Annotated in this window: 61 protein-coding genes (1 of these 61 cut by a window edge); 31 read left to right on the forward strand and 30 right to left on the reverse strand. The window is 70.3% G+C overall.

Annotated elements, in window-relative coordinates; translation table 11 throughout:
- The first annotated feature begins 75 nt into the window (after window positions 1-75).
- Complete coding sequence (locus tag ACFWY5_RS41465; protein WP_379638185.1) at window positions 76-372, forward strand: tetratricopeptide repeat protein; 297 nt, start codon at window positions 76-78, stop codon at window positions 370-372.
- 143 nt (window positions 373-515) lie between these two features.
- The gene (locus tag ACFWY5_RS41470; RefSeq protein ID WP_379638115.1) at window positions 516-1511 is read left to right on the forward strand and encodes a recombinase family protein; all 996 of its coding nucleotides are present in this window, start codon (window positions 516-518) and stop codon (window positions 1509-1511) included.
- Window positions 1512-1603: 92 nt separating this feature from the next.
- Here the strand turns inward: ACFWY5_RS41470 and ACFWY5_RS41475 are convergent, their stop codons facing one another.
- Both ACFWY5_RS41475 and ACFWY5_RS41480 read right to left on the reverse strand, forming a co-directional pair.
- On the reverse strand, window positions 1604-2587 hold the full coding sequence (locus tag ACFWY5_RS41475; RefSeq protein WP_379638116.1) for a pentapeptide repeat-containing protein: 984 nt from the start codon (window positions 2585-2587) through the stop codon (window positions 1604-1606).
- Complete coding sequence (locus tag ACFWY5_RS41480) at window positions 2574-3002, reverse strand: hypothetical protein (protein WP_379638117.1); 429 nt, start codon at window positions 3000-3002, stop codon at window positions 2574-2576. The genes ACFWY5_RS41475 and ACFWY5_RS41480 overlap by 14 nt, the downstream gene beginning before the upstream one ends.
- A 472-nt stretch (window positions 3003-3474) precedes the next feature.
- Between ACFWY5_RS41480 and ACFWY5_RS41485 the strand changes: the two genes are divergently transcribed.
- A complete protein-coding gene (locus ACFWY5_RS41485) occupies window positions 3475-3726 on the forward strand; it encodes a hypothetical protein (protein WP_379638118.1) in 252 nt (83 codons plus the stop codon).
- A gap of 224 nt (window positions 3727-3950) precedes the next feature.
- Here the strand turns inward: ACFWY5_RS41485 and ACFWY5_RS41490 are convergent, their stop codons facing one another.
- The 8 genes from ACFWY5_RS41490 to ACFWY5_RS41525 all read right to left on the reverse strand — a co-directional run bounded on the left by ACFWY5_RS41490 (window position 3951) and on the right by ACFWY5_RS41525 (window position 13562).
- Window positions 3951-4877, reverse strand: coding sequence for a hypothetical protein (locus ACFWY5_RS41490; protein WP_379638119.1), 927 nt, complete (start codon window positions 4875-4877; stop codon window positions 3951-3953).
- The gene (locus tag ACFWY5_RS41495; protein ID WP_379638120.1) at window positions 4874-7336 is read right to left on the reverse strand and encodes an Hsp70 family protein; all 2463 of its coding nucleotides are present in this window, start codon (window positions 7334-7336) and stop codon (window positions 4874-4876) included. Before ACFWY5_RS41495 ends, ACFWY5_RS41490 begins: the two co-directional genes overlap by 4 nt.
- Window positions 7329-7859 (reverse strand): hypothetical protein, encoded by a 531-nt coding sequence (locus ACFWY5_RS41500; protein ID WP_379638121.1) that lies wholly within the window; start codon window positions 7857-7859, stop codon window positions 7329-7331. Before ACFWY5_RS41500 ends, ACFWY5_RS41495 begins: the two co-directional genes overlap by 8 nt.
- Window positions 7856-8884, reverse strand: a complete 1029-nt coding sequence (locus ACFWY5_RS41505) for a serine/threonine-protein kinase (RefSeq protein WP_379638122.1) — start codon at window positions 8882-8884, stop codon at window positions 7856-7858. The genes ACFWY5_RS41500 and ACFWY5_RS41505 overlap by 4 nt, the downstream gene beginning before the upstream one ends.
- Window positions 8862-9551 carry a PP2C family protein-serine/threonine phosphatase gene (locus tag ACFWY5_RS41510; RefSeq protein WP_379622622.1) on the reverse strand — a complete coding sequence of 230 codons (690 nt, stop codon included), beginning with the start codon at window positions 9549-9551 and terminating at the stop codon, window positions 8862-8864. The genes ACFWY5_RS41505 and ACFWY5_RS41510 overlap by 23 nt, the downstream gene beginning before the upstream one ends.
- Window positions 9548-10249 (reverse strand): FHA domain-containing protein, encoded by a 702-nt coding sequence (locus tag ACFWY5_RS41515; protein ID WP_379638123.1) that lies wholly within the window; start codon window positions 10247-10249, stop codon window positions 9548-9550. Before ACFWY5_RS41515 ends, ACFWY5_RS41510 begins: the two co-directional genes overlap by 4 nt.
- Window positions 10250-10363: 114 nt before the next feature.
- The gene (locus ACFWY5_RS41520; RefSeq protein WP_379638124.1) at window positions 10364-12541 is read right to left on the reverse strand and encodes a septum formation family protein; all 2178 of its coding nucleotides are present in this window, start codon (window positions 12539-12541) and stop codon (window positions 10364-10366) included.
- 721 nt (window positions 12542-13262) lie between these two features.
- The gene (locus ACFWY5_RS41525; protein ID WP_379638125.1) at window positions 13263-13562 is read right to left on the reverse strand and encodes a hypothetical protein; all 300 of its coding nucleotides are present in this window, start codon (window positions 13560-13562) and stop codon (window positions 13263-13265) included.
- Between the two features lie 118 nt (window positions 13563-13680).
- Here ACFWY5_RS41525 and ACFWY5_RS41530 point away from each other — a divergent pair, with 118 nt between their 5' ends.
- Together ACFWY5_RS41530 and ACFWY5_RS41535 are read left to right on the forward strand one after the other, a co-directional pair.
- The gene (locus ACFWY5_RS41530) at window positions 13681-14154 is read left to right on the forward strand and encodes a SigE family RNA polymerase sigma factor (protein ID WP_379622630.1); all 474 of its coding nucleotides are present in this window, start codon (window positions 13681-13683) and stop codon (window positions 14152-14154) included.
- On the forward strand, window positions 14151-15194 hold the full coding sequence (locus tag ACFWY5_RS41535; RefSeq protein WP_379638126.1) for a hypothetical protein: 1044 nt from the start codon (window positions 14151-14153) through the stop codon (window positions 15192-15194). Before ACFWY5_RS41530 ends, ACFWY5_RS41535 begins: the two co-directional genes overlap by 4 nt.
- Before the next feature lie 546 nt (window positions 15195-15740).
- Here the strand turns inward: ACFWY5_RS41535 and ACFWY5_RS41540 are convergent.
- From ACFWY5_RS41540 to ACFWY5_RS41555, 4 genes are all read right to left on the reverse strand, one after another.
- Window positions 15741-16070 (reverse strand): carboxymuconolactone decarboxylase family protein, encoded by a 330-nt coding sequence (locus ACFWY5_RS41540; protein ID WP_379624342.1) that lies wholly within the window; start codon window positions 16068-16070, stop codon window positions 15741-15743.
- A gap of 223 nt (window positions 16071-16293) precedes the next feature.
- Window positions 16294-16776: a DUF4259 domain-containing protein gene (locus tag ACFWY5_RS41545; protein ID WP_379638127.1), complete on the reverse strand. Its 483-nt coding sequence runs from the start codon at window positions 16774-16776 to the stop codon at window positions 16294-16296.
- A gap of 100 nt (window positions 16777-16876) precedes the next feature.
- Window positions 16877-17239, reverse strand: coding sequence for a hypothetical protein (locus tag ACFWY5_RS41550; RefSeq protein WP_379638128.1), 363 nt, complete (start codon window positions 17237-17239; stop codon window positions 16877-16879).
- 296 nt (window positions 17240-17535) lie between these two features.
- Window positions 17536-18165, reverse strand: coding sequence for a recombinase family protein (locus ACFWY5_RS41555; RefSeq protein WP_379638129.1), 630 nt, complete (start codon window positions 18163-18165; stop codon window positions 17536-17538).
- Between the two features lie 450 nt (window positions 18166-18615).
- On the opposite strand from ACFWY5_RS41555, the gene ACFWY5_RS41560 reads away from it, so the two are divergent.
- The 3 genes from ACFWY5_RS41560 (at window position 18616) to ACFWY5_RS41570 (ending at window position 20032) form a co-directional block, all read left to right on the forward strand.
- Window positions 18616-19068, forward strand: coding sequence for a hypothetical protein (locus ACFWY5_RS41560; RefSeq protein ID WP_379638130.1), 453 nt, complete (start codon window positions 18616-18618; stop codon window positions 19066-19068).
- A gap of 165 nt (window positions 19069-19233) precedes the next feature.
- Window positions 19234-19623, forward strand: a complete 390-nt coding sequence (locus ACFWY5_RS41565; RefSeq protein WP_379638131.1) for a TetR family transcriptional regulator C-terminal domain-containing protein — start codon at window positions 19234-19236, stop codon at window positions 19621-19623.
- A 31-nt stretch (window positions 19624-19654) separates the two neighbouring features.
- Window positions 19655-20032 (forward strand): NAD(P)-binding protein, encoded by a 378-nt coding sequence (locus ACFWY5_RS41570; protein WP_379638132.1) that lies wholly within the window; start codon window positions 19655-19657, stop codon window positions 20030-20032.
- Here ACFWY5_RS41570 and ACFWY5_RS41575 read toward each other — a convergent pair.
- Window positions 20001-20186 (reverse strand): hypothetical protein, encoded by a 186-nt coding sequence (locus ACFWY5_RS41575; protein WP_379638133.1) that lies wholly within the window; start codon window positions 20184-20186, stop codon window positions 20001-20003. The two genes, ACFWY5_RS41570 and ACFWY5_RS41575, sit on opposite strands and share 32 nt — an antisense overlap.
- Before the next feature lie 116 nt (window positions 20187-20302).
- Between ACFWY5_RS41575 and ACFWY5_RS41580 the strand changes: the two genes are divergently transcribed.
- A complete protein-coding gene (locus ACFWY5_RS41580; protein WP_379638134.1) occupies window positions 20303-20614 on the forward strand; it encodes an FAD-dependent oxidoreductase in 312 nt (103 codons plus the stop codon).
- 2 nt (window positions 20615-20616) lie between these two features.
- On the opposite strand, the gene ACFWY5_RS41585 is transcribed toward ACFWY5_RS41580, so the two are convergent.
- Window positions 20617-21030, reverse strand: a complete 414-nt coding sequence (locus ACFWY5_RS41585) for a hypothetical protein (RefSeq protein ID WP_379638135.1) — start codon at window positions 21028-21030, stop codon at window positions 20617-20619.
- A gap of 607 nt (window positions 21031-21637) precedes the next feature.
- On the opposite strand from ACFWY5_RS41585, the gene ACFWY5_RS41590 reads away from it, so the two are divergent.
- Window positions 21638-24088: a glycoside hydrolase domain-containing protein gene (locus tag ACFWY5_RS41590; RefSeq protein ID WP_379638136.1), complete on the forward strand. Its 2451-nt coding sequence runs from the start codon at window positions 21638-21640 to the stop codon at window positions 24086-24088.
- On the forward strand, window positions 24085-24786 hold the full coding sequence (locus tag ACFWY5_RS41595) for a hypothetical protein (protein WP_379638137.1): 702 nt from the start codon (window positions 24085-24087) through the stop codon (window positions 24784-24786). The genes ACFWY5_RS41590 and ACFWY5_RS41595 overlap by 4 nt, the downstream gene beginning before the upstream one ends.
- Window positions 24787-24937: 151 nt before the next feature.
- Here ACFWY5_RS41595 and ACFWY5_RS41600 read toward each other — a convergent pair whose 3' ends face one another.
- The 4 genes from ACFWY5_RS41600 to map form a co-directional block, all read right to left on the reverse strand.
- The gene (locus tag ACFWY5_RS41600; RefSeq protein WP_379624319.1) at window positions 24938-25072 is read right to left on the reverse strand and encodes a hypothetical protein; all 135 of its coding nucleotides are present in this window, start codon (window positions 25070-25072) and stop codon (window positions 24938-24940) included.
- A gap of 162 nt (window positions 25073-25234) precedes the next feature.
- Entirely contained in the window at window positions 25235-25669 is a 435-nt protein-coding gene (locus ACFWY5_RS41605; RefSeq protein WP_379624317.1) for a hypothetical protein, read from the reverse strand.
- Between the two features lie 46 nt (window positions 25670-25715).
- Window positions 25716-26732, reverse strand: coding sequence for a hypothetical protein (locus ACFWY5_RS41610; protein WP_379638138.1), 1017 nt, complete (start codon window positions 26730-26732; stop codon window positions 25716-25718).
- A gap of 152 nt (window positions 26733-26884) precedes the next feature.
- The gene (gene map, locus ACFWY5_RS41615) at window positions 26885-27655 is read right to left on the reverse strand and encodes a type I methionyl aminopeptidase (RefSeq protein ID WP_379624312.1); all 771 of its coding nucleotides are present in this window, start codon (window positions 27653-27655) and stop codon (window positions 26885-26887) included.
- An 83-nt stretch (window positions 27656-27738) separates the two neighbouring features.
- Here map and ACFWY5_RS41620 point away from each other — a divergent pair, with 83 nt between their 5' ends.
- From ACFWY5_RS41620 to ACFWY5_RS41635, 4 genes are all read left to right on the forward strand, one after another.
- On the forward strand, window positions 27739-28008 hold the full coding sequence (locus ACFWY5_RS41620) for a helix-turn-helix transcriptional regulator (protein WP_379624310.1): 270 nt from the start codon (window positions 27739-27741) through the stop codon (window positions 28006-28008).
- A gap of 66 nt (window positions 28009-28074) precedes the next feature.
- On the forward strand, window positions 28075-28854 hold the full coding sequence (locus tag ACFWY5_RS41625) for a hypothetical protein (protein ID WP_379638139.1): 780 nt from the start codon (window positions 28075-28077) through the stop codon (window positions 28852-28854).
- Window positions 28851-29207 (forward strand): GntR family transcriptional regulator, encoded by a 357-nt coding sequence (locus ACFWY5_RS41630; RefSeq protein ID WP_379624306.1) that lies wholly within the window; start codon window positions 28851-28853, stop codon window positions 29205-29207. Before ACFWY5_RS41625 ends, ACFWY5_RS41630 begins: the two co-directional genes overlap by 4 nt.
- Window positions 29208-29442: 235 nt before the next feature.
- The gene (locus tag ACFWY5_RS41635; protein ID WP_379624304.1) at window positions 29443-30093 is read left to right on the forward strand and encodes a lysophospholipid acyltransferase family protein; all 651 of its coding nucleotides are present in this window, start codon (window positions 29443-29445) and stop codon (window positions 30091-30093) included.
- A gap of 344 nt (window positions 30094-30437) precedes the next feature.
- Here the strand turns inward: ACFWY5_RS41635 and ACFWY5_RS41640 are convergent, their stop codons facing one another.
- Window positions 30438-30863 carry a hypothetical protein gene (locus ACFWY5_RS41640; protein WP_379624302.1) on the reverse strand — a complete coding sequence of 142 codons (426 nt, stop codon included), beginning with the start codon at window positions 30861-30863 and terminating at the stop codon, window positions 30438-30440.
- A 167-nt stretch (window positions 30864-31030) separates the two neighbouring features.
- Between ACFWY5_RS41640 and ACFWY5_RS41645 the strand changes: the two genes are divergently transcribed.
- Complete coding sequence (locus tag ACFWY5_RS41645; RefSeq protein WP_379638140.1) at window positions 31031-33469, forward strand: hypothetical protein; 2439 nt, start codon at window positions 31031-31033, stop codon at window positions 33467-33469.
- On the forward strand, window positions 33451-34887 hold the full coding sequence (locus tag ACFWY5_RS41650; protein ID WP_379638141.1) for a WD40 repeat domain-containing protein: 1437 nt from the start codon (window positions 33451-33453) through the stop codon (window positions 34885-34887). The genes ACFWY5_RS41645 and ACFWY5_RS41650 overlap by 19 nt, the downstream gene beginning before the upstream one ends.
- Before the next feature lie 123 nt (window positions 34888-35010).
- Here ACFWY5_RS41650 and ACFWY5_RS41655 read toward each other — a convergent pair whose 3' ends face one another.
- Together ACFWY5_RS41655 and ACFWY5_RS41660 are read right to left on the reverse strand one after the other, a co-directional pair.
- The gene (locus tag ACFWY5_RS41655; protein ID WP_379638142.1) at window positions 35011-35592 is read right to left on the reverse strand and encodes an NUDIX hydrolase; all 582 of its coding nucleotides are present in this window, start codon (window positions 35590-35592) and stop codon (window positions 35011-35013) included.
- Between the two features lie 27 nt (window positions 35593-35619).
- On the reverse strand, window positions 35620-36240 hold the full coding sequence (locus ACFWY5_RS41660) for a TetR family transcriptional regulator (RefSeq protein ID WP_379638143.1): 621 nt from the start codon (window positions 36238-36240) through the stop codon (window positions 35620-35622).
- A gap of 48 nt (window positions 36241-36288) precedes the next feature.
- On the opposite strand from ACFWY5_RS41660, the gene ACFWY5_RS41665 reads away from it, so the two are divergent.
- Genes ACFWY5_RS41665 through ACFWY5_RS41695 form a run of 7 tightly spaced genes read left to right on the forward strand, consistent with a single transcriptional unit; the run spans window position 36289 to window position 41939 of the window.
- Window positions 36289-38310 (forward strand): HelD family protein, encoded by a 2022-nt coding sequence (locus tag ACFWY5_RS41665; protein ID WP_379638144.1) that lies wholly within the window; start codon window positions 36289-36291, stop codon window positions 38308-38310.
- Window positions 38311-38364: 54 nt separating this feature from the next.
- Window positions 38365-38706, forward strand: coding sequence for a hypothetical protein (locus ACFWY5_RS41670; protein ID WP_379624292.1), 342 nt, complete (start codon window positions 38365-38367; stop codon window positions 38704-38706).
- 33 nt (window positions 38707-38739) lie between these two features.
- Window positions 38740-39498 carry a MerR family transcriptional regulator gene (locus ACFWY5_RS41675; protein WP_379638145.1) on the forward strand — a complete coding sequence of 253 codons (759 nt, stop codon included), beginning with the start codon at window positions 38740-38742 and terminating at the stop codon, window positions 39496-39498.
- Window positions 39499-39512: 14 nt separating this feature from the next.
- On the forward strand, window positions 39513-40088 hold the full coding sequence (locus ACFWY5_RS41680) for a hypothetical protein (protein ID WP_379638146.1): 576 nt from the start codon (window positions 39513-39515) through the stop codon (window positions 40086-40088).
- A gap of 11 nt (window positions 40089-40099) precedes the next feature.
- The gene (locus ACFWY5_RS41685) at window positions 40100-40432 is read left to right on the forward strand and encodes a YciI family protein (protein ID WP_379624286.1); all 333 of its coding nucleotides are present in this window, start codon (window positions 40100-40102) and stop codon (window positions 40430-40432) included.
- Window positions 40429-40773, forward strand: a complete 345-nt coding sequence (locus tag ACFWY5_RS41690; RefSeq protein ID WP_379624284.1) for a YciI family protein — start codon at window positions 40429-40431, stop codon at window positions 40771-40773. The genes ACFWY5_RS41685 and ACFWY5_RS41690 overlap by 4 nt, the downstream gene beginning before the upstream one ends.
- On the forward strand, window positions 40770-41939 hold the full coding sequence (locus ACFWY5_RS41695; RefSeq protein ID WP_379638147.1) for an RNA polymerase sigma factor: 1170 nt from the start codon (window positions 40770-40772) through the stop codon (window positions 41937-41939). The genes ACFWY5_RS41690 and ACFWY5_RS41695 overlap by 4 nt, the downstream gene beginning before the upstream one ends.
- A gap of 52 nt (window positions 41940-41991) precedes the next feature.
- On the opposite strand, the gene ACFWY5_RS41700 is transcribed toward ACFWY5_RS41695, so the two are convergent.
- Together ACFWY5_RS41700 and ACFWY5_RS41705 are read right to left on the reverse strand one after the other, a co-directional pair.
- Complete coding sequence (locus ACFWY5_RS41700; protein ID WP_379638148.1) at window positions 41992-42363, reverse strand: DUF4440 domain-containing protein; 372 nt, start codon at window positions 42361-42363, stop codon at window positions 41992-41994.
- The gene (locus ACFWY5_RS41705) at window positions 42360-43196 is read right to left on the reverse strand and encodes an SDR family oxidoreductase (RefSeq protein ID WP_379638149.1); all 837 of its coding nucleotides are present in this window, start codon (window positions 43194-43196) and stop codon (window positions 42360-42362) included. The genes ACFWY5_RS41700 and ACFWY5_RS41705 overlap by 4 nt, the downstream gene beginning before the upstream one ends.
- A 71-nt stretch (window positions 43197-43267) precedes the next feature.
- Here ACFWY5_RS41705 and ACFWY5_RS41710 point away from each other — a divergent pair, with 71 nt between their 5' ends.
- Window positions 43268-44206 carry an AraC family transcriptional regulator gene (locus ACFWY5_RS41710; RefSeq protein ID WP_379638150.1) on the forward strand — a complete coding sequence of 313 codons (939 nt, stop codon included), beginning with the start codon at window positions 43268-43270 and terminating at the stop codon, window positions 44204-44206.
- On the opposite strand, the gene ACFWY5_RS41715 is transcribed toward ACFWY5_RS41710, so the two are convergent.
- Window positions 44207-45241 carry an Rv2578c family radical SAM protein gene (locus ACFWY5_RS41715; protein ID WP_379638151.1) on the reverse strand — a complete coding sequence of 345 codons (1035 nt, stop codon included), beginning with the start codon at window positions 45239-45241 and terminating at the stop codon, window positions 44207-44209.
- 132 nt (window positions 45242-45373) lie between these two features.
- On the opposite strand from ACFWY5_RS41715, the gene ACFWY5_RS41720 reads away from it, so the two are divergent.
- The 4 genes from ACFWY5_RS41720 to ACFWY5_RS41735 all read left to right on the forward strand — a co-directional run bounded on the left by ACFWY5_RS41720 (window position 45374) and on the right by ACFWY5_RS41735 (window position 50477).
- On the forward strand, window positions 45374-45640 hold the full coding sequence (locus tag ACFWY5_RS41720) for a DUF3040 domain-containing protein (protein WP_379624272.1): 267 nt from the start codon (window positions 45374-45376) through the stop codon (window positions 45638-45640).
- 121 nt (window positions 45641-45761) lie between these two features.
- Window positions 45762-45887 (forward strand): hypothetical protein, encoded by a 126-nt coding sequence (locus ACFWY5_RS41725; RefSeq protein WP_379624270.1) that lies wholly within the window; start codon window positions 45762-45764, stop codon window positions 45885-45887.
- A gap of 69 nt (window positions 45888-45956) precedes the next feature.
- A complete protein-coding gene (locus ACFWY5_RS41730) occupies window positions 45957-49055 on the forward strand; it encodes a S41 family peptidase (protein WP_379638152.1) in 3099 nt (1032 codons plus the stop codon).
- Between the two features lie 150 nt (window positions 49056-49205).
- Complete coding sequence (locus ACFWY5_RS41735) at window positions 49206-50477, forward strand: glycosyltransferase family 4 protein (protein WP_379624265.1); 1272 nt, start codon at window positions 49206-49208, stop codon at window positions 50475-50477.
- Between the two features lie 37 nt (window positions 50478-50514).
- On the opposite strand, the gene ACFWY5_RS41740 is transcribed toward ACFWY5_RS41735, so the two are convergent.
- The 3 genes from ACFWY5_RS41740 to ACFWY5_RS41750 form a co-directional block, all read right to left on the reverse strand.
- A complete protein-coding gene (locus ACFWY5_RS41740; RefSeq protein WP_379638153.1) occupies window positions 50515-51426 on the reverse strand; it encodes a S1C family serine protease in 912 nt (303 codons plus the stop codon).
- A 61-nt stretch (window positions 51427-51487) separates the two neighbouring features.
- Window positions 51488-51868: a fluoride efflux transporter FluC gene (locus ACFWY5_RS41745; RefSeq protein ID WP_379624261.1), complete on the reverse strand. Its 381-nt coding sequence runs from the start codon at window positions 51866-51868 to the stop codon at window positions 51488-51490.
- Window positions 51865-52239, reverse strand: a complete 375-nt coding sequence (locus ACFWY5_RS41750; RefSeq protein ID WP_379624259.1) for a fluoride efflux transporter FluC — start codon at window positions 52237-52239, stop codon at window positions 51865-51867. The genes ACFWY5_RS41745 and ACFWY5_RS41750 overlap by 4 nt, the downstream gene beginning before the upstream one ends.
- Before the next feature lie 75 nt (window positions 52240-52314).
- Between ACFWY5_RS41750 and ACFWY5_RS41755 the strand changes: the two genes are divergently transcribed.
- Window positions 52315-53022: an HNH endonuclease family protein gene (locus ACFWY5_RS41755; protein WP_379624257.1), complete on the forward strand. Its 708-nt coding sequence runs from the start codon at window positions 52315-52317 to the stop codon at window positions 53020-53022.
- Here ACFWY5_RS41755 and ACFWY5_RS41760 read toward each other — a convergent pair.
- Entirely contained in the window at window positions 53019-53810 is a 792-nt protein-coding gene (locus ACFWY5_RS41760) for a GDSL-type esterase/lipase family protein (protein ID WP_379638154.1), read from the reverse strand. The two genes, ACFWY5_RS41755 and ACFWY5_RS41760, sit on opposite strands and share 4 nt — an antisense overlap.
- A gap of 183 nt (window positions 53811-53993) precedes the next feature.
- Between ACFWY5_RS41760 and ACFWY5_RS41765 the strand changes: the two genes are divergently transcribed.
- Window positions 53994-54715 carry the 5' portion of an isochorismate synthase MenF gene (locus tag ACFWY5_RS41765; protein WP_379638155.1) on the forward strand. Its footprint extends 511 nt past the window's final position, so the window shows 722 of its 1233 coding nt (coding positions 1-722); its start codon is at window positions 53994-53996; its stop codon lies beyond the right edge, outside the window.

Here is a 54715-nt window from a genome sequence, read left to right on the forward strand (position 1 = left end):
TGTTGACGAGTCTGCGCGTACCTCGAGCTGCTAGCCTATCGGCTGCGCATCCTCGGCCCCGACCACCCCCACACCCTGACCACCCGCAGCAACCTGGCTGGCTATCGAGGTAAGGCGGGGGATGCGGCCGGAGCCGCCGCCGCCTTCGAGGAGTTGCTCGCCGACGTGCTGCGGGTGCTCGGCCCCGACCACCCCCACACCCTGACCACCCGACACAACCTGGCGGACTGGCGAGGGAAGGCGGGGGATGCGGCCGGAGCCGCCGCCACCCATAAGGAGGTGCTGGCCGACCTCCTACGGACATTTGGTCCCGACCACCCCGACCCCCTGGCCATCCAGGCTCAGCTTGAGTACTGGCGGCAACAGGAGTAGCTCGCATAAACGAGGGATTCTGAGAGAAGATCAACAAGGTGCGCCGCGAGACGCTCCGGACACCGGATTTCCTCTCACAACTCGTTCTCATGTAAGCGGATGGGTCGACTGGTTGTGAGAAATGTTTGTGAGAAGATCTGGGCATGGTCGACGCTCAGCAGCCGCAAAGTACTCCGCCCGCGGCATCCGAAGACACCACCGGTCGCGACGCCGACGAAGTCGAACGTCACCCCTGCCCACGCTGCGGCGTCTCGGCCGGCTCGCCCTGCCGCTCCCGCTCCGGCGCGATCGCCGGCACCTACCACACCGGCCGCTTCACCCAAGTCGCCCGACTGGCCAAGCACCTGCGCGTGAGCACCCCCGCCGACCGCGGCCCCGGCCGGCCCTGGCGGCCCGGCACCCCGCCCCCTGCGCCCCTCGACCCCGACCGGACCAGCGCCGACATCCGCATCGGCTACGCCCGCTGCTCCTCCCTCACCCAGGAACTGCAATCCCAGCTCGACGCCCTGGCCGCGCACGGCATCGACCGCGACAAGATCTACAGCGAGAAGATCTCCACCCGCGTCAAAGTCCGCCCCCAGTTCGAAACCGCGCTGGAGACGGCCCGGCAGATCAAGGCCCACGCCCCGCACTGCCGCGTCATCCTCACCGTGTACGAGATGAAACGCCTCGGCCGCGACGCCAGCGAGCTCACCGCCCTGGCCGACCACCTCACCGCCCACGGCCTGGTCCTGGAAATGCTCGCCGGACCCCTCGCCGGCATCTACGACCCCGCCGGACCCGGCCGCATGCTGTTCGCCTTCTTCGCCGCCATGGCCGAAACCGAACGCGAAGCCATCCGCGAAGCCACCCTCGAAGGACTGGACGCCGCCGCCCGCAAAGGCCGCCACGGCGGCCGCCCCGCCGTCATCACCAACGACATGATCCACACCATCCTCCGCCGCCGCGCCGCCGGCGAATCCGTCGAGGCCATCCGCAAAGACCTGATCATCCCCACCGGCAAACGCAAAGGCCACAACCCCTCCCTAGCCAGCCTCTACCGCGCCCTCGCCGAACACGACAAGACCCAACGCCACCCCGACGCCATCACCCAAGCCCACACCGAATACGCCACCCTCCAAGCCGCCACCCCCAGCTGACCTCTACGAGCGAGACGACACTTCTCACCAGGAAACTTGTGAAAAACGCACCCCCGCTTCCCGCAACCAACCCGCAGCCCGGAAAATCCGCCTCACACCGGCACCAGGGCGTTGCCCGAGGCGCCCGCCTCGCCCGCCGCGCGCACCCGCCACCGGCCGTCCGGCAACCGCTCCGACGACCGGCGCATGCGCTCCGCCCACCCGGCGTCGGGCCAGACGGTCTCCTCATCCCACACCGTGCCCGCAAGATAGGCATCGGCCAGGATCGCGCCGAACAGATGGGCGCCGCTCAAGTCCGTGCCGTTCAGGTGCGCACTGAACAGGTTCGCGCCGTTCAGGTTTGCACTGCGCAGGTCCGCACCGGTCAGGGTCGCACTGCGCAGGGTCGCGCGAGTCAGGATCGCGCCGTTCAGGTCCGCACTGCGCAGGTTCGCGCGGTCCAGGGTCGCGCTGGTCAGGGTCGCGCTGGTCAGGGTCGCTTCGGTCAGGATCGCGCCGTTCAGGTCCGCACTGCGCAGGTTCGCGCGGTCCAGGGTCGCGCTGGTCAGGGTCGCGCTGGTCAGGGTCGCTTCGGTCAGGATCGCGCGGGTCAGGTCCGCGCCGTGCAGAGTCGCGCTGGTCAGGTCCGCTTCGGTCAGGGTCGCGCTGGTCAGGTCCGCTTCGGTCAGGTCCGCTTCGGTCAGGTCCGCGCCGATCAGGTCCGCCTCGGTCAGGTCCTCGCCGCGTAGGTTCACGCCGCGTAGGTTCACGCCGCGTAGGTTCACGCCGCGTAGGTTCACGCCGCGTAGGTTCAGGCCGCGCAAGTTCTGGAACGGGCCTATCTGGAGGTCGCCACGAGTGGTAGCGGGCGGCCTGGCTTCGCCGGGGTCGACATCTCCTGAACCGCGGCCGCGCGGCGCGGGAAAGACGATGGTCATGGTGTCGGCGGGCGACGAGCGGGCGAAGGCCGGCGTGGTGCGGCGCCAGGCCCGCCACCAGGTGCCGCCGGGTATGCCGTCGTCGGCCGGGCGGAAGGCGGGGGAGGTGCGGGCGAAGGCCGTCACGATCCGGCCGGCCAGCGAGTCAGCGCGCAGCATCGTGCTCCCCTCCCTGCTCGGCCCCAGGGGAGGGTTCCTGGGCGGGATCGGCAGTGGTGCCGGGACTGCCGCCCGGCTGGAGGCTGGCCGCAGGTGGTCCGGCTGGCAGGGCGCCGGCGACGTCGGCCTGCATGGGAACTTGCTGGCTGAGCTTCTCCAGGATGAGCGGCGCGGCCGCGCCCAGCGCCAGGGCGATCAACGGGGTCATGCCGGTGACCGACGCGCCCGCGGCGCCCGCCACCACCGCGGCGGCGGCCGCGCGGCCGAGCACCGAGAGCAGGTAGGGGCCGGCACCGGGCTCGTCCGGGGAAGCCCAGGGCCAGCCCTTCACCCGGCGTACCGCCTTGACGAAGTCGAGCACCTCGACGGCCAGGCCGCCGCCCAGGCCCCACAGCGCCCAAATCCAGCCGCTCATGCACCGACCGTAGACCCCAGCGCAGCGGATTTCCCGCCTCGTGGAGATAGGCGTAGAAAGTCACCTTTCCGCCAGGGTGCCAGCACAGGACCAGAAGGCGAAAAGCGGAAGAGCATCCAAGGAGCCCGCTTCGCGGGCACGCTTCCCCGCGAGATGGCTTGACGGCGGACCCGCACCAGCGTTAGCAAGGCCAGGAGTACCGGCAACGGGCTCGACTGGTCAGGCGATGACGGCATCAGCCACTGGGGCGGCGGGCAGCGCCGGTCTTGCCGCATCTGCGCGAACCCCGCCTTCCTGGTCGACGACGACGGTCGCCCGTGCCACAAGGTGTGCGCCGAGACCGGGGCCTGCACCACCGCGGCACCGTCAACCTCCGCCCCGCCCGAAGCAAGATCGAAAATCACGACAGAAAGCGTTCAAAGAATCACGCCATCAAGAAATCCAAGTCACAATCTGGGGCACCACCGACGGAATGGTCTCGGTGGTGCAGCAACATCGGCTGGTGACCTTCGCACCCGCCTCAGCACCCATGCTCCTTGGCCTCAACTCCTCCGCGATCTACTTCGGTGTAGCGATCGGTGGCGGACTCGGAGGTCTGGCCCAGGAATGGATGCAGGTCACCTTGCTCGGGGTTCCCGCCGCGGTCCTGGTACTGCTCGCCACCACCATCACCGTCGTGGAGGGGAGGGTCGCCTCGCCAAAGGCCGCCGCGAACCGCCGCTGAGGCAAGGCACCGCCTCGTCATCGGGAAGATCGTTGTCGTGGAGGTCAAGGTCTTCCCGGCCCCCGTGCCGACCCATGACGTGGAGACCGGTTTCGGACCGGTTCGTGTCGTTGAGGAACACTGATCACCGCCCCCGCTGCCCCGACCGTCGTGGTGGGGATGAGGATCTTGCGGCCGACGCACAGCGCGGGCAGCTCGCCGCGGGCGATGGCGTCGTAGGCAGCTTACGTCCCATCACCACGCGAGCCCTTCGGTGTGACGAGCAAGGTCACGGTGCGGCGTCTGGGGGTGGCTGATTGGTCGGCGCTGCGCAACGTGAAGGAGGTGAGGGCGAGGTTTCCGCCCTCGGCCAGGTAACGTGCGGCCACCAGAGCGCGGCCCAGCGCGACCACTGAGCCGCCCTTGGTCCTTCCGCCGGGGACGGTGACCGCGTGGCCCACGACGGTCGTCCTCACGTCCAGGGCCGCGATCTTACGGCCCAGCTCGCGCAACAGGGCCATGCCGTTGCGGTCGATCTCCGTGCTGCGCGGGAAGAGCCGGGACTCGAACAGCACCCGGACACTGCCCGAACGACGTTGGACGATCACCCCCGGCATGGCCAGGCTCTTGGCGAGCGCCGCGACCTGCCGGTCACGGCGTGCGTCAGCGGCCCGCTCGTGGTCCGCGGCGGCCGCTCGCTCCGCCGTGAGCGACGACAGCCGCTGTATCAGAGCATCGCGTTCGGCGGTCAGACTCTCCGTCCGCTCGTGGCCGCTTCGCGTGAGCGCCGGCCGGGGTTCGGAATCGGCGGGCAGTACGGCGACGGCCCAGCCGGCCACCGCCACCAGCGCGGCGGCCGCGGCGAGCAGGCCAGGGCGGGTCAGCGGCCGGGACAGGCGGCCGCCGTCGCTGATCCGCTTGATCGTACGGCGTCCCGACGCCGCGGCCGCGTGGTCAGGCGCCGACTCCTGCACCCGGGCCCAGCACTTGTCCGCCTCCTGCAACTCACCGCGCTGGGCGTGCAGCCTGGCCCGCAGGTCGAGCACGTCAGCCGCGTCCCTGTCGGCGCCGTCCAGCTCGTCCAGAAGCTGGACGGCCAGCTCTAGATCCCGCGCACGCGCGGCGGAGCGCGCCAGGTTCACGGTCAAGTGCACGCGCAAGGTGTCGCTCATCGCCTGTTCAACCCGCCGGACTCGATCTTTTCGCGGTCGTCGGTCGGCAGGAGCCTGAGCATGCGCTGGTTGACCGCCTCGAGCGCCGGCATGTTGCCGTCGGCGATGGCCCGCTTGCCCTCGCGGACGAGTACGTCGGCCTGCACCACTTCCTGCAGGGCCGCGAACATCTTGACCGGCCAGTCCGCTGAACGCCTCTCCACCGCGATCGTCAGCGCGTAGGCCCGGTCGATCAGGCCGCGCATCGCCGCCGCGTCCTGCGCCTGGATGGCGTCGCGTACCCGCGCGCGCAGTTCGGACAGCTCCTGCTGGTCGGAGGGGTCCCCCAGCCTGCGGATCAGCTCCGCTGCCTCATCGAGCAGCCCTTCGAGTTCTTGCGTCAACGCGGGAATCTGCGCCGCGGCCTCGATCTCGTCGAGATCTGCGTGCATGTTCCGCAGGCGTTCCTCGGCCGTGGCCGCGGCTCCGGCGTCCACCTTGGCCGCCGCCACCTGCTCGCGGGCGGTCACGAGAAGATCTTCCTTATCCATCTCGGCCAGGCGGCGTGCGGCTGGGCCCGATCCGTCGAACGCCACCGATCTTTGGAGCGAGCTGAGGCGCTGCTCCACGTCGGACAGCATCTCACCCAGTTGCTCAACGCTCGGGGTCTTGACGTCCGCCAGATTGATCATTGCCTCGAACTGGGTCTGCACCAGCGGAACGTCGGCGACCACGGTGACCAGGCTGGAGGCGTCGACCTCGAAGGTGACCTCGACCTCGCTGCCGGCCGGCAGGTCGATCGTGAGGTCCCTGGGGCGGATCTCCAGCATCCCCACCTTGCGATTGCGCTCTCCACGGGTGCGCTCGCCCTGCAGGACCGGGATGTTGACGGCGGCGTCCGGGTCGGTCCGCCGCAGGGTGATGGAGGTCTGGTACACCTCGCGGACGGTAGCGGGCAACGTGGCGCCCTTGCGCACCATGGGCGAGTAGGTGCCGTCGGCCAGCCGGATCCCGAGCGAATGCGCCAGCCGCACACCTCCGAACTCCAGATCGCGATGCGTGATCGACAGCGTGCCGGGGACGACAGGGTGAGGAGCGCCCGTGCCGTCGAGCAGCTCGACCGTGAACCGCGACGTGCGGCCCTGATCGATGGCGACCTCCGCGGCGAAGGCCCCGGCGGAGTTCAGCAGGATGCGCCCGCTGTCGAAGGGAGGCCGCCCTTCTGGGTTGCTCAGTGTGACGGCATAGCCCGACCAGTCCTCGGCAGGTCCCCGCACCCGCCCGGCGATGGTGGGCGTGGTCGTGGTCACGCTTGGCTCGTAGGCCAGTTCCACCACGTACCCCTCGGCGTCGGCGGCGACGGTGTGCGGGCGCCGTAGTGTGCTGGCGAAGATGGCCGCGCCGCGTGCGACGACGGTGGTCGGGTCGAGGCGGATGTCGAGCTCGATGCCGAGGCCGTGCCGCGGGTCTGCGAGCCGTTCGCGCAGGCCTGGCGCCAGGGTGATGCCGCCGACCAGAAGCAGCCTGTCGATGTCGGCCGGACCCAGCGCGGCGTCTTTCAGCGCGGACCGGCACAGGTTGATCGCTCGTACGTAGAACGGCTCGGCGATCGCATCGAGTTCGCCGCGGGTCAGGACCTGCTCGACGGTCCGCGTGGCGCCGCTCTCGTCGACCAGGTCGATGTCGAGCTCGACGCGATCCAGGCGGGAGAGCTGGATCTTGGCTTCCTCGGCCGCGCCCTTCAGCATGGCGAAGTTCCACTCCCACCGCGGATTGTCCCGCTGGAAGTCACGGAAGCCGAGTTCGCGAGCCGCCGCGGGCGCCAAGACCCGCTCGACCAGGGCCCAGTCGATCAGCTTTCCGCCAAGGTAGGAGTCCCCGGCGTGGGTGAGCACCCGCAGCTCGCCGTCGTGCTTGCTGACCACCGCGGCGTCGAACGTGCCGCCGCCGAAGTCGAACACCATCCAGTACGCCTGGTCGTCGGAGTCGTGGAACCCGTACGCGAACGCCGCCGCCGTCGGCTCCTGCACCAGCGGGCAGGCGGCGGTCAGCCCGGCGAGCCTGGCCGCGTCGGTGGTGGCCTTGTTCTGGTTCAGCGTGAACGCGGCGGGAACCGTGATCACGGCGGCGTCAGGCGGCGTGCCGCAGTAGTGGGCCGCGTCCGCGCGAAGCGACTTGAGCACCTCGGCGGACATCTGCTGGGGCGTGAGCTCCAGCCCGGACTTGGCGAACCGCTTGCGCGCGTCGGCGAGTCCCATCTCGAGTTTGAACTCCACAGCGGAGTTGTCCGGATCCTTCCAGGCGCGGTCTCGAGCGGGCCGCCCGACCTTGATCTGATCCGCCTTGGGAATCCAGAGCGCGGACGGGGTGATGTCCCATCCGTCGTTGTTTTTGATCACAGCGACGGTGTCGTTCTCGGCCACCGCGATCGCGCTGTTGGTGGTGCCGAGATCGATGCCGAAGTCGATGGTGTCACGCATGGGGGTTCCTCACGTCGTCGTCGCGGTCAATGCTCGGCGGGAGAGGGCAGCCGACGATCACCTGTCCCATCTGGATGTGCCTGTCCATCAGGTAGATCGACGGCCGGACGGTCTCCAGGATCGTCTCCGCGGTCAGGGACGGGTCGTCCTGGAAGAGCATGACCTCCAGCGCGAGGCCCGAGTGGAACGGCTCGCCGTCGTGGTCCTGCACCACCAGCCCGGCCTCGGCCAGCAGGCTGCGCGTCGCCCTGACATAGCGGCCTGCCTGGTGTGTGGCCGTCGTCGGCTTCTCATCCCGCCTGGCGAGCCGGCGTTCGGCCCGCCACAAGTTCGTCGCCGCCGCGGCCAGCGCCTTCTCATCCGGAGCCTTCTCATCCGGCGGCGACGCGTTCGTGGTGGCGGCCGCGAGTAGCCGTCCCAGCTCGTCCTCCCAGGCCGGGGCCGGGATGCGGAAGGCGCGGTGATGCCCGCGTTGCCCGAGCTCGGCGCGGATCCGGGACAGCAGCCGCTTGGCGGAGCTCACATCATCACCCCCTTGCGCCACAGCCGGAGTCTGGACCGATGCTGTTCGCCCAGGGGCGGCCACAGGTCGATGGCTTCCTCCATGAGATTGGCGGCCCGTTCGAGCTCACCGGGGGTCCGGTAGAGCCGGAGGGCCTCATCGGCGAGATTGCGCGCCCGGTCCGGCTGCGGCTTCGCCCGGGATTCGCCTCGCCGGCGAAGGGCGTCGGCCAGGACACGGGCGTTGACCGGGCGTTCGTGGGGGTCGAGCTGGAGCGTCGACATCACCAGATCATCCAGCCAGGGGTCGACGTCGTCGTTGTACCTGCCGGGCGGCAGCAGCGGCCGCTTGAACCTGGCGAAGGAGTAGGAGGAGTACCGCCCGCTCTCGCCGTAAGGAAGATGGCTGGTGAGCAGGTAGTAGGCGATCGTACCCACCGACCACATGTCGCTCGCCGTCGAGTAGCCCTGGTTGGTCAGCACCTCAGGGGCCATGAACGCCAGGGTGCCCTTCGCGCTGGCCGTGCGCGTGACCGGGTCCGCCCGCTTGGCCAGGCCGAAGTCGCTCACTCGCACCCGCATGACGCTGCCGTCATAGCCGACCAGGATGTTGGCCAGGCTGATGTCGCGGTGCAGGATGGGCGGATCCTGCTCGTGCGCGACCGCGAGCCCTCTCGCGATCTGCTCGACCACCTCGACCGCGATGTCCGTCGGCACGCCGTGCGGGTAGGCCTGGGTGAGGTTCTCCAGGCTGCCGCCCGGGAGGTACTCCATCGTGAAGAACCCGCGCAGGCCCTCCGGAGTCTGGACCGTGTTCGCGTCGAACAACCGGACGATGTTGGCGTGCCCGAGTGTGGAAAGCAGCCGGGCCTCGTCCAGCATCCGGTGCGTCTCCTGCAGCGAGGCGACCTTCTTGAACAGTTTCATCGCCTGCAGCCCGAGGTAGGCGTGCCTGACCCGGTGCACCTCGGCGAAGGCGCCCTCACCGAGCAGCCGGTCGATCACCAGGGTGTCATTGACCCGATCACCGCTGTTGAGCAGTGCCATCGCCCCTCCCTCCGTACTCCACGGCGATCACCGAGACGTCGTCGGTCGATCCGCTCGCCACGGCGGAACGGATCAGGTGCTCACACATGCCTTCGAGCCCGTCGGCCTCGCAGAGGATCGTGCGCAGCGCCTCGTCGTCCACGCTGCCGGTGAGGCCGTCCGTGCAGAGCAGCAGGCGGTCGCCCGCCTTGAGCTCGTGGACCGAGACCCCCGGCACGACCTGGCCGGGCATCCCCAGGAATCTGGTGAGCCTGCCCTCGTGGATGTGGTCTTCCGTGAGGCGGTCGACGTGGCCGTCGCGAGCCAGGTAGATCCTGCTGTCACCAAGGTGTACGGCCAGCGCCGCGCCGCTCCTGACGACGAGCAGGGCGGCGGTGGCGCCCGTGGTGCCGGGTCCGCAGCGGGCGGCTCGCCGTACCCCCTCGTTGAGTGTGGCGGCCACCTCGGTCACCACGCGCGTGACCCCGGGCGCCCGGATCGCGGTGACCTGGTCGTGCACCCGGCGTGGTAATCGCTCGACGACGGTGCGCGCCGTGGCCGCGGCGTCGGCCATGCCACCGATGCCGTCGGCCACGATGAACGTGCCGCTCGCCTGATCGACCGCGGCGACGTCCTGGTTCTCCCCGTGCCGGGTGCCCGCCTGGGTGCGCATCGCGTATCTGATCATCTGCTGACGTTCAGCCGGTAGCCGATGCCTGTGACGGTCTCGAGGATGCGCGGGCTGGAAGGGTCGGCCTCGATGCATCTGCGTACGGCGCGCACCACGCCGGCTAGGTCGGCCCTGGTGTAGGAGTGATGTGGCGCCCATTCCTCGCGCGGCCCCCACAAAGCGGTGATCAGCGACTCGTGCTCGCACGCGACCGCGGCGCCATTGGTGCCGCGCCCGGCCATGTAGCGCAGCAACTGGTGGCTCTGCGGGCGCAGGCCGGTGATGAGGGTCTCCCCGCTGTGCTCGACGCGATAGGCCCTGGCCGACACCCAGTCGTAGCGCAGGCTCGGCCCGGTATGCCGCACGTCGGTCGGCGGACCGATCGGCGCGGGCCGTGTGGTGTGGGGGTCGAGGAAGGTCATCTCCCAGTACTGCGGCTCACCCTGCGGGCTCATGTCTCCGAGAATCATCAGCGTGTCGCCGTGCTGGATGCGCTTGCGCCCCTGCAGCCGCTCGGTCACCTCACCGTGCCGCATCAGCGTGCCGTTCACGCTGGCGTTGTCGGTCACCGACCACATGCCGTTGGCGAAATCCAGCGTGCAATGCAGACGACCTACCCAGCGCTGGGGATCGGGGCCCAGTTCCACATCGGGGGCATGCTCGGGAGAGGCACGGCCGATCGTGATCGGCCCGCTCCCAAGTTCGACCGTCCTCACCACCCCCTCCGGTGAACGGACGCGCAACGCCACCGCCTGAACCACTACGACAACCTCCTGCTGCGAATCTGCCTTGTCTGTTCACCACGGGCCTGGGGAAACCAGATGGTCGCGTCATTGCAGACCGCCCGTGAACTTCTTGTCGTCCTCCCGGCTCGCCAGGCACACGGCGTAGAGGTCGAGGGTCTTGTCCTGCCACCAGTCCTCGCCGGGCCAGTTGACGTTCATCCGATGTTTCTTTCGCGTGCCCAGCTCGTCACATTTGGCCTTGGCCGTCCGCCAAACCTTGTCGTCGCCCGGCCAGGCCTGGGAATGGCTGAAAAGTATCGGGTATCCGATGATCTCAGCCCAATGTGGGAGGTCGCAGCGCCCGATCGGAACCTTGTGCGGATCTGCCTTCCAGGCCTTCTGGTCCACCACACAACTCCCCACGGGGGGAGCCTCCGTTCTCCGGGACGGGTGAAGATCCATGGTCACCACTGCCGCGCTTTCCGGCTTGGGCGGGGGATCGACGACGTGCTTGCCGGTCGCCGGTCCGTCACCGCGCCTGGTCAGCACGCACGGCGTGTAGTTCTCGAACCGGCCGCCCCCGTCGTTCCAAAGCTCCTTGTCCGGCACCAGGTAGCTGGTGGTGTAGGTGTCGAAGGACAGGTTCTGGCGCGCCTGCAGCCTCGCGCACTCGAAGGCGGCCGCCGAGCGGATCCGGTCCTCGCCGGGGTAGGGCGAGGGCACCTTGCCGAGTGGGACATAGCCAAGCACCTCGCCCCAATGCGACTGGTCGCAGCCGACTTTCTGGAACTCCTTCTGCCCTGTCCCCCAGCCGTCCTTGGCCTCCACGCACGTGCCGATGGCGGCGTTCTCCGCCTTGGCCTCGGAGAACAGGAGTACGGCGTCCGAAGAGGCGCCGAACCACGAGTTCCACAGGATGGCGGCCAGGACCAACGAGAATCCGAGAAGCCATGGCACGCGCCTGTCCCAGCGGACGAGCCACGTGAGGAACCGTCTCAGTGAGAACCGCTTCAGCGAGGTCGGCCTGGGCAGGCTGACGCCGAGCCTGGCTGCCATCTGGTCCAGCAGCTCATCCCGCCAGGGCTGGTCCGGCATGACGCGCCGTACCTCGCGAAGGATCTTTACGGCCACGCGAGGCCGACCGGCGATCACCCACGATCGGGCCTGTCGCTCAATTTGTTCGAAGGCCTTGATGGCCTCGTCCATGGCGTCGCGGTTCTGCTTGATCCGCTCCACGGTGTGAGGATCGGAGGTCAGCCCCGCAGCCTTGTCGAGCAGTCCCCGGACCGACAGGTCAACCGCGGCGGGCCCGTACCTGTCCAGCAAGGCCGCGGCACAGTTGTTGAGCACGATGGCGATCTCATCGCGGACGTTGGCCGTGGCCCTGTGCCGCTCATGCGGCACCAGCTTTTCCAGCCGAGGCACGCACGGTACGGCCCGCTCGTCCACGATCTCGGCCGCCCGCATGGGATCACCGGCCTCCAGTGCCTGTAACGCGGCCTGCAGCGCCGCCCGTATCTCTTCGTAGATCGGGGCGGCGATCTCCTCCAGCAGGTCGTCGATCACCCGGCCCGGCACCATCGGCCAGCTACGGGCCACGTTCGCCAGCCGCCACTGGCCGGGCCCCTGCCTTGCCGTGAGCTCGATCAGCGGCTTGACCAGCGCCGTCGGCAGCTCACCTCGAAGCGCGTCAATGTCGGACTCTGCGAGCTGCCGGTCGTCCAGCGCCTCGATCCGATGCCGGAGGTGATCCCAGAAGACCGCTCGGCGCAGGACCGTGGCCCACTGACGGCCGGCCTCCGACCAGAGATACTTCAGATCGGTCAGGTCCTGGCCCACTGGATGGCCAGGCGCGAGTTCCCTGTCGAGAGCGGCGCTGTGAGACAGGACGGCCAGGTCGTGATCTCGATGCAAGCTCGCCGGGCAGGAGCACGAGGCGTCCGGGGTTTCCCAAAGCCAGAACAGCTCGTCCACCAACCGCAGGCGTGGATCCATCTGGAGGCGGTCGAACGCGGCGCGCACCTCGTCGTTACCGACGGGCAGATCATGCCCGAGGTCGAAGTCGGCACCGACCTCGAGCGCGGACAGCACCTGCTGTCTGCGCCGCCTGATGGTCCGCCGGTCGGCGTACGTCGACAACCCGGTGACCCGGAACGCGTTGCGTGTGTACAACGCGGATCCGGCCGCCTCGGCCATTGCAGCGCTGATCGTATTGCCTGCCCCTATCATTTCCTCCCCATCGCCATCGAGATCCCCTGACCAGATCTTGGCCGGGACTGACACGGCGCCCCATGGTGTGCGCATGGAATCCAGATGGTCGCTTACTGCAGATCGTCATGGCCCCGTCAGGCGAACGTCAAGGAGTTCGCCTGACGACCTGCTTCCAACTCGTTCCCATGGTCGTCATGTCGCGCCACCAAAGATGCTGGGCGGGCAAGCGGCCGCTGAGGAAGGAGCTGATGTTGACACATTCCGGTCCGTGGCGGTGAAGACGGGCGGAGGGTCTATCCGACGTGCTCGTGCTGTGGGAGTCCTCGCGGGGCGATCGAGAGACTTCGAGCAGACGTTCCCAATCCTGCCTGGGTCTGGTGGCAAACCCGAGAAGCCGAGCGATGGTTGTCGGTGTAGGCGCCTGGTTGGCTTGGTGCTGGTTGCGGGCCGTTGTCCTTGCTGACTCGATCGTAGGTCGCGGCGCGTAGGTCATGATCGAGCATTGCGGGGGGCACGATTACCTCCATCGCCGGGCCGTGTGCTTAACTCAAGAATGCCGCTGTGGTTAGTGTCCCCCGGGCCGCAAATTACCGCCTTCACGGAATACCGTTCGGCTGGAGCCGTGTTGTGCCTCTCGCCGAGGAGGCGACCGCCACAGCGGCCTTAACGTCTTACCAGGCGCCCCACATCGCGTGGGGCGCCTGTTCGTATGCGAATCAGGCCTCTGATCTGCGGCGAAGCGTGGTAGCCAGCCCTCGACGTTCTTGATCATTCCGAAGCGACGCGTTGTGGATCATGGCTCGAGTGCCTGCCAGACCTTGGCGTTGGTGGCCCCTGAGAAGGTGCCGGCGCCGCGGGTGTAGAAGAGCCAGCCGTCGGGCATCCGGTTGACCAGGTGGGCCTCCAGGTCGCCGGTGATGCCGTACCACTCCTCCACCACCTCGGGCCGTTGGACGCCCGTCTCCCACTCCTCGACGGTCTCGGCGAACTTGGCGTCCGCGGGCTGCTTCGTGATGTCCAGTTGCGCGCCGATCTCCTCCCAGGAGATCCCGGCCGTGCGCTGGGCGACCGGCCGGGAGTAGATGGCCACCACGAAGTGGCCCGCTCGGCGACCTCCTGGGCGGTGGCGGCCATAGGGACTGTTCGGTGAAGGGGCGTCGTCGTGGACCGGTGCCCGCCGGCGCGCAAGATGCCGTAGAGAAAATCCCTGGGTGGTGGAGTTCGAGGAGTTCGTCCGCGCCAGGAGCCATGCGCTGCTGCGTTATGGCCTGGTGCTGACCGGCAGCGCCGATGATGCTGCCGATCTGGTGCAGGAGGCGCTGCTCAAGCTGAGCTCCTCCTGGCGAGCAGTACGCAACAAGGACGACCCCGAGGGATACGTCCGGACGATCATGGCCCGGCAGCATGTGAGCTGGTGGCGCAGGCAACGGCGGGAGCATCTCACCGCCGAGGTGCCCTCGCCGGTCCACGAGGACGAACACGAACTCGGCGAGATCTGGCAGCGGCTGCGGGCGCTGCCGGCAAGGCAACGCGCGGTGCTGGTGCTGCGCTACTACGAGGACCTCGCCGACGGGGAGATCGCCGCGCGGCTGGGCATCTCCCAGGCGACCGTACGCAGCCAGGCCTCGCGGGCACTGGCCACCCTTCGCATCCGCGCACAAGCACTCACCGGGAGGTGGCAGTGACGACCGAGGAGAAACTGGCCCAGGCGCTGCGGACCATCGCCGATCGGGTCGAGAACCAGGACGTGCTGTCCGGCGTCCGGGTGAAGCGGCGCCGCCGGACGCGCAGGCGGACGACGGGGGCCCTGGCGGCGCTCTGCGCGGTGGTCCTGGGCTGGGGCGTGCTGGTCGCCTGGCCGTCACCAGGTGTTGTGGTGGAGCCGGCCGCGCCGAGAGCGGGTTCGGTTGAGCGGGTCTGGCCGCAGGCGGTGTTCATCCTGCCGAAGGGCTCCAGGCCTCTGACGGCGATCAGCGCCACCGAGGTGCTGGTCTGGAACGATCGGGGCACAATCGAGGTCTATGACGCCGCTGCCAAGCGGTCGCGCGTTGTCACCGCGCTCCCCCAAGCTCCGCAGTATCAGGCCGTTGACGGCGATCAGCTGCTCTGGCTCGCCGACGGCCATGCCTGGGTCGCCCCTTTGAGGAGCGTTGGGCGAGCGAGGAAGGTCGGGTCGATCGCTGGGGAGAACGTCGATCGAATCGCGCTCGCCGGGGAGTACGTCGTCTGGTCATCGCCGCTGGAGGGCGTGTGGCGGATGCGGCTCGGCGGAGGCCGCCCGGAACAGGTGGCCAGGTCCAAGGGGCTGCAGCTCGTGGCGTGGCCCTGGGCAAGCGACGAGCCGCTCGACGTGCGGACGAACCCGACACGGGTCGTCAACCTCCAGACGGGACAGACCATCAAGATCCGGCCTCTGCCGGGAGTGGAAGGGCTGCGCTGCGGGCCCACCTGGTGCGCCGGGACACGCGGAGAGAACACGATCGTGCTGCGCACCGACGGTAGCTGGAGCCGAGTCCACCGGGCAGGGCTGCGCGGCTATCCGTACCGGGAGCGGCTCTTTCCCGGCTCCGGGGAGATCTACGACGCCCGCACCGACACAACGGTGACCTTCGAGGGAGCCAGACTTGAGACGCCGGGCGGCAGGCAATGGTCGGGGGGTGCCGGGGTCATCTTCTGGCCGCGCGACGATGGAGTGGTCACCGTGAACTTGGCCGCCGTTCCGTAGCGGGCGGCGGGATCCCCTGCCGGCCGCGCCGTAGAACACACGATCGGCTCCGCCGCCGGGGCGGCCCGTCGCGCACTTCGATACTGACGACCCCGCCTTCTCGTCCTGGTCGTCGACGACCAGGACGAAAGCCGGGTGCCTGTCCTCGCTCATCCCCACATTCCCTGAAAACCTCCGTCCTCCTCCCGCTGGCCGTCGCCCAGCCCGGCGCGGACCCCGCAACCGGTCCCGATCGCCCTGCACGCACGGTTTTTAGGGAAGGGCGGCGCAGCAATGCGTCGCCCTTACCCGGCGAGCGGAGGGCCGGAACCAGGCATTCTCCCTCGGGGTGCCGCTCGGCGTCGAGCTGCTCTCCGTACTGCTGACGCTCGTGGCGGCCCGGCGCCGCCATCTTCCGTGGCCTCATCGCCTCCGTTGAACTAGCCAGCGGCCGGGACATCTCGGCCGCGCCCGATGTCGGCATTCCGCTGCCCTAGGGGTGAGAGACCGGCGTCACCGAGGCGACGCCACGCGCTTCACCCGACGAGGCCGTCCAGAGCACTTCACTCACGCTCTGTCTTCGCCGAGGGCCGGAAGTTTCTCCATGAAGGAGACGGCTCGGCGAAGGAGCGGAATGGTGACCGACCCGCCTCCTACAAGGGCGATCTGCAGCGCCTCAAGCACCTGTTCACGAGCGACCCGCTCTTCGTCACATCGTTCGAGGTGGTAGTAGACGCATTCCTCGCAGTCCTTCATCACGGACACCACGAGGCCGAGCAGTTCCTTGACCGAGACGGGCAGGGAGCCGGGCGCGTACGCTGCTCCGTCCAACGAAAAGAAGGATTCAAACAGCGGCCCGCTGCTGCGCAGGCGCTCATTTCCGTCGGCTCTGGCCATGCGGAAAGCTTCTGGAGAAGGCGTCACAGTCAGATGCTCGCGAGAAGGACACGTGGTGTCGGCCTGAGGACCTGTGGAACTAGACATGTGGGCATTCTGCTCTGCCGATCAGGTTCACCACCAACGATGATTTCTGTAGGGGCTATCAGGGATGCTTATGCTCGACGACGAGTTTCAGAAGGGACGGTGGGAACCCAGCGGGTGCCCACCGTGACCCCGGTACTCAGTTCGTCCGATCTGGACTTCTTCGATGGCGAACGGCAGTTGCGGAATCGGACCGTGCTCCTGCACCAGAAGTGTGGGGCGCTATGGCGCCACGGTAGACATCAAGGTCCTGAAGCCAGCGCTCGCGTGCTTCAGGGGTCTGCCACAAGTCGTACAGATCGTTGTCGTCGGGACGCATTGCTATGTCCAGGACGGATGAGGCGAGCCGGCGAAGGGTGGCGTCGGCGAGGAATGGATTTCGTTTCAGCCACTCGGCGGCCCATTCCTCGTCCGGCGTAAGCCCGGCGACCCGACAGGCAACGAGGCAGGCAGCGGCCACCGGGCCTTCGACATCCCCGAGGTAGAGGTGGGCCTCTGCATCGAGACCGCTCATGAGCCCGTGAAGCGCAGTGGCCATATCGTCGGCTTCCTCCAGGTCATGGAGGTCGTCGTAGGCTTCGTCGCTCTCGAATGGTCCGGTGTCCCAAGGCGGAACTTCCACGTTGACCCTCTCCTTCTGTAGACGTGCAGACTAGTCCGAGGCTAAGAGCTATCACGATCATTCAACCTTCGCTTCGACAGAGCAGCGCGTGGGTTTCTGCTCAGGTCTGCGGGTTCTGGCGGGCTCGTTCCTGGTCGGCCAGGAATTTGTCGAGCAGGTCGAAGAGGACGCCGGTGACGTGGGTCTCCTCTTCCGGGGTCAGGTCCGCTCTGAATCCGGTCTCGCCGAGGGCGATCTGTCGGATCTGGGCCTCCCAGACGAGATTGGTGCCGACGTGATGGCGGGCCATCAGCCATTCGCGCCAGCCGTCGAGCCCGGGCCCACCATGTCGGCGAGCAGCCTGGTCGTAGCCGATCAGGAATGCCGTCACGCCCTTCAGCGAGGGGAGGCCGATGAACATGCCGGTGCGCTTGGCGAAGTGGCTGAAGTACTCGCGCTCGCTCATGTCGATCAGTTCAGTCATCCTCGTATCCTCTCCGGCGAACTCCGGATGGAGTTCCAGAGGTCGCTTTCCGAAGTGGACTGCACGAATGTCCGAAGTCGATTGCACGGAATAGCCTCCCCTGGGACGGTGGTCAGCGCTTGAGTGCCCGGTATCGCTTGAGTAGCGCCGTGATTTTCTCGGGGTTCGCGTCGCCGTTCAGCTCGGCCAGCAGGTCGTCGGGGCAGAGCTCATAGAGATCCCCCACCACTGCTGTGCCTTGTTGTTCCAGATCCGGTAACCGCCGGGCACGCCTTTGGCCACGTATCTCCTTCTGCTCACCAGGTCCTCCGGGCGCGAGTGGCGGTCGTCGGAGAGGCGTTGATGTAGCGGTGCGGCGGGGTTTTGGGGATGCCGGTCTTGGCCGAGATGGCACCCAGGGAGCGGCCTTCGGCTTTGCGGAGCCGGGCGTACTCGATCTTGTCTTCGGGGTGGGTGACGGGTCGGCCGGCCTGGCGGCCGGCGGCCTCGGCGACGGTGCGGGCGTGAGCGGCGCGCTCGGCGGTGAAGGTGCGTTCCATCTCGGCGAACGGCGCGAGCAGGAGAAGGGCGATCCGGGCCATGCCCTCGTCGGTGGTGTTGATCGGGAGTGGGTCGGCCAGGGAGCGGACGCTGACGCCGCGCTCGGACAAGTCGTGCACGAGGTCGAGGACTTCGCGGAGGGTGTGGCCGAGTCGGTCGAGGGTGTGCACGCTGATGGTGTCGCCGGGCCGGGCGTAGGCCAGCATCTTGCCCAGGCCCTCGCGATCAACGGTGGTCCCGGTCTTCTTGTCGACGTAGATCCGGGTGTTGGGGATGCCGGCGCCGGCCAGGGCGTCGAGCTGGCACTCCAGGGACTGCTTGGTCGTCGAGACGCGGGCGTAGCCGAGTTCCAGCCCGCCCTGAGGGTGATCGTTGTCGCTACTCATCGCCGGATCGTACCGGAAGTCGATTTCGTACGTTATTTCCGGAACGACACTTGTCCGGCGGTGGCTACTTTCGAGGACACCGGGCGGTAGCGCGTCGCACCGTTCCAGTTCCAATCAGGAAGATCCCACATAACACCAGGTCGGATGTGAGCACGACTACGGGCATCGACTATGGCCGTCAGCTTCCGAAGCCGCGTGACCTCGAGGCGCTCAGGTAGTCGGCGGTACCTCGCTGGTCGAGGGCAGCCGGTCGTGGCGGCCGAGACGACGGGCGTCAGGCAGGGCTCGGTGAAGAGCCACCGCATCTGCTTCGGACAAAGTTTCAATGAACGCGGCCAACGCCGGCGGCACTGTTTCACTGCCCGCACGCTAGGAATTCCTCCGTGGACATGTCGATGCCGACGGCGAATGCTTGCAGCGTCGTCGCCACACAGGCCCAGGAGGGATGACATGTACCAGTTCAGATTGCCGACTGAAAATCAGGCGATGAAGACAGACGACTGGGGCGATGTCTTCATCCCTGAGCTGATGGCCGAGTCGGAGTTCGTGCAGCGCGCAGATGCCGCATTCACGGCTCCGCCCGGCACCGCCAATCTTCTGGGGGGAGGATGGGTACGCTTCCTGAACCTCAACGGCGTAGAACTCAACATGTTCTTCGTCGTTCCGGAGAACGGTCCGCCCGGCTACAACCCCGTCAACGGCCCCTCGCTCAACGTGGACGGTTTCTGGTACCGCTACATCCCCACCCACTGGTACAAGATCCCCGACGGGGCCTTGGTCTGGGTGTACAAGGACGCTCAGGGGTATCTACAACTCCTGGTCAGGACGTACATCCCCCTGCACTATCCCGAATGGGTGCTGCCGATAGGGGGCAACGGGCCCACCGTCCCATACCCCTGGTGACGGCGCTGGATCTACAACATCTTTCGTCGAGCAGCGCGTACGGCTGCGCCGTCTCGGTGCAGCCGTGGGGGCGGATAGCTTCGATGCCCCCAAAGCGACCGTCACCGCTGCCGCCCGCCGGTCGGATCCTCGATCCATCACCACTTCCCCACCAAGCAGGATCTGGTGGTGGCGGTCGTGGACCATGCCACCCGGCAGTTCTGGTCGACCACCCCGCCGGACGGCGGCCCTGTGGAGCGCCTGCGGCAGCACCTGGCCACGCTCCGCCAGAAGATCATCGACCAGCCCGAGCTCCACATCGTCCTGCGCGAGCTGGATCTGCGGGCCCGGCGCGATCCCCAGCTGCAGGAGATCATCGCCAGCCGGGAGGAGGGCTGGCGCGACTCACTGCGCGCTCTGCTGGCCGATGCCGCCGCCACCGGCGCGCTGGCCCCAGCCGTCGATCCGGCAACGGGAGCGGAGTTGATCATCGCCACCGTCAAGGGAGCAAGCCTGGCCTCCAGCCGCGCCGGCGACGTCCTCGAACTTCTCGACCGACTGCTGATCCGCCCCTGACCCCCGTCGGCCCCAGCAGAAGGAACATTCCATGTCCGCATGTCCACTCCGGGTCGTCATCGTCGGCGGCGGCATCGGCGGCCTGTGCCTGGCCCAGGGCCTGCACGCCGCCGGGATCGACGTCGCGGTCTACGAACGCGACGCCGCGCCCGATGCCCGGGTACAGGGATACCGGCTCAACATCGAACCGGTCGGCAGCCGGGCACTGCACGACTGCCTTCCCGCGCCCCTCTGGCACATCCTGGTGGCCACCGCCGGTGATCCTGGCTCCGGGATGGGGGTGTTCACCGAGCGGATTCGGCTGCTGATGCGAGAGGACACCCCCGCCCGCGGAGCGCGACCCGGCCGAACAGACGCACGCGGTCAGCCGGATCACGTTACGGCGGCTGCTGCTCGCCGGCCTGGATGACATCGTCCACTTCGGCAAGGAGTTCACCGGCTACCGGCACAACGCCGACGGCACCGTCACCGCCCTCTTCGCCGACGACACCACGGCCATCGGCGACCTGCTGGTCGGCGCGGATGGGGCCAACTCGCGCGTACGCCGGCAACTGCTGCCGCACGCGCGGCGCTCCCCCGCACCCGGCGTCGGGATCGGCGGCAACCTCCCGCTCGGCGAAGGGGCGGCGTGGCTGCCCGAGGAGGTGATCAGCGGTAAGCGCCTTGGCCGACCACGAACGTGACCTTGCTGGGCGATGCCATCCACTCCATGCCACCGGTCGGCGGGCTCGGCGGCAACGCCGCGCTGTACGACGCCAACGCGCTGCGCCGCGCGTTGATCGCGGTCGGCCGGGGTGAGGACGACCTGCTCCCCGCCATCGCCGGGTACGAGCGCACAATGTTGAGGAACGGCTTCGCCGCCGTACGAGCCGCGACCATGTACCTGCGCCTGGCCACCCTGCCCAGCCGCGCTGTCCGGACCATCGCAAGGACGTTCTTCCGGCTGTGCGGCCTGCTCCCCTCACTGCGCCGCGCGATCTTCTCGGACTGACCTCAACGCCCGATCCCGGCCGCGGAAGTGTCGCCGCGCCGCATCGGGTCGCCACGCAGCGACAGGTAACGGCGCTCGGCCAGCCACCGGATCGCGGCGAGCTCGCCGAGCATCTCCCGCGGGGCGGTGGCGCTGCCTCGCTCGCGTACGGCGATCGCCTCCCGCGGGGTGATCTTCCCCCACACCCAGGGGATATGGCGGGCCACCTCGCCATCGGCGAAGTTGTAGAAGACCGCGTGCACCACCTCGGCCGGTGCCGTCCCCAGCGGCGCGGCCCGGCCCGCGAAGTACCCGTCCCAGTAGTTGCGCATGCCGACGGCCAGGAACGCCTCGTTGGGCACCTCGGAGAAGGTGACGGTGGCGATCGGCTCGACGAGCTCGAACATGCGGTGGATCTTGACCTGTGGGTGCGGCATGGTCGGATCTCCTGCGATCGTGGCAGCGCCCCGGATAGGCGGCCTCTCATCCTGGCTACGAACGATGTCGCCCGGATACGACAAAACTCCGGCGCCGCGACGGGATGGTCGGTGGGCAGGCCGTTGGCCACGGGATAGATGCTGCGCTGCAGCGGCAACGGATGCGTCCCTTGGCGACCGGCCTGCCGTACCACCTGCACCATGCCCACCGCCGGGCACAGCGCATGCTCAGCCGAACAGCCGCATCCGTGCCATCCCACCGGGGAGGGACGCTTCACGGGTTCGTTTCAGCAGCTCGGGAGCGTGCAGCTCGGGCACGCCTCCGGTGGACGTTCATCGAGCGACCACTCATGCAACCAGCTTCCGGCCCCCTTACATAAAGCAGATCTATAGCGCGTGTCATTACCATCTCCGTCGTGATCAAGAAGGCCGCAGCCCACCCCGGGCCCGGTGGCCAGGAGTTGGTCGGCGGACAGCACGATGAGTCCTGCACGGTGCCTTCGCGAGGCACCCGGGCCTCATGAGTCACGCACCCACAACTCTCGGCACTGATACAGGCGGAAAGGTAGAGATGGCAGACCCCAACGTCCTAGAAGCGCAAAAGTGGGTGAACGCCACCTACCTCGGGAAGGCCCCCGGCTACATCCGATGTGTCGAGGACGGGCGCACCGGCTGGGGCGTCGTGTTATCCCTCACTCAGGCACTTCAGCATGAACTGGGCATCTCCCCGACGGTGCAGAACTTCGGGCCCGGCACCTTCGCCAAGGTGGCGAGCGGCATCAAGCCGGATCTGACCCAGCAGACGAACACGAACATCCTGCGCGTCTACAACTACGCGTTGTGGTGCAAGGGGTACTACGGCTCTTCGAACGCGGGTACCTGGGACCACCGCGCCAAGCTCTCCATGGGCGAACTCCTCGGGGACATGGGCCTGCCCGACACCCAGAACCCGATCGAGCCTCGCATGTGGGCACACGTCACCAAAGCGCTCCTGCGGATGGACCAGTTCCGGCTCATACCCGGCGGCGACGGCGTCATCCGAGAGTTCCAGCAAACCCTCAACCGTGACTATGTACGGCTGGGCGTGGTACCGGCGATGGGCCTGTCGCCCTGCGACGGCAACTATGACCGCGTCACCCAGCAGTGCCTGATGATGGCCATCCAATACCGCCTCGGCCTCAACCCCGCCGACATCACCGGCTACTTCGGCGACGGCACCACGCGGGAACTGAAAAAGCACACCCTCACCACCGACAGTGCCGCCTCCGAGCTCACCTACCTGCTGCACGCGGCCTGCTACTTCAACTCTCCCGCCTACAAGGGCGCACCGTACGGGTCCGGCGGCGAGACGTTCGATTTTCCCTGGGACACGATCCGCCGTGTCAGCAACGGCCGCAAATTCACCGCCGACACCGCAGCGTGGCTCCGGCACTACCAGGAGTTCATGCTGCTGGCCACCAGTGGCAATGCCACCTTCGACACCTGGGCGCAGTTGCTGATCTCCCGGGGGGACCAGCATCGGGCCGCCACCGGCTCCGACACCTCCGTCACCATCACCCCCGAGCGAGCCAAAGCCCTGGTCGCCAAGGGCTACAAGGTCGTCGGCCGATACCTCGATGAGCATCTGCCGCCCGACGACCCCTACTACATCGGCAAGGCCCTGGTTCCCGGCGAACCCAAAACCATCATCGACGCCGGGCTGCGACTCATGCCGATCTTCCAGTACAACGGCTCGGTACCCGAGAACTTCACCTTCCAGAAGGGCTACGACCAGGCCGGCAAGGCGCACGACAAGATGGTTGAGCACCACATGCTCCAGGGCGCGTGCATCTACTTCGCCGTCGACTACGACGCCCAGGACCATGAGATCAGCCAGTTCGTCATCCCCTACTTCAACGGCGTCCGCAAGGCCCTCGCCGACAAGGGCGGCTGGTATTGGTTCGGGGTGTACGGCACGCGCAACGTGTGCACGCGGGTGTCGGAGGCGACCGGGGCCAGGTGGTCGTTCGTGTCCGGCATGTCGTTCGAATTCTCCGGCAACCTGGGATTCCCGATGCCGCAGAACTGGTCGTTCAGCCAGATCTACGAGTTCAACCCCGCCAACGGGACCGGGTTCACCGACGGGAACATCACACCGATCGGGCTCGACAAGAACGTGTGGCGTGGCGACGGCTACGACCCGGCCGTCAAGTCCCTGCACCTCAAGGATGACCAGTACGCGGAGATCACCGCGTTCATGGGGTATGTCAAAGCCCTGGAGAACGCGTTCGCCCGCTACCGCCGCGACAACGGCGAATCATTGGCGATCGCCGACCAGCGCCAGGATCTGTGCCTGTTCTTCCGGCAGTACAAGTACATTGATCTTCACTGGAATGAACTGCTCGGCGCCCCAGACGCCGAACGCAACAACTATGCCGCCGGCCAGGCCGGGGCCCTCACCGAGAACAACGCCTGGCCGAGGGATCCGATCCTGGGCATCACCCTGGACATGCAGCATTGCATCTCCAATGTGCAGGGCTACTTGAAGTCCACCAGCGGCGGCGACGAGGTCCGGATGGGGGACGCCACCGGCTGGTTCGGTGACGCGATCACCCTGTACGTCGAATGGCGCAACACCTACCGGCACCTGTCCGGGGCGGAGATGGTGAACCGCTACCTGGCCAGCACCACCCACTCCAGCGCGTGGGCACTGGACGACTACCTTTCCGACGCCGACGCCCTCAGCCTGAGTCAGCTACTCCTCGGCAACCCGGACTTGCTGTTCTCCGACGTCCTCACCCACTACTACTCCCCCACCAATCCGAGCGTCCACGCCCGCCACCGCTACCGCAACTTCTTCAAGGGCCGGTTCCAGAGCGACCAGGGCACGGCACGCTCCCGCATCACCGGTCAGATGCTGGGCGAGGACATGCTCGGCAACGCCATCGTCTACGCCCTGGCCAGGGAACTGATCCTCAAGGGCGAGATGCCCGACGACCTGCCCCTCGCCGAACTCGAAAGCTTCACCCACGCCATCGCCGACCGAATGTACCGCGACGCCACCGAGGAGCCCACGTGACCACCCCCACCCGCCGGAGTGTCCTCATCGGCGGCACCGTCGGCGCCGTGGCGGCACTGATCGGGTCAGCACCCACGGCTCTGGCCGCATCAGCATCCGCAAGCGGTGGCGGCGCGGTCGCCCGTACCTGGAACCGCGACACCAGCCGCAACGGATGGCGCATCGACCCGCGAATCGTCCAGCCCTTCTACGTGTCCGGGGCGGCGCGGACGGTCACCCTGCATCCGGCCGCCGCGCAGGTGCTGCTGCACGTGGTGCGCCGCTGGCACTACGAGATCCAGCGGCTCACCGACGGCACCGGAACCACGCTGCACGGGCACACCACCGACCGGACCGTGTACGCCGACTATGAATCCAATCACCTGTCGGGGTCGGCGGTGGCGCTGCATCCGGGGGCGTTCCCGGCAGGCGGCGGAGACGGCCTCTATCCGCATCAGCAGCGCATCGTCGGCGACATTATCGCCGACTGCGATGGCCTGGTCACCTGGGGTGGGGACCTGAAACCCGCCAAGTACGGCCACTTCCACATCAACGTGCCCGCAGCCAGCCCCCGGCTGAAGGAGCTGGCCAAGCGCCTGGGAGACCCTACCGGGGAACGCCCCTACGACCCCGCCGGAGCGCCCGCCGACCCCGCCGACCCGGCACGCCGCCAGCAGGCCGTACGAGCCCGCGGCCTCGCCCGCCGCAACGAGCACTAGACACCCCCACCGGGTAGACCATGGGAATGAAAACCGGCGGCGGGTGCCGTGCTCACCGCAGCATCCGCTCAGGCCGCGGAACCCAAGCCCAACTACTGTCAGCGCGGTCAGGCGCCGACGCAGGTTCTCGATGCGCTCGCGCAGGCCGGGGTTACGGACGGCAGATCACACGACAGCGGACGCCCTGGACGTCCCCGCCCACCACCCGGACGTCCAGGACGTCCCGCCCCTCGTCCTGGACGTCTGCGTCACCCACGCCGCCGGGGCCGTGGCGGGTGCCTGCCACGGACGGGACGGAACTGTGCTCTTCCGGGTAAAAATGATCTTGAATGGTTCTGCCGCACGCGACGGCCGGTGGGTGCCAGGCCGGATGCCGAACTTGGCCGGGAGCGCGGTGAGGAGGTCGTTCAGCGCGTCAGCTTGACGCAGCTTGGTTCGGCGGTCTCGCTCATCGCGCGTCTTGGTCCTTCGCAGCGTTGGCGGAGAAGATCTCGGCGTCCACCTCCATGACGGCGTCGCGCCACCGCCGGTAGGCCTCCTCCTCGCCGATCAGGGCCCACATGCGGACGTACTCGTCCGGGAAGCGCGCAGCATCCATGGCCTCGCCGGTGCTCACGCTCTCGTTGAGGCGCTGACGCACGATCGGGATCAGCGACGGCCCGGTGGTGGCGGCCGTGGGCGGCTCGTGGATCAAGGCCGGGTTGTACGCCACGATCTCCCACCTGGAGCCTTCGGGCAGGGTGATGCTCTCGCGGGCCTCGTCCAGGGTGGCGATCCACTGCGGAGCGTGGTGCTCGGGGATGGGGCCGATGCGGACAGTGTCATATCCCGGCTTGGTGATGACGATCGAGACGGGGACGTCGGCAGCGTTGAGCTCGTCCATGATGGCGACCTTCTGGGTGTGCTCGGTGAGTGTCCGGTCCGAGACCTTAGAGGGCTGACGGCCGGAGCGTGGCGGCGATGTCGGTCTCGATGGCCTCGACGGCGGTGATCACGCCGTAGGCCAGCAGGTGGGTGGTGCAGTGGTCGCTGAGGCGGCGGTCACTGGCACGCCATTCCGCGACGTCCTCGTCGGTGAGGGCGTCGGGGGCCAGGCCGGCCAGGATGGCGATCTTCGCGCCCGCCCGGCCCCCGCCCTCCAGCGGGGCCAGGGCCTGGTCCAGCCACGCGCCGGCGGGCACGCGGCGCCCGCGATGGGTGGTGATCGTGGCGGTCACGACATCCGACGCGGCCGGGGAGAGCAGCGCGGCGCCCTGGCCCGCGATCGCGGTCAGCGCGGCGTAGGCGGCGCCGACCGGGGTGCCCTCGGCCCAGGCGGGCTCCTCCAGCGAGGGCAGGCCGTCGAGCAGTGCCAGGGTGGCGCCCGGCTTCAGGTCGCCGGTGGGCTCGCGCAGAACCGGGGCGTCGTCGAACGCGGGCGGGTCCTCGGGGTCCAGGGTGCCGGGGGTCAGGCCCGCGGGCAGCATCGCCGCGGCCACCCGGTTGATGAAATGAGTGAACAGGACCGTGCCGACCAGTTCGGCGGCGGTCTCGCCGGTGAACGGCGGTTCGCCCGGCTCGCGTACGCCGGTGGAGGAAGCCCAGGCAAGCAGCGCGCCGAGCCGTACATCAGCCGGATCTTCACCACGCTGGACGGCGTCGGCGAGCGCGCCCGCCCCCAGGCGGCGGACCACCACCACGAGCGTCTCGATCTCGTACGGCACGCCGTTGGCCAGCGCCGTGCCCAGGGCGGCGACCGCCTTGTCGAGGATCGGTACCGCGCCGGCCAGTTGCGCCTCGCGCATCAGCGACCACCCGGCCGCCATCAGCTCCTCCGACGGCGACAACATCATCACCGCCGGGCCGATGCTGCTGAACTCCCTGTTCACCTGCGCGTACACCTCGGCGACCAGGCCGCGGGCCCGCTCCGGCCGGACAGGGCTGATATGGCGGATGAGGGAAGACATCCCCGACGCTCCTCACGATCGTGCGAGTGGAGCCTCGATCCTCGCCGCCCGGCCGGCGGTGTGTCGTCGCACCGGGGAAGGCATCCGGCGGTGGTAGGGCGGCTACGACGAGGGGCGTAGAAGGACAGCTCTCGCGGTCCACAGCGGGCAGGCTACGTTTCACGCCGGGTGAGCACCAAGGGGACGTCGTCGGTGATGGCGATCGTGTGCTCGGAGTGGGCCGTGCGTGAACCGTCGGCCGAGCGGATGGTCCAGCCGTCGGCGTCGTAGACGATCCGGTCGGTCGTACGCGCGAACCAGGGTTCGAGCGCGAGGGTCAGCCCCGGCCGGAGTATCAGGCCGCGGCCCGCCCGGCCCTTGTTGGGAACGTGGAGCTCCTCGTGCATGGTACGCCCGATGCCGTGGCCGCCGAACTCGGTGTTGACCGGATAGCCGTAGTCGCGCGCCACCGCCCAGACGGCCGCCGAGATGTCACCCAGGCGATTACCCGGACGTGCCGCCTCGATCGCCGCCTCCAGCGCCTCCTCGGTGGCGCGGATGATCCGCAGGTCCTCCTCGGCGGCGGTGCCGACGATGACGGTACGCGCCGAGTCGGCCACCCAGCCGTCGATGCCGACCGCGAGGTCCGCGCTGAGCACGTCCCCGTCGCGCAGCGTGTAGTCGCGGGGCAGGCCGTGCAGGACGGCGTCGTTGACGGACAGGCAGATGACATTGCGGAACGGGCCGCGCCCGAAGGAGGGCGCGTAGTCCCAATAGCACGAGTCCGCCCCGCGCCGTTTGATCATGTCGCGCACGTGGCGTTCCAGGTCCAGCAGGTTGACGCCCACCTCGGCGAGCCGGCCGATCTCGGAGAGCACCTCGGCCACGAAACGCCCGGCCACCCGCATGCGCTCGATCTCGGCAGGCGTCTTCAGTTCAATCACGGAAACCTCGCGTCAAAGTCGGTATTACTATACCGGCACCCTAACACTTGCCGGTATAGTAATACCAACCCTATGCTGGGGGCATGGTCCGCCAACCGCTCACACCTGAGCAGATCGAAGCCGGCCGGCGTCTCGGCACCCTGTTGCGCCGCGCGCGAGCGGGACGCGACCTGGCAGAGGTCGCGGACGTGGCCGGCATCTCGCCGGAAACCCTGCGCAAGATCGAGACCGGACGACTGCCGTCCCCCGGATTCGGCACGATCGTCCGCCTCGGCGAGGCGCTCAACGTGCCGGTTCAGGAGCTGGCGGCCAGCTGGCGCGGCAGCGACGTACCCCTGGAGGCCGTCTCGTAGCCCGTTGACTTTGTCGCAAGGCTTGTCGCACCATGTTGCTACAAAGCTTGCGACAAAGGAGGCGTCGTGACCCGTGACACCGACGAGCTGCGGCTGGCGGGTGAATGGCTTGCCCGGCACGACCTTGCCGGCGCCCGGCCGACCCCGCTGCTGGCCGGCCGGCTGGCGGCTCGCAGACGCGCCCGCCTGGCCACGTACGTCATCCTGGCCGCGCTGATCATCGTGTGCGCTCTCACCGCCACTTCCGCCTTCGGCGGCCTCCAGCCGTATCGCCCGCTGCTGCTGGTGGCCCTGGCCGTGTCGGTGGCCGGGCTATTGCTGGCGCAGTCGCTGCTCGACCGGTGGGTACGACGCGTCGACCAGCGGGCGGGGGCGACGCTGTCGCGCCGGGCCGCCCATCCGATCCAGCCCGGCTGGCGGACCGTGCTCGGCCGGCCGTTCGCCGTCTTCGTGGTCGCCACGTTCGCCGGCGCGATGGCGCTGGCCGCGAGCGCCCTGACCGTTCCCGGCCCCACCGTGCAGTTGGCCGTCGTCGTGCTGATCGGCCTGCTCGGCGCGACGGCCATCACCGCGATGCAGTTGCGCCACCTGCTCAGGTTCCCGGTCGTGGCGGAGGACGAGGAGTCGCTGACCGCCGACGTCATCATGCGCGTCGAGGACGCCCGCGAGCTCACCACGCCGAGCGTGCAGTGGTCGCTGCCGGTGGTGCTGTTCGGCACCGCGCCCGGCTGGTGGGGCGCCGCCGCGTTCGCCTACATCGTCCTGAGCCTGGCCGCGTGCGTCGCGCTCCATGCCAGGACGCCGTCGTGCGCGACGGTGGCCCGGCAGGTCATGATCGTTCGATGATCGTCATCGACGCGACCTCGCCGGTGCCGCCGTTCGAGCAACTGCGGGTCCAGCTCGCCCGGCAGATCCAGGACCGCACGCTGGCCGTGGGCGCCCGGCTGCCGACCATCCGCCACCTCGCGGCCGACCTCGGCCTGGCCGTCAACACGGTCGGCCGGGCCTACCGGGAACTGGAGGAGGCGGGGCTGATCGAGACCCGCGGACGGGCCGGCTCATTCGTGTCGGCCGCCGGCGAGGACGGCCGCGAACGCGCCCGCCAAGCCGCCGCCGACTACGCGGCCGTGATCGCCGGCGTCGGCCTCGACGCGGGCGAGGCGCTCCGCATCGTCCAGGCGGCATTGGCCGCGCGCTGACCGCGGTCCTGATGGTTGGAGCGGGTACGGCGAGCGCGGGCCGGCGGCGCCCGGATCATGATCCACAAAACGTCGTTTCGGAATATTCGCGGAATGATCAACGTTGGAGGATGCGGCCGGCCCCGCTCCAGCGCTGATCAGGCGACGATTTCGCACGCGAATCGATATTGCACATCGAGTGGGGCGCCTGCTTTATGGTGGGGTGCGCCGGAGCGAGATCGATTCAGGAGACCTGTTGCTGTACCAAGTGGTCAAGTTCGCTGCCACCCCCCTCGCGAACGTCATGTGCCGCCCGCACATCTCGGGTGGGTCGAACGTCCCCAGGACGGGCGGTGCCATCCTGGCCGCCAACCACCTGTCGATGATCGACTCCTTCCTGCTGCCCGCGCTGCTGCCCCGCCACGTGACCTTCGCCGCCAAGAGCGAGTACTTCTCCGGCAACCCGGTCTCCCAGTGGTTCATGCGGCTCGGCGGCAGCCTGCCCACCGACCGCGACAGCGCCCACGCCGCGCAGGCCATGCTCGATGCCGCCGCCGACCTCCTGGAGCGCGGCGAACTGTTCGGCATCCACCCCGAGGGCACCCGCTCCCCCGACGGCCGCCTGTACCGGGGCAAGATCGGCGTGGCGTGGCTGGCGCTCAAGACGGGCAAGCCGGTGCTGCCGGTGGCGCTGTCCGGCACCGAGAAGGTCATGCCGGTCGGCGCCAAGGTCCCGCGCCCGGCCAAGATCGGGATCACGATCGGCGAGCCGATGCGCTTCGAGGGCGACTACAAGAGCGCCCGCGACCGGCGCCGCGTGACCGACGACATCATGTCCGCCATCCAGCACCTCTCCGGCCAGGAGTACGTCGCCCGCTACGCCGCCAGCCTCAAAGCCGCGTCGTAGACGACCTCACTATCCTCACAACATTCCGTCACGGCGCCACACCCTTGTCGTGTCCTTCCCTCACGCCGCTCATCCGCTGTGGGATCTCCTCCGTCACGCCGCTCATCCGCTGTGGGATCTTCTCCGTCACGCCGCTCATCCGCTGTGGTGTCGCCTCCGTCACGCCCCCCATCCGTTACGGCAAGCCGCCCCACCCCCACCCGCCGCCGTGCGCGGGCGCCGATCGTGGGGATCGCTTCTCACGTCGGACAAACGCACCGCCGTAACGGCCCACGTGGACCAGCGGCGCTGTGACGACGCGAACGGCCGGGGTGGGATCTCCCGCCCCGGCCGGCCCCCGCATGCTAGGTGTAGTTCTGGACCCGGACGTAGGCCGTGCAGTTGACGGCCGCGACCCGGACGTCGTAGTAACGCGACGGGTCCAGTCCGGTGATCCTGGTGGATCTCGGGACCGGGAACGCCCACCTGCCGCCGAAGTAGCTCTCCCTGTTGGTCGTCCGGTCCGTGTACCAGAACTTCAGGTAGCACGACGCGGAGTTGACCGAGGAGTAGCGCACGTAGAGCCACCCCTCCGGGTTGTGCGGTTCGATGGCGCCGGACTGCGAGCCGGCCTGGTTGACCACGCAGTCGATGATCACGTAGCTGGGGGCGCACCAGCGCCACCCCCAGGGGTCGGCGCTGGCCGGCGCCGGGTTCGCGGTGAACAGGGCCGCGGCCGTCGCGAGCGTCGTCGCGAGCACGACCAGGGTCCGCTTGATGCGTTTGCGCATGTCTCTCCCCGTGCTGTCGAGCAGGTGTGAGCTACCGATCGAGGCCAGCGAAAGGGATCTCCGGGGCGAGCGGCAACGGGCCACGAATTCTCCGCACAAGGCCGCACAAAGGGCCCGGCGCTCCGCCACTATGGGTGCGATGTCGCGCCAGGTTCGCGGAGGATGGCATGCCCGATGGCTTAGATCGTCCCGGCCCCGACCGGGTCACCACCCCCGAGGAACCTCACCCCGACCGGGTCACCACCCCCGACGTTCCCGACCCCGACCGGGTCGCCACCCGAGAGGATCTGGCTCGTGAGCTGACCCTCCTGCGCAACACGGCGCGAAAGACGATCAGGGAGCTCGGCAAGGCCGTCGACGTCCCCTACGGCACGCTGGGCGGATGGTTTCGCGGGGCGAACGTGCCGCTGGCCTCGCAGGCCGACCAATACGAGAAGGTCCTGCTCACCTGCGGCGTCACCGACCCGGAGCAGCGTGAGCGATGGGTGCGGGCGCTGCTGCGCGTACGGCGGGCGCCGGGCCGCCGCTCGGCCGACCAGGCGCCGCCGTACCGGGGACTGGAGTGTTTCCGACCGGAGGACGCCGGCTGGTTCTTCGGGCGGCAGGAGCTGACCAGGCGGCTGGTCGACCAGGTGTCGCCGGGGCTGACCATGGTGGTGGGGCCGTCCGGGTCGGGCAAGTCGTCACTGTTGCGGGCCGGGCTGATCCCGGCCCTGCCGTCATGGGTGCTGCTGAATCCCGGCGAGAGCCCGTACCCGCGAGCGACCGACGGGGTGGTGATCGTCGACCAGTTCGAGGAGATCTTCACGTCGGCCCTCACGGAGGGCGAACGGCGGCGTTTCATCGGCGAGCTCACCGAGCTGGCCGAGGCGGCGCCGGTCGTGGTGGGCATGCGCGCGGACTTCTATCCCCACGCCCTTCGGCACCCGGCGCTCGCCGGCGCGCTGCAGACGCGTCAGCTCGTGGTCGGGCCGATGACCGAGAGCCAGCTGCGCCAGGCCATCGAGGGCCCGGCCCGCCGCGCCCGCCTCGACATCGACACCGGGCTGGTCGAGCTGCTCCTGCGCGAGATCGCCCCGCACGAGGCGGGCACGCTCCCGCTGCTGTCGCACACGCTGCTGGCCACTTGGGAGAACTCCCGCGGCCGCAGGATGACCGTCGAGCACTACCGGGCCGGCGGCGGCCTGCGGGGAGCGGTGGCGGCCACGGCCGAGTCCGTCTACGCCGAGCTGACGCCCGCCGAGCAGGAGCTGGCCAGGCAGGCGTTCCTGCGGCTGACGCACATCGGTACCGACACCGCCGACACGCGCCGCCGCGTCACGCGGGACGAGCTGGCCGACGAGGCGGGGGCGGTGCTGGACCACTTCGTACGGCGCCGCCTGCTGACCGTGGACGCCGACACCGTGCAGATCAGCCACGAGACCCTGTTGTCGGCGTGGCCGAGGCTGCGCTCGTGGATCGACGCCGACCGGGCGGGACTGCGCGTGCTGCGCCAGCTCACCCAGGCCGCCCAGTCGTGGGAGGCGGGCGAACGGGACCCCGGCGCCCTCTACCGGGGCGGACGGCTGGAGGCGGCCAGGGAGTGGGCCGGCGACCCGGTGCGCCGCGCCGAGCTGAACCCGCTGGAGCGGCAGTTCCTCGACGTGAGCCTCCAGCAGCACCGGCGCAGGAACCGCCACCTCTACCAGCTGCTCGCCGCCCTGACCGTGCTCGCCGTCCTGGCGGGCGGGCTGGCCGCGTACTCCCAGTGGAAAAGGGTGGAGGCCGACCAGGCGCGGGACATGGCGATCTCGCGGACCATGACGATGACGGCGGCCCGGCTGCGCGCCACGGACCCCGTGCTCGCCGCCCAGCTCGCGGTGGCCGCCTACCGGCTCGCGCCGACGGTCGAGGCGCGTACCGGCCTGGTGGAGGCGGCCGGCGCGCCCGCGGTCACCCGAATGGTCCGCCCGGGGCGGGCGCTGCAGGCGGTGGCCACCTCACCGTCCGGGCGGCTGCTGGCCGCCGCGGGCGCCGCTGTGACCGACAGCGCGGTCCTGCTGTGGGACCTGTCCGACCCACGCCATCCGGTACGGCTCGGCCCGCCGCTCACCGGGCACACCAGCTCGATCTACGCGGTGGCCTTCAGCCCGGACGGCCGCATCCTGGCCACCGGCGGCAAGGACCGCACCGTCCGGCTGTGGGACGTGTCCGACCCGGAACACGCGAAGCCGCTGGGCACCCCGATCAGCGGCCCGGCCGACACCGTCTACGCGCTGGACTTCAGCCCGGGCGGGCAGGTGCTGGCCATCGGCAGCCGCGACGGCACCATCCGCCTCTGGGACCTGCGCACCTCCACCCTCACTCCCCCGCTCACCACCCCGGCCCCCGCAGAGGACCAGAACACCACCAAGGGCATGAAAGACCCGAAGGGCGCACAAGACCCACAGAGCGCTCAACACGCGGAAGGCGCACGAGGCGCGACACACGCGGAGGGCACGGGAAGCGTGGACGCACCGGAGGGTGCGGTGCGGGCGTTGGCGTTTCGGGCGGATGGGCGGGTGCTGGCGGCGGGGAGCGGGACCGACACCGCGGGGTCGCTGCGGCTGTGGGACACCGTGACCTGAGCGCCGTGCGGCCCGCCGGTCCCCCGCTGCCGCTGCCGAGCAGGGTCAACGCCCTCGCCTACCACGGCACGCTGGTCGCGGTCGGCAGCAACGACGGCTCCGTGCGGCTGTGGGACACCACCCGCCCGGACCGGCCGGAGCCGCGAGGGCGCCCGCTGGTGGCAGAGGTGAGCGTGTGGGTGAACGTGGTCTCGTTCAGTTCCGACGGCCGCCTGCTGGGGGTCGGCAGCGCCGACAACAGCGCGCGGGTGTGGGAGGTGGCCACCGGGCGGGTGGTCGGTCTGCTGCCGCACCCGGAGCCGGTGACCGCCGTGCAGTTCAGGAACGGCGACCGCCTCGTCGTCACCGGCGGCGCCGACGGCGTGGCCCGCGTCTGGGACCTGCCGGGACCGGTGATCGAGGCGAGCGAGCACCCGATCGACAACGTGGCCTTCAGCGGCCGCTCCACCCTGCTGGCCGCCGCCGCTGGTGACCTCAGGCTCTGGGACGTGGCCGGTCGCCGTCCCTCGCCGGTGAGCCCGCCGCTGACCGCGCCGGCGCCGTACGACCGGATGGGCAGCACGGTGGCGATCAGCCCGGACGGCCGCACGCTGGCGGGTGGCACGCGGCTCGGCAACGCCGTACTGCTGTGGGACATCACCGACCCGGCGCGGCCGGTGCGCCGCGCCACGCTGCTCGGCCCCGCGGCGCTCGTGCAGGGTGTGGCGTTCAGTCCCGACGGCGGGCTGCTGGCGGCGGGCAGCGACGACGGCACGGTTCGCCTGTGGGACGCGCGCACGTGGCGGGCGCTGTCCACGCTGAACCCGGGCTCGGGGCAGGTCTTCGCGGTCGCGTTCAGCCCGGACGGGCGGCGGCTGGCGGCGGCGACGCAGGGCGGCGTGGTGGCATTGTGGGACGTACGCGATCCGGCCGCGCCGGGGCGGGCGACGACGCTCCTGACCGCGATGGGCGACGACGTGCGCTCAGTCGCCTTCAGCCACGGCGGCGCCCTGCTGGCCGCCGGCAACGCGTCCGGGGCCATCCGGCTGTGGCGGCTGGGCGATGCGGCCGGTCCCGTGCTCGCGGGCGCGCCGCTGACCGGGCCGGACGGGCGGGTGTTCGCGGTGGCCTTCGACCCGCGCGACGGCATGCTGGCGGTGGGAACCGGGGCGGGCCAGCTGTGGCTCTGGGACATCACCGACCCGGCGGCGCCGCTGCTGCGGGTGGCGGTCAACAGCCCCGGCGAGAGCTACACGGAACTGGCCTTCAGCGCCGACGGCGGCATGCTGGCCAGCGCCGGGGGCGACGTGCGGCTGTGGGAGGTGGATCCGGCACGGATCACGGCCAGGCTCTGCCGGGAGTCGGGGGACGCGATCACCGAGCCGGAGTGGCGCAAGCACGTGACCGGCGTCGCCTTCAGACCACCCTGCCCCGCGTGAAATTCGCGATGTCCGGGCTACACCTCATGCTCGCCGAGCCGTCGCCGCGGAGCGAGGTCCACAAGGCGGGCGCACGGGCCGAGCGCCGCACGCCATGGCGGGGCCGTGTGGGGTGAGGGCTGTTCATCTTCTGGTCCAGGTGGGCTGGGCGACGTCGAAGACGCGCAGTTCACGGCCGCGCAGGCATACCTCGGCGAACTGCCACAGGATCGCCCCCGTCGGCGCGTGCACGAGGATCGCGGGTCCCAGCGGCATCTGCAGCAGGGGCCCGCGCCAGCGCGGCACACCGGGGGCCAGCAGCCGGTCCAGCGGCACCTCGTGCACGGAGGCGACCTCCCGCGGGTCGGGTACGGCCCGCTGATCGCCCCCGAACGCCACCACCGGAGTGATCACGAACCCGGAGTCGGTGACGAAGTCGTCCAGCAGCCCCGCCACCCGCACCCCGGTGATCCCGGTCTCCTCGGCCAGTTCGCGCAGCGCCCCCCGCACGGGCTCCTCGCCGTCGTCCAGCCGCCCGCCCGGCAGCGCCCACTGCCCCGCGTTGCGCCCGCGCGGCGCACGCTTGATCAGGATCAGGTACGGCTCGCGCCCCTCCAGCACGCACACCGTCACCGCCGCCCCACGCAACCCCTCGGCCGGCGGCGCCGCCCGGCGCTCAAACCCGTCCAGATTCGCCCGAACCTCAGCCTCTAACGCCTCGAACACCGGCCCAGGATCTCACCCCGCCCCGGCTCAGGAGGCGGCGGGCCGTACCGGAAAGGCGAGGGAGAGCTGGTGGAAGGCGCGCCCGGCGGCGGCCACCGCCTCGGGGTGGATCTCGTCGGCGGCGCGCCCGCGGGAGAGTTCCAGCCACGTACGGCGGGCCAGCACCCGCTGCGCGGCCGGCACCTGGGCGGCCAGCAGCGCCGCGGACAGCTCGTCGTAGTGCCCGGCCAGGGCGTCGGCGAGGGCGCTCTCGTCGGCGGCGACGTACACGGCCACGCGGGCGGCAAGGCTGGGCGTCTCGAAGACCATGCGGTGGAAGGCGAGCACCGCGGGGTGGTCGTTGAGCCCGGTGACCGGGTCGCGGCGGGCCAGCCCCGCCAGGAAGTGGTCCCGCAGGGCGGACAGCGGGTCGCCGTCCGCGGCGCGCACGACGCGGGCGGCCTCGCCCTGGTGGTCGGCGATGCGGTGGACGACGAGGTCCTCCTTGGTGGCGAAGTACTTGAAGAGCGTGGGTTTGGAGACGTCCGCGGCGGCGGCCACCTCGGCCACGGACACCTCGTCGAAGCCCCGCTCCAGGAACAGCGTGATGGCCGCCGCCGAGATCGCCTCGTGTACCTGCTGCCGCTTGCGCCGGCGTAGTCCCGTCATACCATCATGTTAACCTGGTAAATAACTTAACCGAGTTAAAGGAGTTGGATGAGCACGCTGGACCAGGAGCGTGACTACGTCGAGACGTGCCGCGCGGGGCTGCGGCGCATGCTGGCGGGGGCGCGCGAGAACGTCGTCATCGGCGAGAGCGTGGCCGGCGACCGCTACAGCGCCGAACGGCTGGGCCGCCACCTGAAGAGCCTGGCCAAGGAGCTCAGTGAGGAGCCCGACGGGCCGCCGTTCTTCGGGCGGCTGGCGTTCGGCCAGGGCGAGCACCGCGATCGCTCCTACTACATCGGCCGCCGTCACATCCCCGGCGAGCACGGCGGCGTGCCGCTGGTCATCGACTGGCGGGCGCCGGTCTCGCGCGCCTTCTACCGGGCCGGCGCCCGCGACCCGCAGGGCGTGGCGACCCGGCGCCGCTACGGGTGGTCGGGACTGCGGCTGACCGGGTTCGAGGACGAGGACCTGGGCCGGGGCGAGCAGGGCGGCAGCGCGATCCTGACCGCCGAGATCGAACGGCCGCGCGTGGGCCCGATGCGCGACATCGTGGCCACCATCCAGCCCGAGCAGGACGACCTGGTGCGGGTGGGGGTGGGCGAGTCGGTGTGCGTGCAGGGCGCGCCCGGCACCGGGAAGACGGCGGTGGGGCTGCACCGGGCGGCGTACCTGCTGTACGCGCACCGGGCGCGACTGGAGCGCTCGGGCGTGCTGGTGCTGGGACCCAACCGGGCCTTCATCGGCTACATCTCCGCCGTGCTGCCCGCGCTGGGCGAGGTGGAGGTGGAGCAGACGACGCTGGAGGAACTGCTGGGCGGCGCCGAGGTCGGGGCCACCGACCCGGCGCCCGCGGCGGCGGTCAAGCACGACGCGCGGATGGCCGAGGTGCTGCGCCGGGCGCTGTACGGGCGGATCGCCAGGCCCGTCGAACCGGTCGTGGTGAGCGACGGGGCGGCGCGGTGGCGGGTGTACGAGGACGAGCTGCGGCGGATCGTGGACGACACGCGGCGCGAGAGCCTGCCGTACCTGACGGGGCGCGAACGCGTGCGCTCGCGGATCATGGCGCGCGTCGTCCGCCAGGCCGAGCTGCGCGGGCACCTCGTCAACCCGGCCTGGACGAAGCGGATGGGCCGGCAGGTCACGCCGTTCCTGGACGCGGTCTGGCCGGCGCCGAAGCCCGAGCAGGTGCTGGCCGACCTGCTCACTGATCCCGCGAAGGCGGCCGGCGGCGTCCTGGAGGAGCACGAGATCGAGGCGATCACCTGGGCGCGGCCGCCGCGCTCGTACAGGAGCGCCCGCTGGTCGGCCGCCGACGCGGTGCTGCTGGACGAGCTGGCCGGGCTGCTGGAGCGGCCCGCGGGCTTCGGGCACGTGATCGTCGACGAGGCGCAGGACCTGTCGCCGATGCAGTGCCGCGCCATCGCCCGGCGCAGCGAGCACGGCTCGCTGACCGTCCTCGGCGACCTGGCCCAGGCCACCACGCCGTGGGCGGCGCGCGCGTGGGCCGCCCAGCTCGCCGCGCTCGGCAAGCCGGCGGCGCGCACGGTCGAGCTCACCACCGGCTTCCGCGTCCCGGCGGCGGTCGTGGAGCTGGCCAACCGGCTGCTGGCCGCCCTGGAGGCCGACGTGCCGCCGACCCGCTCCTTCCGCCGTGACGGTGCGCTGAGCGTGCGCGAGGCCGCCGACCTGCCGGCGGCGGTCGTGGCGGCGGTGCGGCGGGCGCTGGAGCTGGAGGGCTCGATCGGGGTGATCGCCGCCGATCCGGCCGTGGACGGGCTGCGCGCGGCGCTGTGGGACGCCGGCCTGGACGCCACCCTCGTCGAGCCCGGGACCGGCGGCGACACGGCGTTCCGGGTCAGCCTGGTGCCCGCCTCGGCGGCCAAGGGGCTGGAGTACGACCACGTGATCGTCGCCGAGCCCGCCGAGATCGCCGAGGCCGAGGCGCGCGGGCTCAACCGGCTGTACGTGGCGCTGACGCGGGCCGTCTCCCGGCTGGACGTGCTGCACGCCCGTCCGCTGCCCGGCCCTCTGAGCACCGCAGACTCGACAGGACGTGCGGCTTCGGTGTGAGATGAATCCTAGACAGGCACGACTTTCGGGGGTCCACACCTAGGGAGAAGTCCTATGACCACACCAGACGATCCGAACGCCCGGCCGCAGTGGTCACCACCGCCCGAGCAGCCGGGGCCCGCTCCTCCCTATGACCAGCCGTACGGCCAGCCCGGTCACGGATCCCCGCCCAAGAGCGGCTCGGGCGTCCAGATCCTGTCGATCATCGGGTTCGTGTTCGCGGCGATCGCGCTGCTGTTCATCCCGATCCTGTTCGGCCTCATCGGCATCGTGCTCGGCATCGTCGGCCACACCCGGGGCGAGTCGCTCGGCAAGTGGGCAGCGGTCGCCTCCGGCGTCACCATGATCCTCGGTATGCTCATCGGATTCCTGGTGGTCCGGAGCATGAGCGCTTGACCTTGTCGTAGCGTCAAGGTCTTTCATAGAGGTATGCGGATAGGAGAACTCGCCGCCCTGGCCGGCGTGTCGACCAGGGCGGTGCGCCACTACCATCACCTCGGCCTGCTGCCGGAGCCCGAACGGCGGGCCAACGGCTATCGCCTCTACACCCTGCGCGACGCCGTCACCCTGTCGCGCATCCGGCGGCTGTCGGAGCTGGGCCTGTCGCTGGAGGAGATCCGCGACGTACTGGCCGACCAGCAGGGCCGCGAGCTGCGCGAGGTGCTGACCGAGCTCGACGCCGACCTGGAGAGGCAGGAGGCCGAGATCAGGGAACGGCGCGCCCGCCTGGCCACCCTGCTGGAGCAGGAGAATCCGCAACCCGACGACGCCCTCTCCCCCGAGATGGCGCGCATCCTCGGCCGGCTGCCCCAGGGCGGCGGCGGGATGGCCGAGCGCGACCGCGAGTTCCTGGCGCTTCTGGACACCTCGATGCCCGCCGATCAGCGGGCCGACTTCGTGGACCCCGTCCTGGCCCTGCCGGAGACCGACCCGGAGTTCCACGCCCAGGTCATGCAGGTCTACGCCGAGCTCGACGCGTTCGCCGACATCGTCCCCGACGAGGACGACCCGCGGGTGGAGGAGCTGGCCTGGCGGCTGATCGAGCTGACGCCGCGCGAGCTGATCCCCGAGGGCAGCCTGCCGATACCCGGTGAGGAGGACCCGTTCGTGCGGGCCTTCTTCGCCGACCTGAGCCCCGGGCAGGCGGTCGTCATCCGCCGCGTCATGAAGCTGCTGAGCAAGCCGTGAGGGTGGCGCGCCGCATGCTGGCGCACGAACTGCGCGCCCTGGCCAGCCTCGGCTACTGGGCGCTGGGCCGCCGCCACGGCGTCGGGCCCGGCCAGGTGGCCCTTTCCTACCACGCGGGCGGGTCGATCACGCTGTGGCTGTTCCTGTTCGCGATCGTGGTGGAGGGCGTGGCGCTGGAGCTGTGGCTGGGCTGGCCGATCCTGACCGTCGTGCACGTCTACTTCGTGCTCGCCAACCTCGGCATGATCGCCGCCGCGCGCTCGCGGCCGCACGTGGTGGGCGAGCATACGGTACGGCTGCGCCAAGGAGCCGCCTTCGACCTCAGCATCCCCCGCGAACTGATCGTCTCGGCGCGGGCCGCGAGCCGTATCCACGACTCCGGGTTCGTCACCCTGGCCGAGGGGCGGCTGGAACTGGTCGTCGACTCGCGCACCAACCTCGTGCTGGAGCTGTCGGAGCCGGTGACGGTGACGCGGCCGCTGGGCCGTACCGGGGAGGCGAGTTCGATCAGGTTCTTCGCCGACGATCCGCGAGAATTTCTCCGGACGCTGTCGATTTCCGCGCCGCCCGCGCGTCATGGCAGTGACTGAAGGGAGAAACCATGAAGTACGTGCTGCTCGTCGTGGGCGATGAGAGGCCGTGGGCGCAGGCGGGGCCCGAGGAGCGTGCCGCCGTCTACGCCCGGTGGGGCGCCTACACCGCGATGCTCACCGAGCGCGGGGCGAACCTCGGCGGCAACGAGCTGGCCCACTCCTCCACCGCCACCACCGTCAGGAAGAACGGCGACCAGGTCCTCATCACCGACGGACCCTACGCCGAGACCGTGGAGCAGATCTCCGGCTACCAGATCGTGGAGGCCAAGGACCTGGACGAGGCGATCGAGCTGGCCGCGGCCATGCCGTCCGACGTGGAGATCAGGAGGTGCGCGTCGTGAAGTACGCCCTGCTGCTGTACGGCGACGCCACCGAATGGGCCAGCGCCACCCCGGAGCAGATCCAGGAGGGCATCGCCCGCCACGGCGCCTACATCGAGATGCTCAAGGGCCGCGGCGCCTACCTGGAAGGCGAGGAGCTGGGCGCGCCGGGCGAGGCGGTCTGCCTGCGCCGGGGCGAGGGGGAGGTGCTGCGCACCGACGGGCCGTTCGTGGAGACGGTCGAGCACCTGGGCGGCTACTACCTCATCGAGGCCAAGGATCTCGACGAGGCGATCGAGCTGGCGACCGCCTGCCCGGAGCGAACCGTGGAGGTGCGGCCGGTGGTGGAGTACTCGGGATGAACGCCGTCGAGCAGGCGTACCGCGAGCACTGGGCGCGCCTGCTCGCCATCCTCACCGCCGAGCTGCGTGACCTCGACCTGGCGGAGGAGTCGTTGCAGGACGCCTTCACCGCGGCGGTGCCGGCCTGGCCGCCGGTGCCGGACAACCCGCCGGCGTGGCTGCTGACCGTGGCGCGGCGGCGGGCGGTCTCGCGGCTGCGCCACATGGCGGTCGCGGCCCGCAAGCTGCCGCTGCTGGTGGTCGACGAGCCGCAGGCGGGCGACGACCTGCTCAGCCTGATCTTCACCTGCTGCCATCCGGCGCTGTCGATGGAGGCGCGGGTGGCGCTGACGCTGCGCTGCGTGGGCGGGCTGGGCACGCGGCAGATCGCCCGGTTGTTCCTGGTCGGCGAGGCGACGATGGCGGCCCGGATCACCCGCGCCAAGAAGAAGATCAGCCAGGCCGGCATCCCGTACCGGGTGCCGTCAGGCCCGGAGCTGGTGGCGCGCCGCGACGGGGTGCTGGCCGTGCTGTACCTGATCTTCACCGAGGGGTACGCGGCGGCCGAGGGCGAGGACCTCATCCGCACGGAGCCGGCGGCGCAGGCGATCGCGCTGGCCCGGATGCTGGCCGCGCTGATGCCGCACGACAGCGAGGTCAGCGCGCTGCTGGCGCTGATGATGCTGCACCACGCGCGGCGCGATGCCCGGCTGGACGAGCGGGGACGCATCGTGACGCTCGCCGAGCAGGACCGCGGGCGCTGGCACCGCGAGGAGATCGCCGAGGCCCTGGGCCTGCTGCGGCCGGGCCCGCCGGGCCTCTACCAGGTGCAGGCGGCGATCGCCGCCGAGCACGCCTCGGCCATCCTGCCCCAGGACACCGACTGGACCGCGATCGCCCAGCTGTACGAACTGCTGGAGGCGCTGACCGGGTCGGCCGTGGTCCGCCTGAACCGGGCCGTCGCGGTGGCCGAGTCCCGGGGGCCCGCCGACGGGCTGGAGTTGCTGGCGAGCCTGGAGGAGCGGTTGCCGCGCCACCACCTGCTCCCGGCGACGAGGGCGGAGCTGCTGCGGCGGCTGGGCCGGCTGGAAGAGGCGGTGGAGGAGTACGGCAAAGCGCTGGCCCTGGTGGGGACGGCGCCGGAGCGCGAGTTCCTGCAGTCCCGCCGCGCCGCCCTACGCCCCTAGACCCGCACCCCGACCCTCGCCCCTGACCGATCCCCCCGGCCGCGAGTGACGATCATGCGGGGTTGTTCAGCCAGGTCTCGTGCAGGTGCAGCCAGCGCAGTTCCCCGCCCGCGCGCCGGAAGACGACCGTGGACTGACGGGCGCCGCCCTCCTGCCACTCCTGGTAGGCGGCCACCAGCAGCGGCCCGGCCTCGGCCACCACGCGCACGTCCCGGATCTCGATCCGCAGGCCGGGCACCGCGCCGCGCAGGTCGCGCACCTGGCGCATGACCTGCTCCCGTTCCAGGGTGCGGCCGTCGGGCCCGGTCAGGGTGAAGGCGGCCGCGTGGGCCCGGTCGAACTCCTCGAACTCCTGCCCCGGCTCCCCCGACAGCCACCGTTCGATCACCTGGTGGTGGCGGACGATCTCCTCTCGCGCCGTCATCGGGACCGTCCGGTGAGCCAGTCGATCGGGGCGGCGGGCCGTACGCCCAGAAGGTCGAGCGCGGCGGGGTCGGCGGCCAGCAGCGGGCGGTCGGCGGCGGCCCAGCGGTAGGTGTCCGCGACGGCCGCGGCGGTGGCCGGGCCCGCCAGAGCGCTCAGGGCCGCCTCGAAGGCGGCGGGGTCCTGGGCGTGGAAGCGGGCGCCGATCGCGGCGGCCAGGTCCGCGCTGGTGACGGCCTCGGCCGCGCCGACGTTCAGGATCGCGCCCTCCAGCCCGTCGAGGGTCAGCGCGGCGTGGGTGGCGGCGGCCAGGTCGGCGTGCGACAGCCAGGCCACGGGCAGGTCGGCGGGCAGCGGGTAGGCCAGTACGCCGTCGGCGGCCAGCGGTCCCGCCACCCAGGGGGCGGCCAGGTTGTCGAGGTAGATCGGCGGGCGCAGCTCCACGACCGGCAACCCGGCCGCGCGCAGGTCGTCCCCGGCGCGGCGGCGGGTCTCGAAGGCGGGCACGCCGGTCTGGGCGGCGGGCAGGCGGTTGCCGGTGTTGAACACCAGCCGCCGCACCCCCGCCGCCAGCGCCGCGTCCCGCACGTTGCGGACGTAGAGGTCCACGGTGCCGGGGTCGTAGACCATGGGCAGCATCACCGAGGCGTGGGTGACGCCGTCGAAGGCGGCCTTCACCGCCGCGCCGTCGGCCAGGTCTCCGGTGAACGGCCGCGCCCCCTCGGGAGCCGGTCCGCTCCGGGTGAAGGCGCGTACGGCAAGGCCTTCGGCCAGCAGGCGGCGGGCGACCGCGCCGCCCTGGGCGCCGGCGGCGTTCATCACAAGGAAGGTCATGGGAGACAGCCTGCCCGGCCCACGGGATACACTCCATAAAGCACACTCTCGCAATCTTTAAGGATCGTCCGGTGGATGGGGATCTTCTCAGCGACCTGCTCGCCCCGCTGCGGCTGCACGGCGTCTTCCACAGCCGCTGGCAGGCCCGCGCGCCCTGGGGCGTGGCCGGGCGGCGGGAGAACTGCGCCCTGCTGCACTACGTCGACCAGGGCTCGTGCACCGTCGAACTGCCCGGCCACCCGCCCGTCACCCTCGCCACCGGCGATCTGGCCGTCTTCCCGCACGGCAGCGCCCACCGGCTGGCCGACCGGCCGGGGCGGGCCACCGTACCGCTGAGCGGGGTCCTTCCCGAACGCCAGCCCGGCGGCGTGCGCACCGTCGAGATCGACGGGCCGGGCGCGCGGACCGTCATGCTGTGCGGCGGCCTGCACTACGACCGCGCCGCCGCCACTCCCCTCTACCAGGCGCTGCCGCCGCTGTTCGTGCTGGAGAGCGCGCGGTTGCGGGCCCATCCGCTGCTCGGCGCGACGCTGGAGCGGCTGGCCGGCGAGTGGGACACCGCCGCGCCCGGCGCCCAGCTCGTCGCCCTGCGCGCGTTCGAACTCGTCTTCGTCCTCGCGTTGCGCGCCGCCCTCGACGCCCCCGGCTCGGCGCTGCCGGCGGGCGCGGCGGTCCTGGAGGCGCTGCGCCATCCGGGCGTGGCCGCCGCGCTGCACACCGTGCAGACCCGCTTCGCCGAGCCATGGACCGTGGAGACGCTCGCCGTCGAGGCGGGCATGTCCCGTTCCGCCTTCGCCGCGACCTTCCGCCGCCTGGTGGGCCAGGCGCCCATGCGCCACCTGACCGCCCGCCGCATGCAGGAGGCCGCCCGCCTGCTGTCCGAGACCGCGCTGCCGCACAACCGCATCAGCGAACGCGTCGGCTACGGCACGCCGGTCGGCTTCCACCTGGCCTTCCGTCAGTGGTACGGGCTGACGCCCGGCGAGTACCGCGCCGACGCCCGGCCGTGACTACAGGAGGGTCAGCTGCTCGGCGGCGGGTCCGGGCTTGGCGGGGGCGCGCCCGGCGAGGCGGCGGGGGCCGGCGGGGCCGGATCCGCCGATGCCGTGGCGGCGGGCCAGGTCCTTCACCTGGGCGCTGACGCGCTCCTGGTAGGCGCGGGGCGCGTAGGCGCCTCTGCCGTAGAGCTCCAGGTAGCGCGGCACCAGGCGCGGGTGTTCCCTGGCCAGCCATCCCAGGTACCACTCCCTGGCCCCCGGCCGCAGATGCAGCACCAGCGGCGTCACGTGCACCGCGCCTGAGGCGGCGATGGCCTCGACGGTGCGTTCCAGCTCGGCCGGGGAGTCGGTCAGATACGGCAGGACCGGTGCCATCAGGACTCCGCAGCGGATCCCGGCGGCGTTGAGGCGGGCGCAGGCGGCCAGGCGGCGTTCGGGGTGCGGGGTGCCGGGCTCCACGGTGCGCCAGGCCCGCTCGTCGACGAAGCCCACCGACACGTTGACGGACACGTCGGTCACCTGCGCCGCCTCGGTCAGCAGGTCGAGGTCGCGCAGGATGAGCGTGCCCTTGGTGAGGATGGAGAACGGGTTGGCCGCGTCCCGCAGCGCCTCCAGAATCCCCCGCATCAGCTGATACCGGCCCTCGGCCCGCTGGTAGCAGTCGACGTTGGTGCCCATCGCCACGTGCCCGCCCTGCCAGCGGGGCGCGGCCAGTTCGCGACGGGTCAGCTCGGCGGCGTTGACCTTCACCACGACGTTGGAGTCGAAGTCGAGGCCCGCGTCCAGATCGAGGTAGGTGTGGGTGTTGCGGGCGAAGCAGTAGCGGCAGGCGTGGGAGCAGCCCCGGTAGGGGTTGATCGTGTGCTGGAAGGACATGCGGCTCGTGGCGGGCACGCGGCTGATGATCGAGCGGGCGCGCACCTCGAAGAAGGTCATCCCCCGGAATTCGGGCGTGTCGAATCTCCGCGTCACCGCCTCCTCGGCGAACAGCGGCACCGCAGGATCACGGTCGTCGGCCCCGGTGAGCCGCAGGTTGTCCCAGCGCATGCCATGATTAGAACAGAAGTTCGACTGTGATCGCAAAGGAAAAGAGCGCACAATTACTGGGCAAGATCACGGCTAATGATCTTCATGGTTGGGCAGAAAGTCGGAACAGAGCTTGCGTTCCGGAGGTGCACCATGGCCTGGTCGCAGGACGAGGAGAGGTTGCTGGCCCAGATCGAGCGCCACCTCGTCGACGAGGACCCGCGGCTCGTCGCGCGCCTGGAGTCGTTCAACGAGCGAGCCCGGCGCAGCGAGGCCAGGGCCAACGCGGAGTCGGTCCCCCGCCGCCGTCCGCGCCGTTCCACGATCATCATCATGATCAGCTGGCTGCTCATCGCCACGCTCGTGGCCACCCTGCTCATCCTCGTGCTCCGCAACGAGGCCGCCGCCCTGGCGTTCTGATCCAGGCGTACGCGCCCCCCACAGGCGAAATGTCGGATTTATGGAGCAAGTGGGTATTAACGGCGTTGATGTCGTATCAGGCATCGCACATACGTCGCGAGTACATCGGGGGAACAGAGCAATGGCAGAGCAACGCAAGAAACCCGCCGCCAAGTCCGGCAAGGCCAAGAAGGCCACCATCAAGGCCACCAGGCAGGCCAAGGCCGCCAAGCGCCAGGAAACGCGCAAGCCGGTGGAAGAAGCATAAGAGGCATCGGCACTGAAAGGATCAGACAGCCGGGACACCACGTCCCGGCTGTCTGACCACGGAGAGACGATGCCCGCCTACCTGCGCTTTCCCGCCATCTTCCAGGACGTCGTGGTCTTCGCCGCCGAGGACGACCTCTGGATGGTCTCCGCCCAGGGCGGGCGCGCGTTCCGGCTCACCGCCGGGCTGGCCGAGGCCGGATACCCCCGCATCTCCCCGCGCGGCGACCAGCTCGCCTTCGTCGGCCGCGAGGAAGGCCCGGAAGAGGTCTACGTCATGCCCGCCGAGGGCGGCGCCGCGACCCGCCTGACCTACCACGGCGCCCGCTGCACCGTCACCGGCTGGGACCACGACGACCGCATCCTGTACGCCAGCGACGCCGGCCAGCCCTTCGAGGGCCGCAAATGGCTCCACCGGGTCGCCCCGGGCGGGGTCCCGCAACGCCTGCCGTACGGCCCCGCCAACTCCATCGCCTACGGCCCGCACCACATGATCGTCCTTGGCCGCAACACCGCCGACCCCGCCCGCTGGAAGCGCTACCGGGGCGGCACCGCCGGCGACCTGTGGATCGACCCCGACGGCCACGGCGACTTCCGCCGCCTCATCAAGCTGCCCGGCAACCTCGCCGCACCCTGCTGGAGCGGCGAGCGCGTCTACTTCCTGTCCGACCACGAGGGCACCGGCAACGTCTACTCCTGCACCCCCACGGGCGAGGACCTCCAGCGCCACACCCACCACAGCGACTACTACGCCCGCAACCTCACCAGCGACGGCCTCCACCTCGTCTACCACGCCGGCGCCGACCTCTACCTCCTCCCGCCCGGCGCCGACCACGCGCGGAAGATCGACGTGCGCCTGGCCTCCTCCCGCACCCAGCGCAACCGCCGCTTCGTCGAGGCCGCCGACTACCTCGACAGCGCCACCCTCGGCCCCGACGGCACCACCCTGGCCCTCACCACCCGCGGCAAGGCGTACACCATGGCCGCCTGGGAGGGCCCGGTCCGCCAGCACGGCGCGCCTCACGGCGTCCGCTACCGCCACCTGACCTGGCTCAACGACGGCGAGCGGCTGGTCGCCGCGGCCAGCGGCGCCGACGGCGACGAGACCGTCACGCTCCTCGGCCCCGGCTCCGCCACCGAACTGGCCGAGCTCGGCCGCATCAACGAACTCGTCCCCGACCCCGCCCACGACCGCGTGGCCGTCACCAACCACCGGGGCGAGCTCCACCTCCTCGACCTCGGCACCGGCCAGGCGACGCTGGTCGAGGCCAACCCCCACGCGAGCCCGCACGACCCCGCCTGGTCGGCCGACGGCACCTGGCTCGCCTACGCCAGCCCGCTCAACGCCCAGACCACCGCCATCAAGCTCCACCATCCGGAGTCGGGCCGCATCGTCCAGGCCAGCGAGCCCATCCTGGAGGACGGCGCCCCCTGCTTCGACCCGGAGGGCCGCTACCTCTACTTCATCGGCCAGCGCACCTTCTCCCCGGTCTGGGACCAGCTCCAGTTCGATCTCGGCTTCCCGCTCGGCACCCGCCCGTACGCCATCGCCCTGCGGCGCGACGCGCCCGACCCCTTCGTCCCCCAGCCCCGCCCGCTGGAGACCAAGGACAAGGAGGAGAACGAGGAGGAGGACCCCACACCCCTCCAGGTCGACGCCGAGGGCCTGATCCATCGGGTCACCGCCTTCCCGCTGCCCGAAGGCCGGTACGAGCGCATCGCCGCCCTGCACGGCAAGGCGCTCATCCTGTCCAGCCCGCTGGAGGGCGAGCCCGTCCTGCATCTGTACGACTTCGCCAAGGCCAAGAACGAGACGTTCGCGGAGGACGTCACCGACCTCGAACTCGCCCGCGACCACAAGACGCTGCTCTACCGCGCCGGCGCCCGGCTCCGCGTGGTCAAGGCCGGAGAGGTCCCCGAGCACGACGACGACCCGCCCAGCCGGGAGAGCGGCTGGATCGACCTGGCCCGCGTCAAGGTCTCGGTCTGGCCGGAGCACGAATGGCGGCAGATGTTCCGCGAGGCCTGGCGGCTGCAGCGGGAGAACTTCTGGACCGCCGACATGTCCGGCGTCGACTGGCAGGCCGTCTACGAACGCTACCTGCCCCTCGTCGAACGCGTCAGCACCCGGGGCGAGTTCTCCGACCTGCTGTGGGAGCTGCACGGCGAGCTCGCCACCAGCCACGCCTACGAGAGCGGCGGCGAGTACCGCCCGGGTCCCGACTACAGCCAGGGCAAGCTGGGCGTCGACTGGGACTACCGCGACGGCGTCTACCACATCGGCGCCATCGTCACCGGCGACCCCTGGGATCCGGAGGCCACCTCGCCGCTCAACCGCATGGGCCTCGACGTACGGCCGGGCGACGCCGTACTGGCGATCAACGGGCACCCCATCGGCGCCGAGACCACCCCGAACGAACGCCTGGTCAGCCAGGCCGACCAGGAGGTCGAGCTCACGCTGCGCCGCGGCGAGGACACCTTCACCGCCACCGTCAGGGCCATCGCCGACGAGGGGCCCGCCCGCTACCGCGACTGGGTCAACCTCAACCGGGCCCGCTGCCACCAGCGCTCGGGCGGCCGCATCGGCTACCTGCACATCCCCGACATGAGCACCACCGGGTTCGCCGAGTTCCACCGCGGCTTCCTGGCCGAGTACGACCGGCACGCCCTCGTCGTGGACGTCCGCTTCAACGGCGGCGGCAGCGTCTCAGCCCTGCTGCTGGAGAAGCTGGCCCGGCGCCGCCTGGGCTACGACTATCCGCGCTGGGGCCACCCCGAGCCCTATCCGGCCGAGTCCCCGCGCGGCCCGCTGGTCGCCATCACCAACGAGTGGGCCGCCTCCGACGGCGACATCTTCAGCCACACCTTCAAGCTCCTCGGCCTCGGCCCGCTCATCGGCAAGCGCACCTGGGGCGGCGTCGTCGGCATCTGGCCGCGCCACCGGCTGGCCGACGGCACCGTCACCACCCAGCCGGAGTTCTCCTTCGCCTTCGACGACGTCGGCTGGAAAGTGGAGAACTACGGCACCGACCCCGACATCGAGGTCGACATCACCCCGCAGGACTACGCGGCCGGAATCGACACCCAACTGGAGAAGGCGATCGACACCGCCCTTGACCTGCTCGAACGCAAACCCCCGCACACACCCGCATCTCGCGTGCAACCTTGACGGGGTGAACAGCGTCTAAAAGGTCATAGAAGGGGCAGTGCCACGGGGACATCGGTGCTGCCCCGGCTACGTAGATCCTGGAGCCGGTGGCGGGAACATTCCGTCACCGGCCACGTGTGTCATGACACCGGACGAGGGGACAAGGACAAGGTGCGCGCACTGGCACGCAAAGGGAAGGCCGCGGCCGCCCGGCTGTACAGGGGATACAACCGGCGCAGGCAACGCAACGCGCCGCCTCCCTCCATCGGCACGATCCGCATCCTGCTCCTGCACGCCAACGGCATGGGCGGCACGATCAGAACGGTGTTCAACCTGGCCAGCTACCTGGCCGCCACCGGGCGCGACGTGGAGATCGTCTCCATCCTCAAGGAGGCCGAGCGGCCGTTCTTCCCGGTCGACGAACGCGTGAAGTTCCGCTTCCTCGACGACCGGCTCAAGCCGCGCCGCGGCGTACGCGCGATGCTGTCGAAGCTGCCCAGCCGCCTGATCCCCGAGGGGGAGTCGGCCGCCCACCGCTTCAACGCCTGGACGGACCTGCAGCTGGCCCGCTACATCCGCTCGCTCGACACCGGCGTCCTCATGGGCACCCGCCCCGGACTCAACCTGGCCATGGCGCAGCTCGCCAACCCCAACGTGATCACCGTCGCGCAGGAGCACGTCGGGCTCAACGCCAAGCCCGAGGCCCTGCAGGAGCTCATCAAGTGGCGCTACCGCCGCTTCGACGCCCTGGTCACCCTCACCAAGGCCGACCTGCGCGACTATCGCAACACCCTGCCGAAGCGGCCCAGGCGCCTGGTGCGCATCCCGAACGCGGTGCCGCCCATGACCGGCGACCAGGCCAAGCTCGACGCCAAGCTCGTCATCGCGGTCGGCCGCATCACCCGGCTCAAGGGCTTCCACCGCCTCATCACCGCGTGGGAGCAGATCGCCAAGGCCCATCCCGACTGGAAGCTGCGCATCTTCGGCGACGGGCCCCAGCTCGACAACCTGCGGACCCAGATCGCCGAGGCGGGCCTGGAGGACAAGGTCGAGCTGCCGGGACCCACCCAGGACGTCGGCGCCGAGCTGGAGAAGGCCTCGATCTTCGTGCTGAGCTCGCGCCACGAGGGCTTCCCGATGACGATCCTGGAGGCCATGGCCAAGGGTCTTGCCATCGTCAGTTTCAACAGCCCCCACGGCCCCAAGGAGATGATCAGCGACGAGGTCGACGGGCTGCTGGTCAAGCCCCGCACCAACGACAACCTCGCCGCCTCGATCCTGCGCGTCATCGAGGACGAGCAGCTGCGCCGTTCCCTGGCCGCGGGCGCCCTGGAGACCGCCCGCACCTACGACGTGGACGCGGTCGGCCGCATCTGGGACGACCTGCTGGAAGAACTGCTGGCCCGCCGCAACGGCACCTACGTGCCCAAGCCCGTCGGATAGTCCCGTCCGACCGGCCGCCCCTCCTGGAGACGGCCGGTCAGACGGTCAGCTCCAGCGGCTCGGCGATCACGTCCACGAGCGCGCCGTTGCGGTAGACGGTGATCGGCAGCGGGCGGCCGATGGCGTCGGCGAACATCAGCCGCTGCAGGCTCTGCGCGTCGCCCACCGGGGTACGGCCCGCGCTCAGCACCAGGTCGCCGCCCCGCAGCCCGGCCCGCTCGGCGGGCGAACCGGCCACCACCTCCACCACCCGCAGCGCCGCCGCCTGCCCCGTGCGCCTGCGCAGCGGCTCCGGCAGCGGGGCCGGCGAGGTCACCAGGCCGAGGAAGGCCCGCCGTACCCGCCCGTCGCGGATGAGGGCCGCGATGATCGAGCGCGTCGTGCTGTTCATGGGTACGGCCAGCCCCACCCCCATCCCGGCCACCGCGGTGTTCACGCCCACCACCCGGGCCCGCGAGTCGGCCAGGGCGCCGCCGGAGTTGCCCGGGTTCAGGGCGGCATCGGTCTGGATGACGTCCTCGATCATCCGTACCGCGGAGCCGGCCCGCGCCGGCAGCGAACGGCCCAGCCCCGAGACCACGCCGGCCGTCAGCGACCCGGCCAGCCCGAGCGGGTTGCCGACCGCCACGACGAGCTGCCCGACCACGAGCTTGTCGCTGTCGCCCAGGACCGCGGGCTCGGGCGTGGGCCCCTGCGCCCTGATCACCGCGAGGTCCGACAGCGGGTCACGGCCGACCACGGCGAACTCCTCCACCGTGCCGTCGGCGAAGGCCACCGTGCCGGCCCGCGAGGAGCCGACCACGTGCGCGTTGGTGAGCAGGAAACCGTCGGAGGTGAACACCACCGCCGAGCCGCTGTTGCGTCCCGCCCGTACGCCGGCCACCTTGGGCAGCAGCTCCGCGGCGACGGAGGAGACCACTTGAGAGTAGGCGTCGAGGGGATCCGCCATCGCGCGCTCCTTCATTGCTTACAGGATTACACGCTAACTCGTCACGACCGGGCGCGCGTCTTCACGACCAGGCGTTCGCGAGGGCCGCACCGGCCGCGGCGGCGCCCAGCCCGGCCGCCACGCTGAGCACCGCGTTGCCCGCCGCCGCCGGCCCCGCGCCGCCCTCCGCCAGCCGCAGCGTCTCATATCCCAGCGTCGAATAGGTGCTCAGCGCCCCGCACAACCCGGTGCCCGCCAGCGCCATCAGCCCCTCACCGGTGGGCCGGGCCACCAGGAACCCCAGCACCGCCGAACCGATCACGTTCACCACGAGCGTTCCCCAGGGTAACGTCACCGAGCCCGCCCGGCCGCGCGCCGCCACCCAGCCCTGGACCGCCCGGTCCAGCAGGAACCGCATCGGCGCGCCCACCGCCGCCCCGATCGCCACCAGCAGCACGTTCATCCGGCCCACCGCCGGGCCAGCAGGCGCGCGAGCCGTACCCCGGACCAGGTCGCCACGACGGCGCCCGCCATCGTCGCCACGAGGTAGACGAGCGCGAGCCAGAACGGCCCCTCCCCCGCCAGGAACCGCACATCCACCACATAACCCGAGAACGTCGTGAAACCCCCCAGAACCCCGACCCCCAGGAACGGCCGCGCCAGCCGGTGCATCCGCGGCACCGCCACCATGAGCATCCCGATCAGCAGGCAGCCCGACACGTTGATCACCAGGGTCGCCCACACCGACGGCCACCACGTCTGCAGCCCGAACCGGGCCAGCGACCCCGCCACCCCGCCCGCCGAGACCGCGCCGAGGACCTGCCACTGCCCCACAACACCCTCCTTCATCGTGTCAAAGCAGGCGATCATGGGAATTCACCGAGAAGAGGCCAAGCCTACGGAGGCTCCTTGAGCACACGGGACGCGGTCGCCCTCCTCGCCGGCGGCGTAATGATCGTTTCCTTGCTCGGCACCACGAACCGCACCCAGGCGGGCACCGCCACCAGCCCCCTGGCCAACACCACCGGCACCGGTCCGAGCCTGGCGCCCCTCACCAGCCAAGCCGACAAACAGGACGCCCGTGCTCTCATCTCCCGTCTGCGCGTCAAGGACCGTGGCTCCAGCACCGGCTACCAGCGCACCAACTACGGCGGCAACTGGGCCGACTCCGCCACCGGCGTCCCCTACGCCGGCAACGGCTGCCGCACCCGCGACGACCTGCTGGCCCGCGACGGCCGCGACGTCGTCCGGGCCGGCTGCACCGTCCTGTCGTTAACCCTGACCGACCCCTACACCGGCCGCGACATCGACTGGCGCGTCTCCGACGCCGACGAGATCCAGGTCGACCACGTCGTCCCCCTGTCCTACGGCTGGCGCATGGCCGCCAAGTCCTGGCCGAAGTCCAAGCGCCTCGACTTCGCCAACGACCCCCTCAACCTCCTGCCCGTCGACGGCCGGGCCAACGAGGAGAAGGACGGATCGGGGCCCGCCGCCTGGCTGCCGCCCCAGCGCCGTATCCGCTGCGCGTACGTCACCCGCTTCGCCCAGGTCGCCGTCAAGTACGACGTCCCCGTCACCCGCGCCGACAAGCAGACCATGCTCGCCCAATGCCGTTAGCGCGCGTCCGTCCAGTCGAAGCCGTGCTTGAACGTCTGCTCGGCCAGCGCCCGCTGCCCCGCCGCGTTCGGATGGAAGAAGTCCCACTTGCTGATGTGATCCAGCGTGTACGGGAAGGAGAACACCGCCCCGCCGTCGCTGCGGCAGTTGGGACCGTAACCGGCGCAGGCCCGCTCCAGCACCCGGTTGAAGTCCACCACCCGCTCCCGCACCCGCGCCCGCCGCTGCGCGTCCTTGCGCTTGGCCGAGTCCGGCGCGGCCAGCATCGGCCGGCAGATCCGCCCCAGCGTCCAGAACGTGCGCGCGATCGGGTTGTCCTTGCCCGCCTGCCACAGCCGCCGCAGGTCCGGAATCGAGGCTACGAACACCCGCGCCCCCGGCAGCCCCGCCCGCAACGCCGACAGCGACTCCGACACCCGCCGCTCGAACACCGGCACCGGCGTCATCGTCTTCTCGGTGCCCGCGCACACGTCCTGCGCGCCGATGAGAATCGTCACATATTCCGCCTTCGCCGCCACCGCCTTGTCCACCTGAGCGCGGAGATCGGCGCTCGTCGAGCCCGGCACCGCGAAGTTGAGATTGCCGTCCTTCATCCCCAGCCGGGTGAAATGACTGCCGACCGAGCGGTCCTTGCCCGCCGCCCACGAACGCGACGTGCACGAGACGTACCACCCGCACGCGTTGAACCCCGACGTGATCGAATCTCCCAGCGCCGCCATGACCTGCGGAACCGGAGCGACGATCGACCCAGACACCAGCACCGCGACCGCGGCCAAAGGCGTGATCATGGACACAAGGTAGATCGACCCTTGCCTCCCGGCCAGGCGAACGGCCCGCACCACACCCACTTCGCATCGCCGCTTGACACGCCCGATCCGCAACACGCGAAAATTTTCGTGTTCATGGTCCGTAACCGGTCATTCACGGGGCCGGGAGTCGAACGTGTTCAGTTCCCGCATAGAGTGTCTTGAGTGAGTGTCGCGCTCGGAATCACCCGCCCTCTGCCGGTTCGCACCACCTCGGTAGGCGACCCCGGCGACCTGCTGCAATCCCTGCCGAAGACCGCGCCCTATGCGTGGATCCGGCATGGAGAAGGACTGGTCGGCTGGGGGGAAGCCGCCCGCGTGGCCGTCCCGCCCGGCGCCGGGCGCTTCGCGTGGGCCCGCGAGTGGCTCACCGACGTCTTCGGCCACGCCGCCGTCCGCGACGACGTGGGCACCCCCGGCACCGGGCCGGTGGCGTTCGGCACCTTCACCTTCGACGAGGACTCCCCCGGCTCCGTCCTCGTCGTCCCGCAGGCGATCCTGGCCCGCCGCGACGGCCACGCGTGGCTCACCACGATCGGCGACGCCCCCCTCGAACGCTTCAGCCCGATCCGCACCCCCGGCCGCATCAGCTACGGCGACGGCAGCCTCACCGCACCCGAATGGGAGGCCATCGTCGCCCGCGCCGCCCAGCGCATCCGCGACGGCGAACTCGAGAAGGTCGTCCTGGCCCGAGACCTGCTGGCCACCGCCGAACGCGCCATCGACATCCGGCTGCTGCTGGGGCGCCTGGCCACCCGCTACCCCGACTGCTACACCTTCTCCGTGGCCGGCATGGTCGGCGCCACGCCGGAACTCCTCATCCGGCGCACCGGCCAGGAGATCGAATCCCTGGTCCTGGCCGGCACCACCCCGCGCGGCACCAGCCC

Source organism: Nonomuraea sp. NPDC059007 (assembly GCF_042740555.1).
GTDB lineage: Bacteria > Actinomycetota > Actinomycetes > Streptosporangiales > Streptosporangiaceae > Nonomuraea.

Excerpts from the sequence above, each read along its gene's own strand:
- ACFWY5_RS41725 (WP_379624270.1), top strand. The coding sequence starts at position 45,762 with ATGGCAGAGCAACGCAAGAAACCCGCCGCCAAGTCCGGCAAGGCCAAG.
- ACFWY5_RS41700 (WP_379638148.1), bottom strand. The coding sequence starts at position 42,363 with ATGACGGCGCGAGAGGAGATCGTCCGCCACCACCAGGTGATCGAACGG.
- ACFWY5_RS41665 (WP_379638144.1), top strand. The coding sequence starts at position 36,289 with ATGAGCACGCTGGACCAGGAGCGTGACTACGTCGAGACGTGCCGCGCG.
- ACFWY5_RS41550 (WP_379638128.1), bottom strand. The coding sequence starts at position 17,239 with ATGACTGAACTGATCGACATGAGCGAGCGCGAGTACTTCAGCCACTTC.
- ACFWY5_RS41555 (WP_379638129.1), bottom strand. The coding sequence starts at position 18,165 with ATGAGTAGCGACAACGATCACCCTCAGGGCGGGCTGGAACTCGGCTAC.
- ACFWY5_RS41480 (WP_379638117.1), bottom strand. The coding sequence starts at position 3,002 with ATGAGCGGCTGGATTTGGGCGCTGTGGGGCCTGGGCGGCGGCCTGGCC.
- ACFWY5_RS41660 (WP_379638143.1), bottom strand. The coding sequence starts at position 36,240 with ATGACGGGACTACGCCGGCGCAAGCGGCAGCAGGTACACGAGGCGATC.
- ACFWY5_RS41715 (WP_379638151.1), bottom strand. The coding sequence starts at position 45,241 with ATGCGCTGGGACAACCTGCGGCTCACCGGGGCCGACGACCGTGATCCT.
- ACFWY5_RS41585 (WP_379638135.1), bottom strand. The coding sequence starts at position 21,030 with ATGCCGCACCCACAGGTCAAGATCCACCGCATGTTCGAGCTCGTCGAG.
- ACFWY5_RS41540 (WP_379624342.1), bottom strand. The coding sequence starts at position 16,070 with ATGGCCAGAGCCGACGGAAATGAGCGCCTGCGCAGCAGCGGGCCGCTG.
- ACFWY5_RS41685 (WP_379624286.1), top strand. The coding sequence starts at position 40,100 with ATGAAGTACGTGCTGCTCGTCGTGGGCGATGAGAGGCCGTGGGCGCAG.
- ACFWY5_RS41570 (WP_379638132.1), top strand. The coding sequence starts at position 19,655 with ATGTCCGCATGTCCACTCCGGGTCGTCATCGTCGGCGGCGGCATCGGC.
- ACFWY5_RS41730 (WP_379638152.1), top strand. The coding sequence starts at position 45,957 with ATGCCCGCCTACCTGCGCTTTCCCGCCATCTTCCAGGACGTCGTGGTC.
- ACFWY5_RS41760 (WP_379638154.1), bottom strand. The coding sequence starts at position 53,810 with ATGATCACGCCTTTGGCCGCGGTCGCGGTGCTGGTGTCTGGGTCGATC.
- ACFWY5_RS41475 (WP_379638116.1), bottom strand. The coding sequence starts at position 2,587 with ATGCTGCGCGCTGACTCGCTGGCCGGCCGGATCGTGACGGCCTTCGCC.
- ACFWY5_RS41675 (WP_379638145.1), top strand. The coding sequence starts at position 38,740 with ATGCGGATAGGAGAACTCGCCGCCCTGGCCGGCGTGTCGACCAGGGCG.
- ACFWY5_RS41705 (WP_379638149.1), bottom strand. The coding sequence starts at position 43,196 with ATGACCTTCCTTGTGATGAACGCCGCCGGCGCCCAGGGCGGCGCGGTC.
- ACFWY5_RS41490 (WP_379638119.1), bottom strand. The coding sequence starts at position 4,877 with ATGAGCGACACCTTGCGCGTGCACTTGACCGTGAACCTGGCGCGCTCC.
- ACFWY5_RS41745 (WP_379624261.1), bottom strand. The coding sequence starts at position 51,868 with ATGAACGTGCTGCTGGTGGCGATCGGGGCGGCGGTGGGCGCGCCGATG.
- ACFWY5_RS41605 (WP_379624317.1), bottom strand. The coding sequence starts at position 25,669 with ATGGACGAGCTCAACGCTGCCGACGTCCCCGTCTCGATCGTCATCACC.
- ACFWY5_RS41720 (WP_379624272.1), top strand. The coding sequence starts at position 45,374 with ATGGCCTGGTCGCAGGACGAGGAGAGGTTGCTGGCCCAGATCGAGCGC.
- ACFWY5_RS41680 (WP_379638146.1), top strand. The coding sequence starts at position 39,513 with ATGCTGGCGCACGAACTGCGCGCCCTGGCCAGCCTCGGCTACTGGGCG.
- ACFWY5_RS41505 (WP_379638122.1), bottom strand. The coding sequence starts at position 8,884 with ATGGCACTGCTCAACAGCGGTGATCGGGTCAATGACACCCTGGTGATC.
- ACFWY5_RS41560 (WP_379638130.1), top strand. The coding sequence starts at position 18,616 with ATGTACCAGTTCAGATTGCCGACTGAAAATCAGGCGATGAAGACAGAC.
- ACFWY5_RS41620 (WP_379624310.1), top strand. The coding sequence starts at position 27,739 with ATGGTCCGCCAACCGCTCACACCTGAGCAGATCGAAGCCGGCCGGCGT.
- ACFWY5_RS41485 (WP_379638118.1), top strand. The coding sequence starts at position 3,475 with ATGGTCTCGGTGGTGCAGCAACATCGGCTGGTGACCTTCGCACCCGCC.
- ACFWY5_RS41645 (WP_379638140.1), top strand. The coding sequence starts at position 31,031 with ATGCCCGATGGCTTAGATCGTCCCGGCCCCGACCGGGTCACCACCCCC.
- ACFWY5_RS41740 (WP_379638153.1), bottom strand. The coding sequence starts at position 51,426 with ATGGCGGATCCCCTCGACGCCTACTCTCAAGTGGTCTCCTCCGTCGCC.
- ACFWY5_RS41695 (WP_379638147.1), top strand. The coding sequence starts at position 40,770 with ATGAACGCCGTCGAGCAGGCGTACCGCGAGCACTGGGCGCGCCTGCTC.
- ACFWY5_RS41630 (WP_379624306.1), top strand. The coding sequence starts at position 28,851 with ATGATCGTCATCGACGCGACCTCGCCGGTGCCGCCGTTCGAGCAACTG.
- ACFWY5_RS41470 (WP_379638115.1), top strand. The coding sequence starts at position 516 with ATGGTCGACGCTCAGCAGCCGCAAAGTACTCCGCCCGCGGCATCCGAA.
- ACFWY5_RS41610 (WP_379638138.1), bottom strand. The coding sequence starts at position 26,732 with ATGTCTTCCCTCATCCGCCATATCAGCCCTGTCCGGCCGGAGCGGGCC.
- ACFWY5_RS41510 (WP_379622622.1), bottom strand. The coding sequence starts at position 9,551 with ATGATCAGATACGCGATGCGCACCCAGGCGGGCACCCGGCACGGGGAG.
- ACFWY5_RS41495 (WP_379638120.1), bottom strand. The coding sequence starts at position 7,336 with ATGCGTGACACCATCGACTTCGGCATCGATCTCGGCACCACCAACAGC.
- ACFWY5_RS41640 (WP_379624302.1), bottom strand. The coding sequence starts at position 30,863 with ATGCGCAAACGCATCAAGCGGACCCTGGTCGTGCTCGCGACGACGCTC.
- ACFWY5_RS41670 (WP_379624292.1), top strand. The coding sequence starts at position 38,365 with ATGACCACACCAGACGATCCGAACGCCCGGCCGCAGTGGTCACCACCG.